This is a genomic window from Nocardia cyriacigeorgica GUH-2, assembly GCF_000284035.1.
Taxonomy (GTDB): domain Bacteria; phylum Actinomycetota; class Actinomycetes; order Mycobacteriales; family Mycobacteriaceae; genus Nocardia; species Nocardia cyriacigeorgica_B.
Window position 1 is genome coordinate 6,131,571 of record NC_016887.1, and the last position, 56,951, is coordinate 6,188,521.

Consider the following 56,951-nt stretch of genomic DNA (forward strand, 5'->3'; position numbering starts at 1 on the left):
GAGCCAGGTGCGGATCCAGCCCGATTCCGGGCTCTGATCGCTGGCCCGCTCCAGCCGGCCGACCTCGCGCAACGCGGCCTCACGCACCGAATCCGGTAGATCGGCCTGTTCGACGCGGGTGCGGTAGTCCTCGGCGCCGTCGGGCTCGTCCTCGCCGAGCTCCTTGCGGATGGCGTTGAGCTGCTGGCGCAGCAGGAATTCGCGCTGACTCTTCTCCATGCCCTCGCGGACTTCTTCGCTGATCTTCTCCGAGACCTCGGCCTCGGCGATATGCGCCTTGGTCCACTCGATCAGCGTGGCCAGCCTCTTGGCCGGCTCCGGAGTTTCCAGCAGTTCCCGCTTCTGTTCGCTGGTCAGGTAGGTGGCATAGCCCGCGGTATCGGCGATCGCGGACGGATCGCTGAGCTGATTGACCGCGTCGATGACCTGCCAGGCCTCCCGCCGTTGCAGCACCGATACGACCAGCTTCTTGTATTCGGCGGCGAGTTCCTTGGTCCGGCCGTCGGCGGGGACGTCCTCGACCGGTTCGGCCTCCACCCACAGCGCCGCACCCGGCCCGGTCACCCCGTGCCCGATCTTGGCGCGCCGCTCCGCCTTCAGCACCGCCGCCGGCGCACCACCGCGCAGCCGGCCGACCTGTTCGATAGTGGCGACCACGCCGTACGCCGCATACCCCTCATCCAAACGGGGCGCGACCAGCACCTGGTCGGTCTTCGCGGCCCGCGCGGCATCAATCGCCGCCTGCGCCGATTCGTCGAGTTCGATGGGCACGACCATGCCCGGCAGCACGATCGGATCGGTCAGGAACAGCACCGGCAAATTCTGAGCTGCAGTCACGTCTTCGACCCTTTCAAAGTTGAGCGATGCCTACTCAACCCCGGGGTATTCGGGTTTGTTCCGGGGGAGTGGGGACGTTCACTCACAGCGAAGAAAGAGGGTGCTCACCTCGATGCCATCGCATACGTAAGCCACCGTCAGGCGAGAGCGACCGCGCGCGAGCACCTCGACAGCCACTGCGATCGCAGCTAGCCTGTCGGTGTTAGTTCGTTTTTGCGGAATTACGGAATTTAGGAGAAGGCCGTGGGTCGTAGGTGGGGGGTCGTCGCGGCCATGGTTATTCCGCTGCTCACGGGATGCGCGAGTCCCGGCGCTGCCGAGAGAACATGCGGGCCGATGCCCGAGCCCGGGGTCGCGACGGCCGAGGAATGGCTGGGCCGGATCCACGCCGAACCGGACACCATCGCCCTCGCGATCGATGACGGCCGGGGCAACACCATCGAACGCCGGGCCGACGACCAGCAGCCCCTCGCCTCGACGGTGAAGGTCGTTGTACTCGCGGCGTACGCCCGCGCCGTCGCGGCGGGCACGCTCGATCCGCGGGAAGCGGTGCCGGTCAGCGAGTGGGAGCGCTGGTATCTCCCCGGAACCGATGGCGGCGCGCATCTGCGAGCACGTGCCCGCCTCACCGCCGCGACTGTCACCCTTGATCAGCTGGTCAGCGCGATGATCCAGGAAAGCGACAACGCCGTCCACGACTACCTGCGCGACCGCCTCGGCGACCAGGCACTGATCGACGCGGCCGCGGCCGGCGGATGGCACGACTACACGCCTAACACCAAACTCGGGGAGGCCATCCGCGCACTCGACCCGGGTAGCGACGGGGGTTGGGCGACAGCGCAGCGGTACGCGAGCGACCCCACCTACCGAGCAACGATCCAGTCGAAGACCTTGCCGCCGATCGACATTCAATTGGCGTGGACCGAGACCACGGCCACCGGCTCGGCTCGCCAACTCGCATCAATGTTTCGCGCCATCGCGACCGGCAGTTTCGGTCCGGGCAGCGAGGTGGCACGCGCCCAGCTGGAATGGCCGCGACCACCGGCCGGATCCGTCGCGATCGGCGCCAAGGGCGGTAGTTATCCCGGCATGCTGGCCGATGCCTTCTACCTGCGCCGCACCGAGGGCACGGTCGCGACCGCCGTCCTGCTCGACCATCGCATGCCCGAGTCCACCTGGATCGCCGCGCTCGCGACCCTGAGTGAACAGCAACTGCTGCTCAGGGCCATGACCGAGCCGGCGACGTGGCGCCGATTAGCATGCGCGACATGATCGACGTCGCTGCCAAACTGGCCGAGCTGGAGGCGCGGATCGAAGAGCTGGAGGGCCGGCGGCGAACCGAGGATGCCGAACGCGGCTTCGTCGAATACGGCGGCAGCGTCGATTTCGGCGGCCCGATCGACTGGACGATCCGCTATAGCGCCGCCGCCATCCCACAACTGCCCGCGCAGGCCCGCGTCGACGTCCTCGCCGCCCTCGGCCACCCGGTCCGCCGCGCCCTGGTCGAATCCCTGCTCGACGGCCCACGCACGGGCGCCGAACTGGCGCAAGCGGTTTCCCTCACCTCCGCCGGCCAGCTCTACCATCACATCCGCGCCCTGACCGCGGCCAAGGTCATCGAACAACACTCCCGTGGGGCTTACCGGATTCCCGCGCAGAAAGTCGTTCCGATACTGATCCTGATGACGGCCGCCGCCGACATAGCCGAGGTGCTGCGGTAGGGCTGCTACTGCTTCAGGATTCCCGACTGACCAGGAGCCTCGCGTGTCGATGGTGGAACTGCCCGCGCGAATTCGGGCCGATGTCGAGACACTGTGGTCTTTCACCCAGATGCATCAAGCCGTGCGTTCGGCCGACATCGGAATCGGCCTGGGCAGTCACGATCTGGCGGTGGCCGACTGGGCTGCAACGCTGTACCGCCAGGGTCGCATCCCCATGATCGTGTTCAGTGGAGCGAACTCCCCGACTACGACCGCGGTGTTTCCACGCGGGGAGGCAGTGCACTATCGCGAGCGGGCTTTGGCGCTGGGCGTACCCGCCGAGGCTGTTCTCGTCGAACCGGAGGCGACCAACACCAGTGAGAACATCGCGTTCACACATCGGCTGCTGCGACAAGCAGGGCTCCTCGATGCGATCCGGTCCGCGGTACTGATCTGTCGGCCGTACCACCAGCGCCGCACGCACGCTGTGTGCAGAAAGCTGTGGCCCGAGGTGGATATCGTGTGCACGTCGAGCCCGGTCTCCCTCGACGACTACCTGTGCGCGATCGGCGACGTCAACCGAGTGGTGACGATGCTCGTGGGTGAAGTTCAGCGGGCATGGCTGTACCCGATGAAGGGCTGGGCGATACCCATTGAGGTTCCGGATGAGGTGCGAAGTGCCTACCGGCGTCTGGTCGACGCGGGCTACGACGATCGGCTCCTCCCTGAGTGAGGCCTGCGAGGACGCGGTCGGCTCTGAACAACCGGAGGTTCCGTTAGTCGTGGCGGCGGTCACGACCGACGCGGCTACCGAACGAAAACCAACGCCCGCTTCATGATTCACTCAGGCAGCGGGAATCAGGTTGTGACGACGTCACTTCCGTTGTCCCGAAGTACCGGCTTGTCCTGCGCAGCGCCCGGCGCCTGAGCCGCTGCCGGATCGTCCTCGACCCGATCCGCCTGTCCCGGTGCCGGATTCCGGTCCAACTCGAGCGCGTGCTCGCCGAGCGTCGGGTCGGAGAACACCAGTGTCACCTCTCCGCGGCGGGTGTCGACGTCGGTGCGCATCTGGGTGACGCCGGACGGGTCGGTGGAGACGCCGAGGCGTTCGCGGATCGGGTCGGACATCAGGATTCCGCTCAGCACCGTCAGGGCGTTGGTGTCGAGGGTGATGGAGACGGTGTTGGTCTGCGCTGGTGCCACCCGGGCGCCGACGTAGGTGGTGCCGAGGCCGAGGCGGCCGCCGACTCCGGCAGGGTCGGTGGGGGCGGGCTGCGGTTCGGCGGGTAGCGCGACGGCTGCGGGCGGTGGCACGACGACGGGGGCGGCGGCGGGCCGATCGCGGTAGACGGCAGCCTGGCCGGAGCCGTCGGTGAGCAGGATGGACCCGGTGCGATGGGCCGCACCGGTTCGCGGGGCGCCGTCGCGGATGTTCGGCACCGAGGGGCCGGCGAGTTGTCCTGGACGGTCGAGGCCCGGCATGTTCGTGGCGATATAGGCGCCGGACACCACGGTGAGACTGAGGCTGGCCGCGCCGGCCAGCACGATGGCGGTATGGCGAGCGATCTGAGCAGACTCGAATGCTGACACGATGCTTTCCTTTCCCTCCGCCCTGGTTTCCCTGGGGTCGACGGCCCGCATCGTTGAAAGCCGTACGCTCGTCCAGGTTACGGCGTGGAGGGTGAGCATGCCGCATCGCTGAGAGCAGCATCACAAGCGCCGGACCCGCAGGCGGCGGTACTGCGGCATTCACGTGACACGAGGGTGAACCATCCGCGTCGACGAGGTTTCGCGGTGGTCAGCGACGGGTACTCCCAGGTCGCTGGCGAGCGTCATTCTCGACTGCCCTATCGAGACACCCGGCCAATGACGTCCGATTCGTCGCGACGCACCCAGACTGGCGCTCGCCCGCTTCGCGTACCGGCGCGGGCGGGCTCGGTCAGGCGAACTGCCCCGCTGCGCGCCCCTCACCACTCGGACCGGCGAAGGCCTGCGCGATCGTCAGCCATTCGGCCGCATCCGCGCCCACCGCCGTCAGGGCGAGATCGTCACGATGCCTGCGCTGGGTGACCAGCAGGCAGAAATCCAGGGCCGGGCCGGTGACGCGCTGCGCGGCGTCCTCCGGACCCCAGGTCCACAGACTGCCGTCGGGCGCGGTGAGTTCGATCCGGAATTCCTCGGCCGGCGCCTGCTTGCCGCGCACCATATAGGCGAAGTTCCTGGTCCGGGCGCCGATATGGGCGACGGTGCGCAGCCGGGCGGTCGGCGTGCGGGTGACGCCGAGCGCGTCGGCCACGTCCTGACCGTGCGCCCAGGTCTCCATCGTCCGCGCGGTGACCATGGACGCCGCGCTCATCGGCGGCCCGAACCACGGCACCTTGGCGCCATCGGGAACGTTGCGCAGCGCGTCGGCCAGTTCGGTGCGGCTGCGCCGCCAGCGCTGCAACAGCTGAGCCGGCTCATCGGCCGCGGCTTCCTCGGCGGCCTCGTCGACGAAGGTCAGCACGCGCGGCCCGGCCTCGGCGACGAGCTTCGCGAACCGGTCGGCATCGCTCGCCGAGATCGTGGCGATTTCATCGGTCCAGGCCAGGTGGCCGATCTGATGGGCGATGGTCCAGCCCTCGGCCGGCGTTGGGGTGGCCCACTCGGCGGGTGCGAGCGGGGCGACGAGTCGTTCCAGGTCGGCGCTCTCCTCGGCCAGATCGCCGAGTAGCGCTTCGAGGTCAGCCATGGTCGTGTCCTTGCCCCCGCGTCGTCGTTGCCGGATGTCACTCGAGGTGACGTCGCGATTCAGCATCGCAGCTCGGTCGGAAAGAAGCAAGCATGCGTGCTTGTATTTGACGCCAGCAGACTTCAAGGCGCTGATCACGGAACCTAGAAATTCAGAAAACAGCTGGTAGGGGGAGGCTTCCTGAGCGGCGGTAGCGCCTTTCGGCCGTCTCGAGCCGCAACCCTTGCCCCGAGGTCACGCCTCGCGCTGTCATGTAAGTAAGTGGTTACTTGCAGGAGTTCGGATGGCCTCGACCCGCGAAAGAATCGTCGCCGAAGCGCTGCGACTGTTCGGCACCCAGGGCTTCGCGCGCACCTCGGTCGCGCAGATCGAAGCGGCCGCCGGGCTCTCGGGTGGCTCCGGTGCGCTGTACCGGCACTTCGCCTCCAAGGACGAACTGCTCGTCGAGGCGGTGCGGTCGCGACTGGTCGACCGGGGCGAATGGCAGCAATTCCTGGAGCCGGACTTCTCCATCGCGGGGTTCCTGAGCGCGGTCGCGCCGAGCGCATCGACGGTGGACCGGCTGTGGATGCTGTGCCGGATCGGGCTCATGCGCCTCGAACACGACCGTGACGTCACCCGGATCCTGCTGCGCGACAACTCGATTGCCCCCGAAGTGCTCGCGGTATTCCGCCGCGAGGAGTACACCGTGGTGACCTCGGTGGTCGCGCGGGGGCTTGCCGAACTGGCCGGTCCGCGGCACGCCGAAGCCGACTGGGAAGCCACCGCCGCCGTCATCGTCGGCGCCATCGCCCACTACTGGCTGATGTGCGACATCTTCGGCGGCGACCACCCCTCCGGAATGGACAGCGAACGCTATCTGCGGGCGACCGCGGAACTGATCGCCGCACAGATCGAAGCGGCCGTACCCCTCACCCCGAATGGACAGGAGTCCCTGCGATGACCCAGCACATCACCGTGATCGGTGGCGGTCTGGCCGGCCTCACCGCCGCCATCGCCTGCGCGGAAACCGGTGCGCCGGTACGGCTGTTCGAGGCGCACGCGACGCTCGGTGGGCGCGGCCGGGCCACCTCCGGCCCCTACATCGCCCACGACGGCGCCCACGTCTTCTATGCCGACGGGCCGCATTACACCTGGCTGAAGGCGCGCGGGTTCACCGCTGGCCTCGGCTGGCCCGCGCCACGGCAGTTGGGGCGCCTCGGATTCCGCACCGACGGTCGCGTCCGCCGGATCCCGCCCGCGCGGATGCTGCGCGCGCAGGCACGATTCGACCTGAAACCGCCGGTGGACATCGACTTCCGCAGCTGGGCCTCGGCGCGCTGGGGCGAGGCGACCGCCGAGCACATCGCCAACGCCATCAGTGTGGCCACCTACGACGCCGACACCGGACGTCTGTCGGCGGCGTTCGTCTGGGGCCTGTTCCAGCGAGTACTCGGACCCCGCGTGCCCGCGGTGCGGTGGGTGCGCGGCGGCTGGCAGCGGACGGTGGACCGGATGGTCGCCCGGGCCCGCGAACTCGGTGTCGAGATCAGCACCGGTGCGCGGGTCGACAGCATCGACACCTCCGCCGGACCGGTGATCGTGGCCACCGAGCTGGCTTCGGCCCGGCGCCTGCTCGGCGACGACAGCCTGACCTGGACCAGCGGATACGCCGCGCTGCTCGATATCGCCGTGCAGAGTTCGCCGCGCGACCGCAGCATCGTCTTCGATCTGGATGCCGGCGGCTTCCACGAGTCCTACACCATGCAGGACGACAGCATCGCCCCGCCCGGGGAGTCGCTATTCCAGCTCCAGATGCCGGTGCGGGCCGGCGAATCACCCAAGGACGCGCAGCAGCGCCTGGCCGAGTTCGCCGATCTGGTGATCCCCGGCCGGACGTCGCGCACCACTTTCACTCGAACGGCCACGGCGAAGGGCCGCACCGGCGCGCTCGACCTGCCCGGACAGACCTGGCGCGACCGCCCGGCCATCAACCGCGGCGGCGACGTCTTCCTGGCCGGCGATATGGTCGCCGCCCCGGGGATGCGTGGCGAGATCGCGATCAACAGCGCCCTGGTCGCGGCCGAACGCGCGGTCGCCGCCCTGCCCGCCCGCAGCGTGACGCGATCATGAATGAGTGGCCGCTGCGCGAGCCCCCGCGTCGTTGACACCTCCACGGGGCAATGAGAATGTTGGGACCTCGAGTCTCATTCGATGTCTCAGACAACCATTCCGGTATCTGTACCGGCCGGCCTAGGGAGAGCCCGCGTGATCACACTCGCGTCCGGTGTGTTCATCGACTGGGAGCAGCTGACCGGGCAGTCGAAGTTCGTGGTCGACCTGATCAGCTTCCCGATCTTCGCCGGAATCGCGGGCTGGCTGACCAACTGGACCGGCGTGCTGATGCTGTTCTGGCCGCTGCGCTTCCGTGGTGTCCGGGTGCCCGGCCTCAAGGTGCTCTACCCCTATCTGCCGCGCCGGGTGCAGGTGCTGCCGGTGTTCTCCGAGGACGGTTCCCGCTTCGGATTCCAGGGCTTCATCCCGGCCCGCGCGGAGAAGATGGCCAGCATCTGCGTGGACAAAGCGCTGATGCGGATCGGCAGCCCCCGCGATTTCATCCATGAACTCGACCTGGACGGTATCGCCGACTATGTGGCCGAGATGGCGCACAAGCAGGTGCAGGCGATCGTCGACGACGTCATGTACCGGGAGAACCCCGAGCTGTGGGGTTCGCTGCCGCGGGCGATGAAGCAGCTGGTCTACCAGCGGGTGGACCGGGAGCTGCCCGCGCTGTGCCGGCGCGCGTTCGAATCGCTGGGTGACAACGTCGACCAGCTGATCGACGTCAAGGGTTTCGTCATCCGCTACCTGCAGGACAACCCGATCATCCTCAAGGACCTGACCACCACCATCGCCGCGCCGGAGCTGCGGTTCATGGTGCGCATCGGCCTGCTCGGCGCGCCCTTCGGCCTGCTGCTCGCGCTGTATCTGCATGTGCATCCGAACATCCCGGTGCTCGGCTGGGTGCCCGCGTGGGTGGTCGTGCTGCTGGTGTCGGCCGGGATCGGCGTGCTGGTCAACCTGATCGCGATCAAGATGGTGTTCGAGCCAGGCGATCCGCAACCCCGCTACAAATACCTGTGGCGGCAGGCCCTGCTGGCCAAACGCCAGCCCCAAGCCGCGGTCGACCTGGCCCACATCCTCGCCTACCAAGTGCTCACGCTGCCCAACCTGTCCAAGGAGCTGCTCGAAGGCCCCAACGGCGACAAGACCCGTCAGCTGCTGGAACGCCTGATCTCCGACGAGATCCACCGCCAACTCGGCCGCACCACCTCGATGGTCCGCGCCGCCTTCGGCCGCCGCCAATTCGACAACCTCAAGGTCGGAGCCGCAGGCGCCGCCGTCGGCCTGGCCCCCACCCTCGTCGAGGACGCCGAGTTCACCGAGCAACAAGCCAAGAAGATCGACGAATTCGCCGCCCGCAAACTCAAACAACTCACCCCCGGCGAGTTCATGGAAATGTTCTACGCCTCCGTCGAACAGGACGCCTGGCTGCTGTACGTCCACGGCGGGCTGCTCGGCGTTGTCGTCGGCGGGGTGCACCTGCTGTTGTTCGGGTGGTAGTCCCGCGCATGGCCGATGCGGACGGACGTCACCGTCCCATTGCGCGCACCGTCGACCACGCGCCTATCGTGCAACTCATGTCGACGACCCCGGACAAGAGCTGAATCGCATGTACGACTTCTGTGTGATCGGGGGCGGGATTGTCGGGGTGGCTACCGCGTATCGGATTCTGCGGCGGGCGCCGGGGGCGAGTGTGGTGTTGGTGGAGAAGGCCGAGGCGCTCGGAATCCATCAGACCGGGCATAACAGTGGGGTCATTCATTCCGGGATCTACTATGCGCCGGGCAGTTTGAAGGCGAGGTTGTGCCGGGAGGGGGCTCGGGCTACGAAGGAGTTCGCGGCGGCGAACGGGATCGCGTTCTCCGAGTGCGGGAAGCTGCTGGTGGCGACCGATGGGGCCGAGCGGGAGCGGATGCTGGCGCTGTATGAGCGGTCGCGGGTGAACGGGGTGGATGTCGAGTTGCTCGATGCCGGCGAGCTGGCGCGGCGGGAGCCGCGGGTGAGCGGGGTGGGGGCGTTGTTCGTCCCCGATACCGGGATCGTGGACTACCGGCGGATCACCGCCGCGCTGGCCGGGCAGGTGCGCGCGGCGGGCGGGCGGATCGTGCTCGGGGCGCGGGTCGACGACGTCACCGAGACGGATGCGGGTGTCACGGTGTCGGGGCCGGCGGGGAGCTGGACGGCGAAGGCGCTGGTGGCGTGTGCGGGGTTGCAGGCCGATCGGGTGGCCCGGATGGCGGGGTTGCGCATCGATACCCGGATCGTGCCGTTCCGGGGCGAGTATTACCAGTTGCCGGCGTCGCGGGCGGGGCTGGTCAGCACCCTGATCTATCCGATTCCGGATCCGGAGCTGCCGTTCCTGGGCGTGCATCTGAGCCCGACCATCGACGGTGATCTCACGGTGGGGCCGAATGCCGTGCTCGGCCTGTCCCGGGAGGGCTACCGCAAGGGCAGCGTCGATCTGCGCGACGCCCGCGAGATACTCGGCTATCCGGGCATGCACCGGGTGGCGCTGGCCAATGTCCGCACTGGGCTGCGGGAGCTGCGTAATTCCCTGTTCAAGCGCGGCTACCTGGCCGAATGCCGGCGCTACTGCCCGGAGCTGACGATGGACGACCTGCGACCGCGGGAAGCGGGCATTCGCGCCCAGGCGGTGGCCCGGGACGGCACGCTGATCCACGACTTCCTGGTCGAGCGCACGGCGCGGATGGTGCATGTGCTGAACGCGCCGTCGCCGGCGGCGACCTCGGCGCTGCCCATCGCCGATCACATCGTCGACCGGCTCGGCCTGCCCGCCGACCAAGCAACCGGCCGGTAGCGATCTGGAAATCCACCTCCCCAAATCTCGGCACAACTCTCGAATAAAGAGGAACGCTGTAGTACTTTTGTCGGAGCCGTGGAGGGAGGGCCCATGGGCCGCATCAGATATGCCAGCGACGTCGGCGCACCGGTCGAGGTGGCGTTCACCTACACGGACAATCACCTGTTCGTACCGGACTGGATGTTCGGCGTCGCCGAGTTCGAACCCAGCGGCGACGCCGACCGCGGACTCGGCGCGCGCTTTCGCACCTACGCCCGCCTGCTCCTCCTGCGCACCACGCTCACCTGCGAGATCACCGAGTACCGGCGCAATGTCGTGATCGGGTATACCCTGCGTGGACGTCTATCCGGAACTCTGACACTGCGATTCGATCCGCTGGGCTACGGGCGCTCGGTGCTCACCTCGGAGGTCGACTACGAGCCGCCGCGTGGCCTCATCGGCCGCCTGCTCGCCCGGCCGATCGAATCCGGTGTCCGTTCGGCCCTGCGCCGCACGGAGTCCCGGCTGCGAAGGGAGATAGAGCAATTCCACGGTACCGATCTTGTCGGCCGGATTGCGTAGGGTGCCAGGCATGATCATCGTGAGCACCGACGGATCCTGCCTGCGTAATCCCGGCGGCGCCATCGGCTGGGCATGGGTCAACCATCAGGGCCCCTCCGATAGCGGGGGAGCCGCGTCGGGCACGAATCAGATCGCGGAACTCCGCGCGCTCCTCGAGGCCGTGCTCGCCCACCCCGGTGACGAACCGCTGCTGATCGAAAGCGACTCGCTCTACGCCATCAAATGCGCCTCGGAGTGGATCGCGGGCTGGCGCCGCAACGGCTGGCGCACCTCCACCGGCGCCCCGGTCAAGAATGCCGAGCTCATCCAGCAGATCGATCGAGCCATCGCCTCCCGGCCCGGCCCGGTGCGATTCCGCTGGGTGCGCGGACATGTCGGCAACTACTTCAACGAACAGGCCGACACGCTGGCCGGGCAGGCCGCCCGCCGCGTCGCCGCCGACCCTACCGCCGCTGCCGACCCGGTGACCGTCGAGTTGCCCGCGCTGACGACCACCATCCCCGCCCCGGCCGTACGCGCGGAACCGCCTGTGACACAAGAAAAGCCGGCCACTTCGCGAAAAGTCGCGAAGCAGCCGGCCGCAGAGGCTTTGACGCTGTTCTAGCGTCGCACCGACCACCTGAATAGACCTCCGGCGGCGGTGGCTCGACCCGCCGCCGGGGGTCGCTTCAGCGGATCAGTTGCCGGGCTCCGGCGCGGGCTGATCGGCCGGCGGGGCCGGGGGCTGCTGGGCGGCGTTCGGGTCGAGGCCGGGCAGCATGGCCAGCTCCCACTTGTTGACCAGCCACTTGTCGCCGGACTTCTCCATGCCTGCGACGACGGCGATGTCCTGGCGCTTGGGCTCGGGGGTGACCGAGTTGGTCTTCATCAGGCTGAGGTTCACCAGCACCTCGGTCTTCTCGGTGTCACCGGAACGGAAACCGCAGGTCGCCTTGTCCACCCAGGCCTTGACCTGGGACTCGACCAGGATCTGCCGCAGCACTTCCCAGTTCTGCTCCAGATCCGAGACCACGTTCTCGGTCGCCCGGCCCTTGAGCTCGGCGATGAAGTTGTCCAGGTTGCCCGCGTAGTCGTAGGTGTTGGTCACCCGGGCGAATTCGCAGGCGGCCCGGCTGGACTCGTCCTGCGCGGCGAGCTCGTCGCCGCGCTGCTGCGCCTGCCGGAAGAACACGACGGCGGTGACGACCAGCGCCACCAGCACCACCCCCGCCACGAAGGCGAGGACGACGGGCAGCACACCGCGCTCATTGTTGTCGGCGTTGTCGACCATAGGTCCGGTCTCACTCTCTTTCGTCACGCCGCCGCCTAACCCATTGCCGGGAAGTCGAACTTGGCCACGAGCCAGCGCCCGTTCTCCTTCTGCATCTCCACATTGGCCGCCACGCGGACCTTGCCCGGGGTGGAGTTCGGGACATCGGCGGTGGAGAAGGACTGGTCGATGACCAGGACCAGGGTGGCGTTGTCCTCGTCGCCGGAGGCGTAACCGCACATGACCTCATCGGCCCGCGAATTGACCTGCCTGCCCTCGAACCGGGCCTTCAGATCGGGCCCGAGCTGGGCGACCATCTGCTTCCACTCACCGGTCGCGGTGTCGTTGAGCCGGGCCAGGTAGTCGTCGACCTTGTCGCCGCTGTAGGTGGCGAACTGGTTGCCGAAGTCGCAGGCCGCCCTGGTGGCGTCGGCGCGAGTCTCCAGCTCGTCCTCGCGGTTGCCGGACTGGATGAAGAACACCACGCCGGCGATGGCGGCGGCGATCGCCAGGACGAGGGCCACGCCGGCGGCGATGAACAGCGGGTTGCGGCTCTTGGTGCCTGCGGCCTTGGCGGCGGCGGGGGTGCGGACCTTGACGGTCTTGTCGGCGTCGGACTTGTCGATCTTGACGGTCTCGTCGGCGTCGGCCGCGGCGACCTTGACGGTCTCATCGGCGTCGGCTTTGCCGATCTTGACCGTCTCGTCCGCATCCGCCTTGCCGACCTTGACGGTCTTCTCGGCATCCGCGCCCGACTCGCCCGTCTCGGCCTTCACAGTCTTGTCCGCGTCCGCCGTGCTGGTCGTACCGGCCTCCGCCTTGTCGGCCTGGCCGGCCGCATCGTCAGTAGCGTCCGTGGACTCGGCGTCGACATCGGAGGCCGGTGTGGTCGCCTCGGCGGATTCGGCGTCGCCCGCCGGTCCCGTCGTCGCGCCATCCCGCCCGGCGTCCGCGTCGGAAGCGGCGTCATCTGTGGACATGAGTACTGTTCACACCTTCCCGGCACACCTCGGGGTGTGCCGTGTATTTCGTCCGGCCACGCGCGCGCCGGGCCGCAGGCAGTCAACTGCGAGTATGCCCCGGCGCACACGCGGCCGTTCAGCCGGTCGGGGTTACCGCACCGGCGGCATGGTCCGTTCGTTCGGATCCACACCCGGCGGCATATGCGAGCCGTTGTCCGGGATGTTCGGCCGCGGCGCGTTCACCGCACCTCGGATCTGCTGTCCCGGCGGCGGGTTCTCGCAGTAGTTCCACTTCGGCATGGTCCCGTCGGAGACGACCTGCGGGCTGGCCGGGGTGGACTGGTACTGGCAGTAGGGCCGCAACCAGATGTCGAGGATGGTGTGGAATTCGTTGTCGTGGGCGGGCACGCCGAGCGCCGCGCCACCGAGTTCGAGCGCGGGGAACAGCGCCCGCATGGCCGGGGTGCGCAGCTGCGCCGCCTTGGTGATGGCGACGAAGTTGTTGACCAGGCCGGTGATCGGATCGGTGGTGGTGTCGAGCACCGCGCCGAGGCTGGCGAACTGGCCTGGGGCCTGCGACAGCACCGATTGCAATTCGGCGTTGGCGTTGTTGAACTGCTCGAACAGCACGCCCGAGTTGCGGGTCAGCGTCCCGAGGTCGGGCTGGGCGTTGGACGTCGTCGCGGCGATGGTGCGCAGGTTGGCGATCAGATTCGAGGTCTGCGGCAGCAGCGAATCCAGACCCGCGGCCACCATGCTGACGCCGTCGATGAGCGAACGCAGCTGATCCGGGCCACCGCTGAGCGCGATGTCGAGCTCGTTGAGGATGACGTCGAAGTGCTTCGGATCGATCTGGGCGATCAACGCACTGGTGTCGTCGAGCACCGCCCACACCGGGGTGGGCGTGCGCACGGTGTCCGGGTTGTATTCGATCACCGAGCCGTCGGTCAGGAACGGGCCCTGATCGGTATCGGGACGGAAGTCGATGTACTGCTCACCGGCCGCCGACAGCGCCTGCACCGCGACCACGGTGTCCACCGCGATGTCGTAGCGGTTGTCGATCTCGGCGGTGGCCGCGATGGCCGAGCCGCCGTTGATCAGCGTGATCGAATCGACCTTGCCGACGCGGAAGCCACGCAGCGTGACGTCGTTGCCCGGCTGCAGACCGCCGGAGCGGTCCAGGGTCACCGTGACGGTGTAGGTGCCGCGCAGCGGATTGATCCGCATGACGTTGACCAGCAGGTACGCCGCGCCGATGATCAGCACCAGCACCAGGCCGATGGTGGAGTAGAGGATCCTGTGGCTTTTCACCTGTGTCCTCCCGTCACCCGGCCGTAGACGACCTGGAGCACTTGAATCAGGCTGCCCGCGAAGTCGTTCAGATCGTTGAGATCGAAGAACTTGCTGGTGCCGGGGGCGGTGAGCAAGGCGATATCGAGGTTGGTGACGTTGACCTGCGCGGCGAGACTGTTACCGCGGAAGGTCGCGTTCACGCCTGGGCGGATCTCGCGGAGCGCGTCGAGCACCGCACCGAAGTTGTCGCCGGTGGCGGCCAAGGCCCCCATCAGCTGATCGAGGCTGTCGAGCAGCCCGGCCAGCTCACCGCCGGAGGTGTTGGCGTAGTCGCCGAGCGCGACACTGGCGGTGCCGATCTTGGCGAGCAGATCACCGATGGCCTTGTTGTTCTCCGCGACCGCGCCGATCATGTTCGGCAGGGTGTCGGCGACCTGACCGAGGTCGGAGCGCCTGGCCTCCAGCGTGGTGGCCAGCGCGCCGAATTCGGCGAGCACGCTGTCGATCCGGGCGGAGTTGTCGTTCATGCTGGTGACGACGCCGGTCAGCTCATTGACCAGATGCACCACCTGATCGCTGCGACCGCCGACGATGGAGTCGAGTTCGGCGCCGAGCCGGGCCAGGTGGGCGATGCCGCCGCCGTTGAACATCATCGACACCGACAGCAGCAGCTCCTCGACGGTGGCGCCCGCCGAGGTCTGCTCCAGCGGCAGTGTGTCGCCGTCCTGCATCATCTGGGTGCCGGGTTCGGCGGGCGGCATGGACAGCGCGACGAACACATCACCCAGCGGGGTGGCCTGGCGCAGTTCGGCGGTGCTGCCGACCGGGAGCTGGATATCGGTGCTGATATCCATATCAACGATGGCCTGGAAGTTCGAGGTCCTGATCCCGGTGACCACACCGACATCGGAACCGCCGACCTTCACTTTGGCCTGATCGGGCAGGTTCAGCGCGTTGTCGAACACCGCCGTCAGCGAGTAGGTGTCGCCGGAGGCGCCCGGCTTGGGCAGCGGCAGCTTCTCCACGGTCAGGCCGCAGCCGGAGGTCACCGACATCGCCCCGACCGCCGCGACCGCGACCATGCTGCGGCGGGCTCGTCTGCTGATTCGATTCATCATTTCGTCAGTCCAAGCAGTGCGGCGGTGAGTCCGAAGTCGGGACCGAAGTCCTCCATGCGGCCGGTTCGACAACCGTCGGCACGCATCTGGATGCGTTCGCAGAACAGGCTGATCTGCTCGCCGGCGAGAGTGCCGCCGACGAGTGTGTGCAGCCGGATGTAGCCGAGCTCCTTGTTCATCGACTTGTCGATGCTCTCCAGCAGCATCGGCGCGACGTCGATGACCTCGGTGAGCCCGCGCGCGTTCTGGCGCAGCTGGTCGGTGACCGCCGTCATCCTGGTCAGGGTGTCGCTGATCTGGGCCTGGTGGTCGGCGAAGATCGAGCTGGTGTTGGTCAGGAAGCTGTTGAGCTGATCCAGCGTCGCCTGCAGACCGGGCGCCTGCTCGGCGAGCAGGGTGGTCATCTGGGTGGCCTGGTTGCTGAAATCGCGTACCGACTGATCGTTTTCGGCCAGCATGGTGGTGAGCTCGTTGAGCTTGATGATGATGGTCGAGATCGCGTCCTTGTTGTCGAGGCCGACCTTCAGCGCACTCGACAGCGCGTTGAGGGTGTCGCGGATCTTCTCACCGTTGCCGTCGAGCATCGGGTACAGCACCCGGCCCGACAGCGGACCGAGGCCTTCCTGGCCCTCTTCTGGTTTGAGCGCCGCGGCGAACTGATCGATGGTCTTGATCATCGTGTCGAGTTCGACCGGGACGTCGGTGCGTTCCAGCGGCAGGTGGTCGCCGTCGGAGAGCGTCTCGCCCTCGGTGAACGGCGGGGTGATCTCGATGTGGCGGTCGGTGACGATCGACGGCGAGATCACCACGGCCATGGCGTCCTTGGGGAACTTCACATCACCGTCGAGGGTCATGTGCACCTCGACGAAGGTGCCGCGCGGCACGATCTTGTCGACCTTGCCGACGTCGATCCCGAGCACCTGGACGCTGTTGCCCTCGTACATGCCCGCGATGTTCTCGAAATCCGCGGTGATCTTGATGTCGTTGTTCAACGGACCCGGCAGCAGCGAGCAGCTACCGACGAGCAGCGCGGTGGCTGCGACGAACAGCGACTGGGCGATCGTTTTGAGTCTCATCACGCGCACCCCTCGGCGACTTGGGCGAAGCACAACCAGTTGTCCGGGAACAGCCACGGGAGGCTGACCTCGGCGTAGTTGCCGTTACCCCAGGCGTTGGCCAGGTAGCGCACCGCGGGCGGCATGATCGACAGCAGCCGGTCCAGGTTGTCCTTGTTCTTCTGCAGGCCTGAGGCCATGATGTTGAGCTGATCGAGGGTGCCGGAGAACTGGTTGTCGTTCTGCGCGCCGATCTGCTGCAACTGGGCGGTCAGCGTGGCGACATTGTCGAGCAGCTGACGCAGCAGGTTCTGCCGCTCCATCACCCGGCTGGCGATCGCCTCGCCCTGGGTGACCACCAGCAGCACGCTGTTGCGGTTGTCGGCCAGGATGGTGGTGACCCGGTCCAGGTCCTTGAGCAGGGTGTCGACCTGGGTCTTGCGCGAGTCGATGGTCTTGGCCAGCGCGCCGACACTGTCGAGCGCCTGCGCGATCAGCTCCGGCGAACCGCCGAGCTGCTGATTGACCAGGTTCAGCGATTCGGCCAGCTTGGCGGTGTCGAGTTCCTCGAACTTCGGGGTACCGCGCTGCACGACGTCGGCCAGGTTGTAGGGAACCGTGGTGTTGGTCTTGGGGATCCGCTTGTCCGGCAGGCCCGAACCGTCACCGGGCTCCAGGTCGATGTAGCGGGCGCCCAGCAGCGTCGCCATCTTGATCGAGGCGTGCGCGTCGGGGCCGAGCTTCACATCGTCGCTGACCTGCAGGGTGATCACCACGTGATCGCCCTCGAGTTCGGCGCCGGAGACCCGGCCGACCGGGACGCCGGCGACGTCGACCTTGTCGCCGACCTTGATGCCTGCGGCCTGGACGAACTCCGCCTCGATCGACTGCTCGCCGATGCCGAGGCTCTGGAAGCCGGAGGACGCGATCACCACCACCGCAACCAGGGCGGCGCCGATGATGCCGAGACCGAAGTAGCGGTTGGCGTTGAACCAGGTTTTGATCTTGGTCATGGGCGGCACACCGCCGACTGTCCGTTGCCACCGATCTGCGAGAACAGCCCGCGCGGGAACAGGATTCCGTACAGCGAGACGTCGAGGCGGCAGATGTAGGCGTTGGCGTAGGCGCCCTCGGAGGTGAACCGGCCCACGTCGGCGAGCACCGACGGCAGGTCGATCGCGGCCTGGTCGAGCTTGGCGCCGTTGGCCAGCAGCAGCGTCAGCGCGTCGGTGGTCGAGCGCTGGGCGGCGTCCAGCTTGGGCTGGATATTGCCGACCATGTCGACCAATGCGGTGGTGGCGTCGGCGATCTGCACGGTGGACTGCTGCAAGGACTGGCCCTGTTCATAGAGCCCGCCGATCAGCGCCCTGGTCTGGGTTACCAGCGTCTCCAATTCGTCCCCTCGTTTTGCCAACCCCGACATGATGCCGCTGAGGTTGGTGATCACATCGCTGAGAATGGCGTCCCTGCGCTCGAAATCGGTGGCCAGCGTGGCGGCCTGGGTGATGAACTGGCCCAGCGAGATCCGGTCACCCTGCAATGCCAGCACGAACGTCTCCGACAGGCGGTTGACCTGCTCGGGCTCGAGCGCCTGGAACAACGGCTGGAATCCGTTGAGCAGCGCCGAGATGTCGAAGGACGGCTCGGTGCGCTCGAGCGGGATGGTCGCGTTGTCCTCCAGCGGGGTGGCGTCCCCGCCGGTGCCCGGCGCCAGCGCGATATAGCGCTGGCCGATCAGGTTCTGGTAGCGGACCAGCGCCTTGGTGTTGCCGTAGAGGGTCTGTTCGTCCTGGACGATGAACGACACGTGGGCGTCGTTGTTGTCGTCGAGTTCGATCTTTTCGACCTTGCCGACGCGCACGCCCGCCATGCGGACGTCGTCACCTTCGCGCAGACCCAGCACGTCGGTGAACGTGGCCGAGTAGGTCTTGGTGTCGCCGTCGACGGTGCGGGCCAGCGTGTTCCAGATGACCACGGTGACCAGCACCGATACGACGGCGAAGAGGCTGAAGCCGATCAGCGGTTTGCGGATGCTCATCGGCCGGCCCCCTCTGCGGTGACCTGCACAGTGCCGCCTTCCAGAGCCGTGCTCAACATCATGTATTCGAGGGTGGAGGCCCGCCGGCCCAGCAGCGCGGTCAGCGCCGGATCGTCGGTGTAGGCGATGGGCCGGGCCGCCGGCTTCACGCCGGGCCGCTCAGTGTTCGCCGCGGGCGCGACCTCACCCTGTGCGGGCTTGTCCGTGCCGGGCTGGGTGGCCGGCGCCGGGGTCCCCGGCTGCGATGCGGCCGGAGCGGGAGCGCCGGGCACCAGGTTCGGGAACAGGCCTTCGAGCGGGGTGCCCGCGAACGGGTTCGGCACGGCCGCGGTGGGCGCGGGCGCCGACGGCGCGGTGACCTGGGTGGTCACGCCGGGGATTGCGGGCATGCCCGGCATCGGCGGCAGCACCGGCAGTCCCTCGGCCGACTTCAACCGGCCCGGCCGCATGGATTCCGGCAGCACACCGGGATCGGCGACCGCGGGCGCGGTGGCACAGCTGGGACCGGCCAGATCGCCGTAGCGCGGGCAGTCCTTCACGGTGTTCGGTTGCCACGGGGTGAAGGTGACGCCCGCGTTCCACACCATCTGCCGCTGCGGACCCCAGTGGAAGACCGTGTTCAGCTTGCGGGTGGAGGTGTTCAGGTTGGCGATCGCGTTGGTGATCGCGCTGGGGTCGGAGGCGAGCGCGCCGATGGTGGCGTTCAAGCCCGCGGTGATCTCTTTACCGGAGTTCGGGTTGACCGCGAACAGATGGTTGACCTTGTCCGCGGTGACGCTGGCGCCGCTGATCAGGGCGGCCAGATCCGAGCGGCGGTCGGCGATGGTGCGAGCGGTGGTGACCGAGCTGGCCAGCACGTCCATCAGTTCCGGCGCGGATTCGTTCAGCGCGTGCGCCGAGGCGGAGAAATCACCGAGCAGCACACCGAGATCCGGGATCGACTCGTCGACCGTAGTGAGCCAGCGGTCCAGCCGTTCGATGGTGGAACCGGGCACCCGGCCGCTGCCGTCGAGGGCGTAGGACAGCGTGCCGAGCACCCGGCCGAACTGCATCGGGTCGATCTGGTCGAGGATGTTCTGCACGGTGGTGAGGGTGTCCTGCAAGGCGACGGTGCCCTTGCTGGTGTCCTCCTCGATGACCGAGCCCTCTTCCAGGTGCCCGTCGGACTGGCCGTTGTAGACCAGCTCGACCGAGGTGACCGCGAACAGGTTGCTCGGCACCACGCGCGCGGTGACGTTGTCGGGGATGCCGTCGACGTACTCGGGCTTCAGCTCGATATTGACCTGCTGGAGTTCGCCCTTCGCGGCCACCGACACGCTGTCGACGGCGCCGACCAGCACGCCGCGGAACTTGACGTCGGCGTCCTGCGGCAGGCCGTCACCGGTGGTGGTGAGGTTCGCGGTGACGTTCACCTTGGGCACGAAGTAGCCCTGATAGCGCGCCATCAGGAAGCCGAGAATGACTGCGAAGACGACGAGCCCGCACACACCTGCGATGAGCAGTTGCCGCATGGTGGGCCCGCGCCCACTCGGATCGATGATCATTACCTACCCCGAGATCCGGATGCCGGGGTTGACACCCCAGATTGCCAAGGTCATGAACAGGTCGGCGAAGACGACCACGATGATGCACATCTTGATCGCGCGACCCGCTGCCACACCGACACCCTCGGGACCACCCGAGGCGAAGAAGCCGTAGTAGCACTGGATGAACGTGGTGATCGCGACGAACACGATCGCTTTGAGCAGCGAATAGAGCACGTCGGTCGGTATCAGGAATTGGTAGAAGTAATGCATGTAGGTACCGCTGTCGGTGCCGCCGATCAGCTGCACGGTGACCGCGCAGGAGATGTAGGCCATGGCCAGGCCGAGGCAGTACAGCGGGACGATGGTGATCATCGCCGCGATCATCCGGGTGCTGACCAGGTAGGGCAGCGGCCGGATGGCCACCGATTCGAGCGCGTCGATCTCCTCGGAGATGCGCATGGCGCCCAGCTGCGCGGTGAACCGGCAGCCGGCCTGCGCCGCGAACGCCAGCGCCGCCAGCAGCGGGCCGAGCTCACGGGTGGTGGCGAAGGCCGAGATGGCGCCGGTGATCGGGCTCAGCCCGAGCAGATTCAGTGAGGTGTGACCCTGGATGCCGACGGTCATACCGCCGAAGGCGGACAGGATCAGGATGACGCCAATGGTGCCGCCACCGACGACGAGATTGCCGTTGCCCCAGGTGACATCGGACAGCAGCCGCCAGACTTCCTTCGGGTACTGCTTGAACGCCAGCGGCATCGAGCCGATCGAGCGCAGGAAGAAGAACACCTGGTGGCCCAGGCGGGCCAGCATGTCCTTGGGCGCGGTGGCCGCGGTGCGGAGCTTCTGGAAGGGCCGCAGCAGGGGCGGCACATAAGTCGCGGACACCGGCTACACCACCGTCGGGGGGAAGAGGGTGTTGTAGACCTGCGTGAAGATGACGTTCACGCCGAACAACATCACCGCGGACATGACGACGGCGGTGTTGACCGAGTTGGCCACACCGCCGGGGCCGCCGCGGGTGTTGAGCCCGGTATCGCAGGCGATGATGGCCGCGAGCAGGCCGAACAGCAGCGACTTGATCAGTGCCACCAGCAGATCCAGGGTCACCGCGAACGAGGAGAAGGTCGCGATGTAGGAGCCGGGGGTGCCGCCCTGGGCGAAGATATTGAAGATGTAGCCGGTCAGGAAGCCGACGAAGACGACGAACCCGCACAGCAGCACGCTGACGATCATCGCCGCGCCGAGCCGGGGCGCGACCAGGCGCCGCATCGGATCGACGCCCATCACCTTCATGGCGTCGATTTCCTCACGGATGGTCCGGGAACCGAGGTCGGCGCAGATGGCCGAACCGACGGCGCCTGCGATCATCAGCACGGTGACCAGTGGCGCGCCCTGCTGAATGATGCCGAGGCCGTTGGCCGCACCGATGAACGAGGTGGCACCGACCTGACTGGCGACCGCGCCGACCTGAATCGAGACGATGACGCCGATCGGGATGGCGACCAGCAGCGTGGGCGCGGCGGCGACGCTGGCCATGAAGGCGCACTGGCGGATGAACTCGTCGAACGGAAACCGGCGCCGGAAGATGGCGACGACGAGTTCGGTGACGGCCTGCGCGCCCATCGTCATCTGACGGCCGAGCGTTTCCAGCGACTTTTTGGGATGGTCGCGCCAGTAGTCCTTCGTCCACTCGACCGCATCGCTCAATCTCGAACCCGCTGGTGGACTCTTGGTCGACTGCACTGACTAACCCCTCTCGACGTCGGTTTACCTGCCCCGACGACTTGTTTGCTTGACGCACCTTACTACGGAGTAGCGCAGAACACACCATAGACATGTGATTGCGGTCATAGACCGTTGTCACTATGCACTGTGACCACTGAGTTATGACACCGGAGTTGGTATTGATCCCAATCTTTCCCGGAATAGAACTGGAACAAGTTACAGAGTCCCTGCATGTGAGCCGGACCCGATGCGGAGCCGTTCCCAATAAATAGGGAAACCATTCATCGAAATTGCACGGGGATTCAATTCTGGACAGCCGACCATGACAGGACTCGCTTTGTAAACTTCGCTGACGATATAGAGTCGGTGATAGCAAGAGGCTATTTCGATGGAAAGAGACAAACCTGGCGACATGTATGGAAATCGGCGTCCCGGCGGGCTCGGCCACGCCGATGACGCGCCCGAGCGCAAATACTGACACGATGGGTCTCGCAGATTGATATCGTGCGGGCTTCCGACGTCTGGAGGGACATGTTCAGCAAACTCGCCAAGGCGGCCAACGCCGTCCTCGCCGTCGCCATCGGAGCGGCGCTGCTCGGGACCGGCGCTGGCGCCGCCGGCGCCGCACCAGGGGCGCCGGTCATCGGCGGCGGATCAGGAATCGTCATCGACAACATGTTCGAGTGCACGGTCACCACGGTCGGCCACGATGCGGCGGGACGACTGGTCGGACTCACCGCCGGGCACTGCGGCGACGCGGGCGCGCAGGTGTACGCCGAGGTGGACCGCGGCTACGGGCCGATCGGCAAGTTCGTCTTCTCCAACCACGAACTCGATTACGCCGTCATCCAGTTCGATCCGAACCGGATCACCCCGGTGAACCGGATCGGCAACGTCACCATCACCGGGATCGGCGCCGCACCGCAGTTCCCGACCATCGTCTGCAAGGAAGGCCGCACCACCGGCAACACCTGCGGCGTCACCTGGGGCGACATCTTCCAGACCAACTACGAGACCTGGGCCCAGATGTGCGTGGTCGAAGGCGATTCCGGCGCACCGGTTGTCGTCGGGTCCACCCTCGTCGGCATGGTGAACGCCTACCTGGCCATCGCCTGCTTCGGCCCCGAGGTCGGCACCAACCTGACCGCGATCATGGACGACGTCAACGCGCGCGGCGGGACGGGCTCGGGTTTCCGGCCCATCTGATCCGGACCGGTAGAACTTTCGCCGAATGAGCGGGCGTGAGCGCCCGCTCATTCGGCGTTTCAGGGGCTTCGGTGGTGCGGCCGACCCCGGTAGAGCAGGTGCGGTGACGCGGGGAACCTACAGCTCCTCGACGCACACCACGAACCGGCGCTCCGGGTAGACGTACCCGCTGCCGCCCGCACCGCAGGCATCGGCGGAGTCGGCGTCCTGCTCGATCGAGAGCACCTTCACCCCGTCGACGGCCGGTTCGGTGCAGTCCACCCGCTTGGGATCCTCACCGCCGACATCCATGCAGCCGCCGACCACCCAGTCGATATCCAGGCACAGCGCGCCCTGCTCGACACCGTTGACGGTTTCGGCGTAATAGCTGTCGGCATCGCTGACGCATTCGGATCGCTTGGCCACCTTGCCGATGACCTTGTAGTTGGCCGCGCGGCTGCCACAGGAGGCCCGATCGATCTCGGCGTCGGTGGTGGTGCCACCGAGGGTCACGCAGTCGCCGATCTCGGCGTCGAAGGAGGTGTTGCCGCCGGTCGGCGCGGTGCTGGTGGTGGTGCGCGGCGAGCGGGTGCTGGTCGGCTCGGAATCGGAGGTCGATTCGGCGCTGCTGGTCGGGGAGATCGCGTTGTCCAGCGCGGGTTGCGCGGTGCCGGTGACGGTGGTGCTACACCCGGCGGCGAACGGTACGAGCGCCGCCGCGACGGCACAGGCCACGAGCGCGCGATGGGCGAAGGTCGATCGACCAGACACGAAAAGTCCTCCCGAGCAGCAACGCCGAACTCACACCCCCGTACGAATCCGAAGTCCACAACAGTGCTTGAAACACCTCGAAATGAATACACCACCGCTTCGGTGCGGTCGAGTCGAACGCCGCGCCGCGCGTCGCGCATGCGCCCGGAACCGCCCCCGCAGCAATGATCTCGCCTATGGTGAGGAGGCCGGTGCGAGAGGAGTCGGACATGAAGCTGATCAGCGCGATCGCCTGCGCCACCGCGACCGCCGGGGCCTGTCTCGCGGCACCGGCGGTGGCCTCGGCAAATACCGTGCAATGCGCCGCGGACAACGGAGCCGACGTGATGATCCTCGACGGCGACCACGGGTGCCGGGCGCGCTCGGGCGAGTTCGGCAAGGCGCGCTCGGCCGGAGTCGACGGCATCGGTTACGCCATAGCATCGTCGGGCGCCACCGCGGTCGGGATCGGCGCGGCAGGCGGCCTCGGCGCGAGCGAAGGAGTCGGTGGCGTGCCGATCGCGGTCGGGCTCGGACCCGACGCCGTCGCGTTGACCTCGCTGCTGCCGGTGGGCGGGGCGACAAGTTCTTCGGCGGTGGCGGTATCGCTGGCAGTGGACGGATCCCGCGCCCAGGTGCTCTCCGGTGAAGACGCCGTGGTGTGCCTCGGCGTGGCGGCGTTCGCGTGGAACGCCGGTACGGGCGAAGCCTGCCTGGCGACTCCGGTGGGCCGCTGGCAGCGGTCGTGAGCACCGCCGAACCGGCGCGCGGGCTCTCGGCCCCGCGCGAGATGCTGGTCGACCCGCGGTTCATCCGGCTGGCCGACCATTTCTTCGGCATGTTCACCCAGCCCAGCCGGGGCGGCGGCGCGCTGGCGATCTATCTGGACGGCGAACCGGTGGTCGACATCTGGGCCGGCTGGGCGGCCAAGGACAAGCGCTGGAACGGCGAGAACGTCGCGCTGACCTTCTCCACCGGCAAGGGTGTCGCCTCGACGGTGCTGCACCGGGTGGCCGAACGCGGTCTCATCGATTACGACACGCCCGTCGCCGAGTACTGGCCGGAGTTCGCCGCGCACGGAAAAGAGGACATCACCGTGCGGGATGTGCTGTCCCACCGCGCCGGTCTGCACCGGGTGCGCGGGCTGGTGCCGGGCCGCGAGGGCATCCTCGACTACGACTCGGTGGTGCGGGCGCTGGCCGACAGCCCGCCGGACCCGCGGCGCATCCGCACCTCCGGCTACCACGCCATCACCTTCGGCTGGCTGGTCGCCGAACTGGTGCAGCGGGTGACCGGCGAGCCCTTCACCGACGTGCTGCGCCGCGAGATCGCGATCCCGCTGGGCACCGACGAATTCTGGTTCCGGGTACCCGAATCCGAGCGCTACCGGATCGCCAAGACATTTCCGCACCTGGCTCCGCCCGGTATCCGCTGGAACACCGCGTCGTCGGTGCTGTCGTGGGTGCGGCCGGTGCGCGGGCTGGCCGAGGCCGGAATGCCGGAGAGTTTCGACGAGCTGGTGCGCGATCCGCGGGTGCACGATGCCGTGATGCCCGGCTGGAACGGCGTGTTCTCGGCGCGTGCGCTGGCCAGGATGTACGGCGCACTCGCCAATCGCGGAGAGGTCGCCGGGCTCGGCGCCGATCGCGGGCGCATGATTCAGTTCTTGAATCCCGAGACCATCGAGAAGATCAATCAGGTGCAGCCGACCGAGAGCCGCGACTATGTGCTCGGGTTCCCGCTGCGGTTCACCCTCGGCTATCACCGTCCGGTGCTGATGACCAAGCAGCAGCCGCGAAAAGCTTTCGGGCACTACGGCGTCGGCGGGTCCGGGGCATATGCCGATCCGCTGCTCGGCATGTCGGTCGCGTTCGTCACCAATCGGCTCGGCAACGCGGTCACCGCGCTCGGTGACGCCCGGCTGGCCCGGTTGGCGGCGCTGGCGCGCAATACCGTCCGCAAGGAACGTCCCGTCGACGATCTCGACACCGTCCACGAGCACTGAACCGCCGCCGTCCACCGCCCGTATCCAGCGGTATGGAACCGAGCACCCGCGCCGGGCAGGTGGTGCTGCGCCGGCCGCGCGCGGCGCTCGTGCATGCCGCCGCCGCGGGGATCGACTTCCAGTGGTATTTCCGCAGGCGACGCGAGCGTGACGGCGATCCGTTCCTGCTGCGGTTCCCCGGACTCGGCGAAGCGGTGTTCACCGGAACCCCCGAGGGCGCGCGCGAGGTGTTCCGCGCGCCGGTCGACGCACTGGTTCCGCCGCGGCCGAACCCGATCGAACCGCTGGTCGGCACGGCCTCGCTGATCCTGACCGGCGGCGAACGCCACCGCCGCGATCGCGCGCTGCTGGCACCGGCGCTGCATGGGACGCGGGTGCGTGGTTACGGTGAACTCATCGCGGAATCGGTGCGCTGCGAGGTGGATCAATGGCGGCCCGGCAGCGTCATCGATGCGCGTTCAGCGGCTACCGCCATCACGCTGCGGGTGATCCTGGACGCGGTGTTCGGAATCGGTGCCGAACGCCGGCCCGCCTATCTCGCCGCGATCGGCGCGTTCCTCGGCAGCTTCTCCGGACCGTTGATGCTGGCACCCGTCTTGCGCCGCGGGCTGTTCGGGCTGGCGCCGTGGGACCGGTTCGTCGCCGCGCGCGAGCGGCTGGATCAGCTGCTGCTCGCCGATATCGCCGAGCGGCGCGACAGCCCACCTGGTGAGGACATCGCTTCGACCCTGCTCGGCACCCGCTACGAGGACGGCAGCACGATCTCCGATCACGACCTGTGCGATCAGCTGCGCACGCTGCTCGTCGCCGGTCACGAGACCACCGCCAACACGCTGGCCTGGGCGCTGCTGCGGGTGCATCGCGAACCCGCCGTACTGCACCGGTTGCGCGACGAACTGCGGGCCGCGGGTCCGGAGCCGGCGCCGCAGGAGCTGCTCGGGCTGCCCTACCTCGATGCGGTCTGCCAGGAAACGCTGCGGCTGCATCCGGCCGTGCCGATCGTGCTGCGCAGACTCACCGCGCCCTACACGCTGCGCGGGGTGGCGCTGGGACCCGACGCCATCATGGGCGTCGCGGTTCCACTGCTGCATTCCGATCCGGCGGTGTGGTCCGAGCCGGACCGTTTCCGCCCCGAACGCTTTCTCGACCGTCGCTACACCCCGTTCGAGTTCGCACCCTTCGGCGGCGGGTTTCGCCGCTGTGTGGGTGCCGCGCTGGCCGATACCGAACTGCGCATCGCCCTCGCGACCATCGTCGGCCGCACTCGATTGCGGCTCGCACCGCCGCTCGATCGCGACCGGCTGCCCCGCGCCCTGCCGCGCGGGATCGCTACCGCACCGAGCAGACGGATCCGATTCACCGTGCTCGAGTGATTTAGCTCACCAACATGTTTGGGGCCCGCCCGTACCGACTGTCCGGGCCGATCACCGCACCGCCTGCGACTCACCGGTGTGAGCGGCGCGTTTCGCCCGACCTGCATGCGTCAGGGCGGGGAATGCGCGAACGAACACCGGTGGCGGTTGCCTATCACCGCAGAACCCGGCTGGAAACGCCGGCTCATCAACGGTAGGAATGGTCGGCGGAGCGGTAGGTGTAGCCGCCAGGGTCGCCGCCTTCACGGCAGCGGATCCGCGGGTACCCGGTCGGGGCCGCTCCGGGCTCCACGACCCGTCGGTGCGCCGAGATCGATGCGCACGCCGCGGGGACCGCGCATGTTCGATGCCGTGGGGTGCTCCGCAGGTCCGGTGAGCAGTCACCGGGCCGCTCCGCAGGTCGCGCGCACGCGCCGTGCAATCCACGGCGATCGGGTGCGGCCGAGAGATGGAATGGACGAAGAACATATGTATGCCGCCAAGACCACCGAGTCGATGAGCATGCGCCGTCGTGGCGCGCACCGGCTCCGCCAGGGCGTCCTGTTGACCGCGGCGGTCGCCGCCGCGGGCGCGTTGCTCGTCGCTCCTGCCCAGGCCGCGCCCCACCTACCGTCGGGATCGGCGGAAATGGCCACCGAGCCGGTGCCGCCGCAGGCCAACTTCGCACCGCCGAGCCTCAACCCCGGCGAGGGCGAGGTGGTCGGCGTCGCACAGCCGATCATCATCAACTTCAAGGAGCCGGTGGGCGATCGCGCCGCCGCCGAGCGCGCCATCAAGATCACCTCGTCGAACCCGGCCGAGGGCCACTTCTACTGGTTCAGCGACAAGCAGGTGCGCTGGCGGCCCAACGAGTTCTGGCCGGCCGAGACCGACGTCGTGGTGGAGGCGGGCGGCAGCCGCAGCGCCTTCCGGATCGGTGAGGCACTGATCGCCACCGCCGACGACAACACCAAGACCATCACCGTCACCCGCAACGGTGAGGTGGTCAAGACCATGCCGACCTCGATGGGCAAGCCCGACCACGAGACCCCCAACGGCACCTACATCGTCGGCGAGAAGCGTCGCGAGATGGTGATGGACTCCTCCACCTACGGTGTGCCGATCGACGATCCCGAGGGCTACAAGCTCGACGTGGAATACGCCACCCGCATCTCCAACAGCGGCATCTTCGTGCACGCCGCGCCCTGGTCGGTGGGCCAGCAGGGCGTGTCCAACGTCAGCCACGGCTGCCTCAATGTGAGCACCGAGGACGCCAAGTGGTTCTTCGAGAACGTGAAGAAGGGCGACGCGGTGATCGTGCAGAACACCGCGGGCGGCACCCTCAACCAGCGTGACGGACTCGGCGACTGGAACTGACCTTCCGCACAGACCACAACGGCGGCGCGTCCCTTCCGGACGCGCCGCCGTCGTCTTTCCGCTACCAGATCTTCACGCGCTCTTCCGGTTCCAGGTAGAGCGCATCGCCCGGCTGGATGTCGAAGGCCTCGTGGAAGGCGTCGATATTGCGCACCACCGCATTGCAGCGGAACTCCGGCGGCGAATGCGGATCGGTGGCCAGCCGGCGGATGGCCTCTTCCGGACGGGCCTTGGTGCGCCACACCTGCGCCCAGCCGTAGAAGATCCGCTGCAAGCCGGTCAGCCCGTCGATGACGGGCGGCTCGGCCCCGTTCAGCGAAATCCGATACGCCTGCAACGCGATCGAGAGCCCGCCCAGGTCGCCGATGTTCTCGCCGATGGTGAACTCACCGTTGACGGTGTGCTCGTCGGGCAGGTCCTTCGGCGACAGCACACCGTACTGATCGATCAAAGCTTTGGTGCGCTTGGCGAATTCGGTGCGGTCCTCGTCGGTCCACCAATCGACCATATTGCCGTCGCCGTCGTATTTGGCGCCCTGATCGTCGAAACCGTGGCCGATCTCGTGCCCGATCACCGCGCCGATGCCGCCGTAGTTGGCCGCGTCGTCGGCATTCATATCGAAGAACGGCGGTTGCAGAATCGCTGCGGGGAACACGATTTCGTTCATTCCGGGGTTGTAGTAGGCGTTGACGGTCTGCGGCGTCATATGCCATTCGTCCCGGTCCACCGGGCCGCCCAGCTTGTTCAGATCGCGGTCCACTTCGAAGGCATAGCCACGACGGTAATTGCCCACCAGGTCGTCGGCGGCGATCTCCAGCGACGAGTAGTCGCGCCAGCGGTCGGGGTAGCCGATCTTGGGGGTGAACTTCTCCAGCTTGGCCAGCGCGGCCTTCCTGGTGTCCGGGCCCATCCATTCCAGCTCGGCGATATTGCGGCGGTAGGCCTCCCGCAGATTCTCCACCAGCTCGACCATGCGTTCCTTGGCCGCGGGCGGGAAGTGCTGTTCCACATACAGTTTGCCGACGGCCTCGCCGAGCAGGTCCTGTACCAGCGACACCCCACGCTTCCAGCGTTCGCGGTTCTCCTGGGCACCGGTGAGGGTGCGGCCGTAGAAGTCGAAGTTCTCATCGACCAGGGCGTCGGTCAGATACGGGGCGCGCGCCCGCAGCACCCGCCACATCGCCCACGCCCGCCAATCCGGCAGCGACTCCTGCTCCCATGCACGGGCGAAGACGCCGAGGTACTCCGGCTGACGCACCACGAGTTCGGCGAACAGTTCACCGGCATCCTTGGCGACGTTCTCCGACAGCGCCGAACCCCAGGCCTGCCAATCGAATTCGGGATGCTGTTCGGCCAGCTCGGCGAAGGTCCGCAGGTTGTAGCTCAATTCGGCCTCGCGGCGGCGCACCACGTCCCAGTGCCCGGCGGCCAGCTTGCGCTCGAGTTCGAACACGCGCTGACCCACCGGCTCGGCCGGCAGCAGCCCGGCCACGGACTCGTCGGCGGCGGCGAGGGCGAACATCCGATCGATATGGGCGATGTAGGCGGCGCGGATCGCGTCGAATTCGTCCTGGCGGTAGTAGGACTCGTCGGGCAGGCCGATTCCGGACTGGGTGAGGTTCACCAGGTAGCGCTGGGAATTCTTGTCGTCGGTGTCGACGTAGACCGCGAGCGCGCCGCCGACGCCGGTGCGTTGCAGCCGGCCGAGCAGGGCCGCGAAGGCGGGCCGGTCGGCCACCTCGGCGATGGCCGACAGCTCGGCGGCGATCGGTGCGAGCCCGGCGGCGGCCACCCGCTCGGTGTCCATGAAGCTCGCGTACAGGTCGGCGACCTTGCGGCCTTCGCTGCCCGGCGCGCCGCCGGCCTGCTGGATGATGGCCTTCACATCGAGTTCGGCCTGGTCGTAGAGCGTGCGGAAGGCGCCGTCGACGGCCCGGTCGGCGGGAATCTCATACGACTGCAACCAGGCACCGTTGACGTGCGCGAACAGGTCGTCCTGCACCCGGACGGCCGGGTCGAGGTGGGACAGGTCGATACCGGAGGGGCTGGTCAGTTCGGAGGTCACGACCACCAGTATGCCGGTGGGCGTGACCTCTGTGGGGTGCCGTTCAGGCGGGCAGGATGATGCGGTCGAACTCGCCGGCGATGGCGCCGTCGAGGAAGGCCTGCCACTCCTCGGGGGTGTAGGTGAGGGTGGTGGCGCGGTGACCGAGGCTGGTGTGGCCATCCTCGGCGGTGTGCACGGTCAGGACGCTGGTGGCGGCTGCGCGCCCGGTGACGGTGTCGATGAATGCGGTCCATTCGCAGGCGGTGACGGTGATGATGGGCTCTTCGTCGGGGCGATTGGCCGGGTTGCGGCGATATTTGCTGTCACGGATGAGCACCGCATCACCATCGAACCGAACCTCGACACATTGGTTGCCATTGTTGGATCTGCTCGATGTGAACCAGCCGCGGGCATGCGGCCGGTACTTCGCGGTGGTGGCCATGGGCCGCATTTTACCCGACCACATACCGTCTGAGCAGGGATAATGAGTCCTCTCTCGACAGCGATTGCTCCAGCGCGCGCACGAACGCGAAGCTCAGATCGCGCACCTGCTCCGGGTCGTCGACGGCGCCGCCGAACACCGCGCTCTCGGCCCAGCCGAAGGTCGGCAGCCGCTCGCTCGCGAAATCGATCAAATGGAAGCTCGATCCGCCCAGCACCGCCCCGGCCGGTGCGGTGAACGGGATGACGCGCACCTCGACGTTGTCGAGTTCGGTCATCAGGTCCACCAGATGCCGCAGCTGCCCGGACAGCACATCCGGCCCGCCGGTCTGCTGTCGCAACGTGCCCTCGCCGACCACCGCGGTCAACTCCACCGGATCGGGGGCGCGCAACCGCTGCTGACGATGCATCCGGATCGCCACCAACTGTTCCACCTGCACCGGCCGGATCATCACATCGGCGCTGATCAGCGCCCTGGCATAGGCCTCGGTCTGTAACAGTCCCGGCACCACCGAACTGTCGTAGCTGCGGATGCTCTGCGCGCCGTACTCCATGCCGTAGAGGCGCTGGAGTTCCGGGCCGATCAGCGCCGAGGACTTCGCCCACCAGCCGCGCTGTTTACTCGCCCGCAACAGCTCGAGCAGTTCGGCGCGTTCCTCGGGTTCCACCTCGAGCTGGTCGAGCACGGGGCCGATGGTGTTGGTGGTCAGCACCCGCCTGCCCTTTTCCACATGCGACCAGTTGGCCGGGGTGAAGCCGACCAGCTTGGCGAACCCGGCCGAATCGAAGCCGCGCTGTTCGCGCAGCTCACGCAGCCGCAGCACCAATTCCCAGCGGGCAACTGTCGGCGACACGGGTGCCATGGCTGCCGATGCTACGCCCGCTCGAGTCCCCGGCGTGTGACTATTGTCAGCGCTGGTAAGCCGGGCTACTGTCGAGTTCAGCGGTCGATCCCACCTGTACGAGATCCACCAGCGCCGAGGGCGAGGTTCGTCATGAGTACGTCCCGCACCGATTCCGAGCCGGGCAGCTATCCCGCGTCCGGTCCACGCCAGAATCCTTACGCCGACTCCGATCCGACGGCCCGCTGCCGTCGATACCGCACCGAACACGGCCTGTTCGCCGACGTCGACCAGACACTGGGCCGCATCATGCTCGAGATCGGGGCGGTCGGCGCGGTGGCGATGCCCGCCGGGCTCGGCAAGCGGGTGCAGGACCGGCTCGACAGCCGGGGCATGCGCAACGGGCCGATCATCGCGCACCCACGGTCGGCGCGCTGGACCTTCCTCACCGAACCGGTCGACGACTCCTACCTCGACACCGAACTGTTCGCCGATCTGTTCCGCGAATGCGCGTCGGTGGCCTTGCCCGGCAGCCGGATCGTGCTGCCGTCCCCGGCCGACGAGCACAGCGGCTACCGCGTCTGGATCAATCCGCCGCAGGGCGACTACCGACCGGAATTCGGCGATGTGGTGGCCGCGACCAGGGCAGTCGCGGTCAGGGAGCGGGAGTCGGGGTAACGCCGATCTTGTCCTCGATGCGCTGATTCCATTCGCGTTCGCACTGGTCGATCGCGGCCTGATCGTTGCCCGCCTTGCTGACGCAGTCGTAGAAGTCGGTGAAGCCGGTCTCCTCGGCGAAGCCCCAGTAGAGGATGCCCGCGATGACGGCGCCGATGATCGCGAGCGCACCCAGGACGAGCCCGATCCAGGCCATCACCGCCCCACCCGCTCGGCCCCGCATCGCCTTGATCACCGCGATCACGCCGAAGATCACCGCGAACAGGCCGAACAGCACGCCGCCGACAACGGTCCAGAAACTCAACGCGGCAAGAATGCCGAGCACCAGCGCGGTAATGGCCATGCCTTTACGCTGCGGCGATTCCTGCCAATACTCGGGCTGACCGGGGTATTGGCCGGGCTGCGGGGGCGGATAGTTACCGGGAGGAGGCGGATACTGCGACATGGTGGTCCTCTCGGTCGGGGGCCGTCGGCCGGGCTTGGATTGATCGCGCCCGCCGGCCTTCGATGTTAATGGCGTATGGGCGCGAATCGGCGTGGCGACGGACCTGTCCGGCGCGCCGGTTACGGACCGCCCAGGCGCGCGTGCATCTCCCAGACCAGGACCTCCGAGGGCATCCGCGCGGTGATGCGCTGCCCGCCCGAGCGGGTCATCCGCACCGCGTCGCCCTCGTAGAGCGGGCCGACGCCCTCCATCTCGACCTCACCGCGGGAGACGAACACATGCAGGTAGAGCGCGTCCGGCAGTTCGATCACCGAATCCGGGCCGCCGGGTTCGGTGGCCGCGAGCCGGGCCACATGCAGCGCGGAATGGGAGCTGTTGATGGCGATGGCGGTGCGATCGCGATAGCGGGGCAGCCCGGAGGCGACGGTGACCAGGCCGCCGCCGGCCAGCTGGTCGTCGATCTCGAGCTGCTGGTAGCCGGGGTCGACGCCGGGCTCGTCGGGCAGCACCCACATCTGCACGAAATGGACCGGTTCGTCGTGTTCGGGGCGATTTCCGTCCAGTCGCCAGGAATCGTTCTTCTCCGAATGCATAATTCCGGTGCCCGCGCTCATCCGCTGGGCCAGACCCGGATAGATGATTCCGCTGTGGCCGAGCGAATCCTGATGGACCAGGCTGCCGCTGAGCACCCAGGTGACGATCTCCATATCCCGGTGCGGATGGGTATCGAAGCCCTGACCTGGCAGAACAATATCCTCGTTATTCACCAGCAACAGCCCGTGATGGGTGTTATCGGGGTCGTAGTGCTGGCCGAAGGAGAACGAGTGTTTCGAATCGAGCCACGAGATACGTGTTTTCATGCGATCGCCGCCGCGATGGACGTCAATATGCGGAGTCGTGAGTGTGGACATCGCGGTCCTCCTCTCGGGCTCTGGCACCATCGCCTTTCCGGTCGAAGTACCGCGAGCGCGACCGCGGGCGCGCGATACTCCCGATTCCTTGTAAATTGTCTGCACTCGGCATTTTACGCGAGCGACCAGCGGATGAACGGTAGGTGAGCAGTACCGGCCGATCTGCCGAATCGGCGTGGCGGCGTAACAGAATGTGCCCCAAGGGAACCGGAGGGATGGGCCGGATGCGACCGGAAACACTCGCCCGCGTCGAGCGGCAGCTCCGCACCGAGGCACAACGCGACGGCATCACCGACTTCGTGGTCGGGGTCGCCGTATTCCGGGACCGGAAACTGCTGGTCGTGCGGCGCGTGCCGGATGATTATCACGGCGGTATGTACGAACTGCCCGGCGGTGGTGTGGAAACCGGGGAAAGCTTCGCCGAGAGCGTGGCCAGGGAACTGCACGAGGAAACCGGGCTGCGGGTGCGCGCGATCACCGATTTCCTGGGCAGCTTCGACTACGCCACCAGAACCAAAGCCCGCGTCCGCAAATTCGCCTTCGTGGTGGAGGCGGAACCGGGTGAGGTGGAACTGGCGCCCGGTGAACACGACGCGTACGCCTGGATCGATGCGCAGGCGCTGGCCGAGCTGCCGATGGCGCCGGATATGCGGGAAACGGTGAGTTCGCTGGTCAGCACCGGAATTCGCTGAAAGCGCGCCCCTCGGCGCCCTGCTCGCGGCCAGGAACACCGCCGGTTCCGGGTAGCCTCACGGCCGTGTCCGATGCTCGCCCCGACAACCGCCACGCGGCGGACGAATCCGGCGAGCCGGGCACCGCATCGCTGAGCACGCTCGACAAGATCAGGGCGTTCCGCACCGCCCTGCGGGAAAGCCCCGGTGTGGCCCGGCTGGCCTTGGTGCGCTTCACCGGGCAATTCGGTGACGGCATGTTCCAGGCGGCGCTGTCGGGGGCGATTCTGTTCAACCCCGAACGCGAGACCGACCCGCTGGCCATCGCGGCCGGATTCGCGGTGCTGCTGCTGCCGTATTCGTTCATCGGCCCGTACGCGGGAGCACTGCTGGACCGCTGGGATCGGCGGGCGGTGCTGCTGGTGGCGAATGTGCTGCGGGCGGCTCTGATCGCGGTGGTGAGCGTCGGGCTGCTGGCCGGGATCGGCGAGACGCCGCTGCTGCTGCTCGCGCTGGCGGTGGTCGGGATCAGCAGGTTCGTGATGGCCGGGGTGTCGGCCGCGCTGCCGCGGGTGCTGGCGCAACGCTGGCTGGTGCCGACCAATTCGGTGCTCGCCACCATAGCTTCGGGCTGCGCCGGGGTCGGGGCGGCCACCTCGGTGGCCGTGATCGGGCTGATCGGCGCGGGCGATACCGGGTCGGCGGTGGCGGTGGCCGCGAGCGCGGCCGGGTCGGTGGCGGGTGCACTGCTGGCGACCGGATTCGCGGCACGGGCGCTCGGCCCGGAAGCCGGGGCGACCGCGCGCACCGGCACCGTGCACGCGATCGCCACCGGACTGCGCACCGGCGCCCGGGCGGTATGGGAATCGGCGCAGGTCACCACCGCGATGATCGGCATCGGCACGCATCGGATCGTGTTCGGGATGAACACCCTGATCATGGTGCTGGTGCTGCGGCAGGCGCCCTCGGACGGCTCGGGTGTGGACAGCGGGCTCATCGGCTTCGGCGTCGCCATCGCCGCGACGGCCGGCGGCATGCTGGTGGCCGCGGTGGTCGCGCCCGTGCTCATCCCGCGACTCGGCCGGCCGCGCACGGTGGTGGTCGGCCTGGTGACCGCGACGGTGGTGCAACTGGTGCTGGTGACGCCCATCGCGGTGGCCGAGGCCGGCGCCGCCGCACACCGCGCCCATCAGCTGCTGCTCGCCGGGGCCTTCCTGTTCGGGCTGGCCGGCCAGACCATCAAACTCACCGGCGACGCCGCCATGCAGATCGATATCGACGACACCCGCCGCGGCCAGGTGTTCGCCCTCCAGGACACCGTGTTCAACGTGGCATTCGTGCTGGCCATCGCACTGACCGCGCTCGTGGTGCCCGCCAACGGCCGCTCGCTGGGAGTAGTGGCGGCCGGGGCGGCCATCTACTGCGCGGGCGTGCTGGCCATCGCGCTCAACACCAGCCGCGGGCGCGCGCCGGCCCACTGAGCCGCGTGTCCAGGCGGATCGGCCAACCTCGCACATCGACCCCTCGAACGTCGGCGAAGTTCGTCGATCCGGCCCGGACCGGCTGGACGAGCAGCGCGATCAGGGCTGCTCGCCGGCTGCGAACCCGGCCGGATCCGCAGGAGTCTGTGACTGGCCCAGCGACGCGTTCACCTGGACCTCCAGGTTGAACTGCACCACCAGCCCGGCGGGGTTGCCCGGCTGCACATCGGGCCGGACGAAGGGATCCACCGGGGGCATGAGCTGCGGCAGGACCTGCCCGGTCACCGGGTCCGGCGGTGGCGCGGGGTGCGAGGTCTCGTATCCGGCAGGGGAGTCGGGAGCATCGGCCGCCGGCGGGCCCTCACCTCGCACGATCCAGTCCAGGGGTTCGCTGGCGGCGTCGGCGGTGCTGCCGGTGATCTGGTGGTCCCAGACGCCGTGGCCGGAGGGGTCGGTGAAGAAGGCGTCGAGTACGCCGTCGTCGTTCAGGTCGAGGGCGGCGACGTCGGCGACGCCGTCGCCCTGGGTGTCCCAGAGAGCGTCATCGATCAGGCCGTCGCCGTCGAAGTCCAATCGCACGGCATCCGGCGATCCGGCCAGTTCCAGGTCCGCCTGCGTCGACCAGACGTCGACGGTGCCGTCGCCGGTGCCGAAGGCGTACTCGATCTCGTTCATATCTGCTTGGACGCGGCGCGCGGCGATCCGGTTCCACCCGGATGAACATTCGTCGATTCCCGGCTCCCATCCCTGGTTTCCGGCTCGCGGCACGGTAAGTTGATCTTCGTTTGATCCGGAGGGGCCCCGGATGCGGCGAGATCGCGGCACAGGCACGCCCGCGGGATCAGGCACCGTCCGTTCCGATCCGACCCGGGAGCCGCCGCGCCATGGGACTTCTGCCGAACCACCTCGGTATCCGCGCCCACGCCGCCGCCCCGTTCCGTCCCGCCCTGTTCGGTGTGCTGCTCACCGGTGTGCTCGCGGTTCCCGCGCCGGTCCAGGCGGCACCGTTTCCGTGGGCGCCGCCGCCGGTGAACAGTTGCGGCGAGGTCGGTTTCGATCCGCTCGCGCGGGAACCGGATCCGTCCCAGCCGCCCGCACCACCGCTGCCACCGCAGATCGATATCCCGATCCCGGTCCCGCAGCTCACCCCGGTGCCGGTGCCCGATCCGCCGCAGGACAACACCCGGATCGTGCCGGAACCCCTGCCGAGCGATCCGTGCCGCAACCCGTGCCCCGATATCCGTGACAACGCGAAGCCGGAGGAATCCGCGCCCGCCCCGCAGTCACCGCCGGCGCCGGGATCGGGGTCGAGCAGTGGGTCCGGTTCCGGCAGTGGGTCCGGCAGCTCCTCCGGTTCGGCCGAGCCGATCAAACTGCCGAAGATCCAGATCAAACCCGAAATCGAGCCCATCCCGATTCCGGTACCCGGTGAGCCCGGCGATCCACCGCAGCCCGCACCGCCGCACGTGACGCATCCGGCCGAGCCCGGACCGCTGAGCCCCGCCGTGGCGCCGGCCCGGGTGGAGTCGGTGCGGCTGGTGGAGCAGGTCACCGGGCCCGGCTCGGAGAACCGCACGGATATGCGCTGGCAGGTCGACGGCACCGATCTCGGCCTGATGTGGGAGAACCGGCCGGGCGAGGTGGCCGTGGTCTTCGGCGACACCTTCGGTAAGGGCTGGAGCGCGGGCGGGGCCGGCGGCGAGGACGAGGACTGGCGCAGCAACGTCCTCGGCTACAGCACCGACCGCGACCTGTCCGACGGGCTGACCCTCGACACCATGGTGCAGGACAGCCGCTGCCACGCCGCCGAACTGCTGGGCAGCCGCAAGGTGAAGAACTGGGAGACCACCACCATCCCGACCTCCGGCTTCGCCCTCGGCGACCGGCAGTACCTGAGCTACATGTCGGTGAATCGGTGGAGCCGCATCCCCGGTCTGTGGTGGACCAATTACGGCGGCATCGCCTACTCCGACGACAACGGCAGCACCTGGGTCAAGGATCAGCACGCCAAGTGGGAGAACCTGTTCGGGCTCGGCCGGTTCCAGGTGGCGGCGATGGTGCCGCACGGCGACTACGTCTACATGTTCGGCACACCCAACGGACGCATCGGCGTGATCGGCCTGGCGCGGGTACCCAAGGACGAGGTGCTCAACAAGTCGGCCTACCAGTACTGGGTCGGCGGCACGTGGGCGCCCGCCTCCGAAAACCTCGCCACGCCACTGGTTCCCGGGATCGCCTCGGAGCTGTCGGTGCGCTATGACGCGGAATCGGATCGCTGGCAGATGGTGTACCTGGACTCGGCGCGCGGCGCGATCGTCCTGCGCACCGCCGCGTCACCGCAGGGCGCGTGGACCGACGCGGTGCCGCTGGTGTCGACCACCGACTATCCGAAGTCCTACGGCGGCTTCATCCATCCGTGGTCGACGGCGAAGGACCTGTACTTCACCATCTCGGCCTGGGACAGCTACAACGTCTATCTCATGCACGCCCGGCTCGATCAGTAGCGCCGGAACCGCACCGTCTGGCCCGGCCGCGCCTGCGCCATCAGGTCGATATCGGCGTCGGCCACGACCGCGATCACCGGATAGCCGCCGGTGATCGGATGATCGGCGAGGAACACCACCGGCTGCCCGTTCGGCGGCACCTGGATGGAGCCGAGCGCGACGCCCTCGGTCGGAAGTTCCTGTGCGCGACGGCGTTCCAGCTCCGGGCCGGTCGCGCGACGTAGCCGCGCACCGATGCGGTCGACGTCAGCACTGACCGACCAGGTGCCCGCGAACAGCGCGGCCGGATCGGTGAACCAGTCGTCACGCGGTCCGGGAACGGCTCGAACATCCAGGACCACAGGCAGTTCCGGCAGCGGCGCGAGCTCGATGATCGGAAACGTCCGTGGCGCAGGGCCGATGGGCACCGCATCGCCGGCACGCAAGGGCTCCGGACCGATCCCGGACATGGTGTCGCGACTGCGCGAACCCAGCACAGGCGCGACATCCACCCCGCCGCGCACCCCGATATAACTGCGCAACCCGGTCGACGCGAGCCCGAGCGAAACCACCTGGTCCGGTTCGAGTTCCAGCACACTCGCGTGCCCGACCGGCCGGCCGTCGACCGTGATCGGTGACGGCGCCCCGGTGACGGCGAGGGTGGTGTGGCGCATCGTCCGCAACCGCACCCCGCCGAGCAGCACCTCGATCCCCGCGTGGCCCTCCGGATTCCCGACCAGCCGATTCGCCAGCCGCAGCGCGCCGCGATCGGCCGCACCGGAAACACCCACGCCGGAGTCGAACCAACCCGGCCGGCCCAGATCCTGAATGGTCGCCAGCGGACCCACCCGCTCCACCAGCAGTCTCGCATCGTCGTCGGTCATCGACGCCTCCCCGCGCGCATCATCGTCGGCTGCCCCACCCTGATCTCATCGCCGCGCCCGAGCGTCGACGAATCGTACCGCGGTTCCGGCCCGGATCAAGGCCGGCGGATCGCGGTCGACGTCCCACATGGTTAGCTCGGTGCGCCCGATCAGCTGCCATCCGCCGGGCGACTCGCGCGGGTAGACCGCCGAAAACCCTCCTGCCAAGGCAACGCTGCCGGCCGGGATGGCGACGCGCGGCTCGGCGCGACGCGGGACCGTGAGGCGGTCGTCGGGGGAGCGCAGATAGCCGAACCCGGGCGCGAAACCGACGAAGGCGCAATGCCATACGGTGCCGGTGTGCGCGGCGATCACCTCGTCGACACTCAGGCCGAGGATGCGGGCGACCTCGTCCAGATCACCGCCGTCGTAGTGCACCGGGATCAGCACCGGTTCGCCGCCGGGCGATGTTCCACGGGAAACGTCATCGGAATCGGTGCGCTCGGCCGGCTCCTCGAGCAGAGTGCGCAGGGCCCGGCGGACCGGCTCGGCATCGTGGGTGGATCGCAGTGTCACCAGCACGGTTTCGGCGGCGGGCAGCACATCCTGCACACCGTCGAGGCGTCGATCACGCAGGGTGGCAGCCACTTCGGCCACGGCGTCCGGTGGGGGAGTGAGCAGGAAGGCGCGGTCACCGGCCGGGCGGATCGCCCGCGCGGCGTCGTCGGTGCGCGATCCGGCAGCGCGCGATGGGCCGGGCCGGTGCGGCATCGGACCCGTCGATGTCGTCATCATCGCCTCCTCCAGGACCCCGATGGTACGACTCGCGCGCTCGAGGTACCGGCGATCGAACGCTTCGGATGTCCGGGGCCTGGCGTCGGTCGCAGGGCCGGTGCCGAGATAGGCGCCTACCGCGGTCGAGCGGGCACACGTCGCGCAGCCGGCTCAGCTGAACGGCGCCACCACCACACCGACCTCGTCGAGGGTCTCCCGAATCAGCCGCGCCATCTCCACCGCCTCCGGGGTATCGCCGTGCACGCAGATGCTGGTGGCCCGCACCGTCACCTCACCCGAACCGCCGACGGTGCGCGCGGTGCCGGACATGGCGATCGAGACGGCTTGGGCCACCGCCTCGTTGGTGTGCAGAATCGCGCCGGTGGTGCCGCGATCGGCGAGCCCACCGGACGGAGTGTAGCCGCGATCGGCGAACCCCTCGCCGATGAACCGCACCCCGATATGCCCGGCCGCGTGCTCGAGTTCGGTGCCCGCCGGGCCGAGCAGCGCGAGTTCGGGATCGTATTCGGCGACCGCGGCCAGCACCGCGTCGGCGACCTTCCGGTCCCGCGCGGCCGCGTGATAGAGCGCGCCGTGCGGTTTCACATACCGCACCCGATCGCCCTCGGCGCGGGCGAAACCGTCCAGCCCGCCGATCTGGTACAGCACCTCGTCGCGCAGTTCCGCGGGCGCCACCGCGATCGCCCGGCGCCCGAACCCGGCCAGATCCCGGTAGCCGACGTGGGCGCCGATGCGCACGCCCCGCTCCACGGCCGCCGCGCAGGTCTTGCGCATGATCGACGGGTCGCCGGCATGGCCGCCGCAGGCGATATTGGCGCTGGTGACGATGTCGAGCATGGCCGCGTCGTCGCCCATCGTCCACGGCCCGAAGCCCTCGCCGAGATCGCTGTTCAGATCCAGCGCCATGCCCGTCCTTCCCGTCGGTATCCATTGTCCCCGGGGTGTGATTCCGCAGACAAGGATCGCAGCCCGGGGCCGGTCGCGGGGTATCGGCCGCCGTCGGCGCCGGATTCGGCCGTGGTCGCGGCCGGGCCGGACCAGTACGCTCGGAGCAATCATGGCCACGTATTTCGACCCGAAGTCCTGGTCACCGCTGTGGGCAGTGGACTTCGGCAAGCGGCTGTTCGAGCAATCCTGGCTGGAGCAGTGGATCTCCTACACCACCGCCTGGGTGGATCCGGTGGCCGATCTGGGCGCGGGCACGGTGACCGCGCTCATGCCCGATGTGCTGCTGACCGTGCTCAGCGAAGGCATCCTCAGCCGCTTCGGCGGTCAGGAGGTCACCGCCACCCTGCTCGGCCACGATCTGACCGCCACCCTCGAGGTGTTGAAGGTGCGCCGCCGCGGCGCGCATTTCCAGACCAAGACGGTGCTCACCGATCTGCACTGGGACAAGCATCCGATCCGCGAGATGACGGTGATCGCGCACGGCGTGCGACTGATCCCCGGCGTCCCCACCAAGGTCCGCACCGCCCAGCTCGATATCGAAGGCACCGTCAGCACGGCCGCCCTGGTCGATTGGCTCAACGAACAACAGCTGGACTGGAAACTCTCACTCGCCCCGGACGGCCTGATCCGGGCCGTGCACCGGCAGCGCCGGATCACCGCGATCACCGACGCCTGGGTGCGCGAGAACATGCTCACCCTCGATGTGCGCCGGGCCGGCTGGTTCGGGGTGCCGATCCCGCGCCGGATGCGTACCGTGCGCCCGATCGAGCTGCCCGAACTGCCCAACAACGCGCGCGTCGTGCACGCCGTGCGCGAGGGTGAGCTGGTGCGTTTCCGCGTCGAGTTGCCCGAGGTCAGCGGTTCGTTCGACCTGGCGCAGATGCGTGCGGCCATCGTCGCGGGGACGACGCTGATCGTCTTCTGAGCCCGGCGACCGCGCTCACTGCTGGGTCTTCCACCACTCCAGCAGCGCGGCCTCGGCTTCGTCCCTGGTCAGCGGCCCACGATCGAGCCGGAGTTCCTTCAGGTACTTCCAGGCCTTGCCGACGTCAGGCCCCGGTTTCAGGTCCAGCAACTCCATGATGGCGTTGCCGTCCAGATCCGGGCGGACCCGATCGAGGTCCTCCTGCTCCTGCAGCCGCGCGATGCGGTGCTCGAGATCGTCGTAGGTGGCGCGCAGGGCCGCGGCGCGCCGCTTGTTGCGGGTGGTGCAGTCGGCGCGCACCAGCTTGTGCAACCGGGGCAGCAGGTCACCGGCATCGGTGACGTAGCGGCGCACCGCCGAATCGGTCCACTGGCCCTTGCCGTAGCCGTGGAAACGCAGGTGCAGGAACACCAGCCGGGCCACGTCCTCGGTGAACTGCTTCGGATATTTCAGCGCCCGCATCCGCTTGCGCACCATCTTCGCGCCCACCACCTCGTGGTGATGGAAGCTGACTCCGCCGCCCGGCTCATTGCGTTTGGTGTCCGGTTTGCCGATGTCGTGCAGCAGCGCCGCCCAGCGCAGCACCAGGTCGGGGTCGCCCTCTTCCTGGTCGATGGCCTGTTCCAGCACGGTCAGCGAATGCCAGTACACATCCTTGTGCTGGTGGTGCTCGTCGATCTCCAGTTTCATCGCGGGCACCTCGGGCAGCACGATCTGGGCCAGCCCGGTCTCGCACATGATGTTGATGCCGTCGATGGGGTGCGCGCCCGCGATGAGCTTGTCCAGTTCGGTGCGCACCCGCTCGGCGGTGATGCGTTCGATCTCACCGGCCATCTCGGTGATCGCGGTCTGGACCCGAGGATGCAGGGTGAAACCGAGCTGCGAGACGAAACGAGCCGCGCGCAGCATCCGCAGCGGATCGTCGCCGAAGGATTCCTGCGGCGCCGACGGGGTGTCGAGCACGCCGGCGAGCAGGGCGTCCATGCCGCCGAGCGGGTCGACGAACTCGAGCGCGCCATCCGCGCCGATCTTCACCGCCATCGCGTTGACGGTGAAATCGCGGCGCACCAGATCGCCTTCGAGGGTGTCGCCGAAGGTGACCTCCGGATTGCGGGAGACCCGGTCGTAGGAATCGCTGCGGAAGGTGGTGATCTCGAGCTGCTGATCGTCCTTGGCCGCGCTGACGGTGCCGAAGGCCAGGCCGCCGGTATCCCACAGGTGGTCGGCCCAGCCGCGCATCATCTGCTGCACCTGCTCGGGCCTGGCATCGGTGGTGAAATCGAGGTCGGTGCCGAGCCGGCCGAGGATCGCGTCGCGGACGCTGCCGCCCACCAGATACAACTGGAAACCGCGCGCGGCGAACAACTCACCCAGCGGGGTCAGCACATCACCGAGACTGCCGAGGGTCACCGCCGCCGCGGCGAGCAGCCGGGTGCGGCGCTCATCGGGCGCGAGCTGCGCGGGATCGGACTGCGCGGGCAGCTGGGCGGGGTCGGGACCGGTCGAAACCACGAACGTGAACCTTACCCAGGCGGGCGCTGTCGCCGACATCGCCGTCGCCGCGGACCCCCGGCCATACGTCGGACTATGGACGGTCGCGCCCCCGGCGTCGATTAGGATTGCTTGGTGTCCCCGGCCGATCGCGCGAACAGTCGACGCCGCCAGCCCCGGCGCCGAGGTTCGGCCGGAAACGCGGCGAGACCACGCATGCGCACGGTCAAGGAGACCTCCGCGGGCGGCCTCGTCGTCGACGGTCTCGACGGCCCACGCGAACAGCGCAGCGCCGCCCTGATCGGCCGCACCGATCGACGCGGACGGCTGCTGTGGTCGCTGCCCAAGGGCCATATCGAGGAGGGCGAGACCTCCGAGCAGACCGCGATCCGGGAAGTGGCCGAGGAAACCGGCATCCAGGGCGTGGTGGTCGCCGAACTCGGCAGCATCGATTACTGGTTCGTCACCGACGGCCGGCGGGTACACAAAACGGTGCACCATTTCCTTTTGCGCTCGGTCGGTGGTGAACTGTCCGACGCGGACATCGAAGTCACCCAGGTGGCGTGGGTTCCGTTGAGTGAGCTCGACTCCCGGCTCGCCTACGCCGACGAACGGCGCCTGGCCGAGGTGGCGAACCGGCTGATCGACCGGATGGAGACCAGCAAGCAATGACGCGTGGACTGCGGATCATCGTGGCGGTCCTGACGATTCTCGGCGCGGTGGCGACGCTGCCCGTGCTGAGCGAACCGGCCGCGCGCGCGCAGCCGAGCGAGTCCGGGGAAACGTCGCCGAAGTTCCTCAAGCTCTCGCTGGACTCGGTGACCCCGACCACGGTGACCACCACCAGCGATCCGGTGCTGACGGTGTCGGGCACTGTCACCAATATCGGCGACCGGGTGGTCGACGACGTCAGCGTCCGGGTGCAGCGCGCCCGCGCGGTCGCCGAACCGAGCGGACTGCGCACCGCGCTGCGGCTGGACCAGGCCAACTACGACGTGGCGGGCCCGTTCGAGGACGTCGCCGAGCGGCTCAGCCCGGGCCAGCGTCGCCAGTTCACGCTGAGCATCGCGTTGCGGGCCGACGACACCGGCGCCTCGCTCGACATCACCGAGCCCGGGGTGTATCCGCTGCTGCTCAACGTCAACGGGGAGCCGGCCTACGGCAACCAGGCCCGCCTCGACGACGCCCGGTTCCTGCTGCCGGTGCTGGGCCTGCCGCCCGCTTCGGCCGGCGCCACCCAGCCGGTGCCGCCCGCCCCCGCGCCTCCGGTGGCGACCACGCTGGTGTGGCCGCTGGCGGACCGGCCGCGGCTGGTGGCCGGGCGCGCGGGCACGGTGGACGAGCTGCCCGAACTGACCGACGACGAGCTGGCGTCCTCGCTCGCCAAGGGCGGCCGGCTCGAGCAGCTGCTCGACGCGCTGGAGACCGTGCTCGGCTCGGACGCGGGCCGGGACAAGCGGCTGGCGTCGTCGGTGTGTGTGGCCGTCGACCCCGATCTGCTGCTCACCGTGCAGGCGATGACCGGTGACTACCGGGTGCTGGCCAGCCCGTCGGACCCGGGCGGCGCGACCCGCGCGGGCACCGGTTCGGAGCAGGCCCAGGCCTGGCTGGACCGGTTGCGAGTACTGGCCTCCTCGATGTGCACCGTCGCGCTGCCGTTCGCGCAGGTGGACCTGTCGGCGCTGGCCGCGGTCGACGACCCGCAGCTCACCGCGCGTGCGGTGAAGGCGCCCGCCGACGTCGTCGACGCCATCCTGGCCACCCGTTCGGTACGCGGGGTGAGCCTGCCCGATTCCGGCACCATCGACACGGGCGCGGGCATGCTGCTGCGCGGCAACGGCTTCAAGACCGCCGTGCTGGCCGATAACGCCGTCGCACCCGCCGACGAAGCCGATCTCGCCTCGGCCCGCACCGGCGTCACCGGACGCACCGCCGCCACCCGCACCACGCGCACCGACCCGGAACCGGGCGTCCCCGACCTGGTCCGCCTGCCCGGAATCAGCACCCCCACGCCCGCGGCACCGGCCCCACCGGCCGCCGCACCACCGCCCGCCGCGGGTGCCCCGGCGCCACGCCCCGAACCCGCCGACGACCCGGCCCTGCGCGCGGCCACCTTCGACATCTGGTCGGCGACGGCGCTGGCCGCGATGGGCTCCAACCCGCCCACACCCTCGTTCACCCCGGACCGGGTGCGCTACGAGGTCACCAAGGACTCCAGGACCGCCCGTTTGCAGGACGCGCTCGGCGCCCTGTCGTGGAGCGCGCTCAATCCGCGCCCCGACCGGCCGCGCTCGGCCCTGCTGGTGCCACCGCAGCAGTGGGGCGCCAACCGCGACGAGGCCATCGCGGTACTGCGGCAGGTCGAGCTGCTGCTGGAGAACAATCTGGCCACCCCGCGCAGCTTCGCCCAGCTGCTCGACCAGCCCGTCGATCCCGCGCCCTACCAGGTCGATTACCTCGCGCAGGCGAGCGAGGACGCGGCGCCGGGCCGGTTCGTGGCGCCGATTCGCGATCAGGGCCACCGGATCAGCGAACTGATGGCCGCGCTGGTGGAGGTGCCGCAGTCGGAGCCGACGCCGCAGGAATTCCTCACCCCGCTGCGCGATGATCTGCTGCGCGCGCTGAGCCTGTCCGATCGCCGCGGCGAGACCGCGATGGCCGATACCTTCGCGCAGCGGCGCGTGGAACAGACCACCGCCGCGCTGGACCGGATGTTCGGTTCGGTCACCGTGCTGCCGCCGGGCGGGGTCTACACCCTGGCCTCCGAGCAGAGCCCCTTGCTACTGGTGGCGCGCAACGATCTGCCGGTCGCGGTGCGGATCCGGTTCCGGATCGACGCTCCGGCCGAGACGAAGATCACCGATATCGGCGAGCAGCAGCTGCCGCCCCGTGGCACCCGCTCGTTCCAGATCCCCACCGAGGTCAGCGACTCCCGTAACCTGGTCATTCCGATTTCGCTTACCACGCCGGAGGGGGTGCCGCTCGGCAACGCCACGTCGGTGTCGGTGCGTTCGAACGCGTACGGTCAAACGCTGGCGATAATTACCGCATGTGCCGGGATACTGCTGTTCCTGTTGGCCGGACGCCGCCTGTGGCGCCGGTTCCACGGGGAGCCGGATCCCGCCGACAAGGGCGTCGATCCGGGCATCCGGCGACGGGTGAACAGGTACCGGCGGGCGCGTAAGCGCGCACTTCGGCAGCAAGGACAGCAACAGGAGGTGTAGATGAGCCAGGCCCGCCCGGTGCGCTTCGGCGCGGCACAGCTCATCGTCACCGTCCGGTTCCGCTGCCCGGCGATGCACAGGAGGCATGATGGGCGACGATGATCAATTCGCTCATCAGCGACCCGAGGACCGCCCCGACGGACCACCGGCCCGGCGGGCCCCCGCGGCGCCCTGGGAACGGGGACCGCACGCGGAGCCGGGCATGACCGGCGACGGCCAGGGTCCCGCGGTGCCGCGGATCAGTCGTCCGGGCGAGCCGCCCGCTCCCGGCCGTCGCATGCCGCCGCCGCAGCGTCCGGGGCCGCCCGTGCATCCCGGTCAGCAGAGTTATCCGGCCGAACCGCGGCCCGGGCCGCCCGCGCAGCCGGGACGGCCGGGTCCACTACCGCCGCCGCAGCGGATCCCGCCGCGCGGCCGGCCGCCGCAGGGTGGGGGTAATCCCCGCAGCGGCGAACTGCCCCAGCAACGTCCGATGCCACCGCGCGATCCCCGCAGCGGTGAGCTACCTCAGCAGCGTCCGGTGCCGGCGCGCGGCGACCGCAGCGGGGAACTTCCGCGGCAACGCCCCGTACGTCCCGCACCGCCGCAACAGGGCAGGCCGCCACACCCCGGCCAACCGCAGCGCCCGCCCGGGCCCCCGCAGCACGATCAACCGCCACACAGCCCCGGCCACCCGCCGCAGGGTCAATTGGCGCCGGGTCAGGGCCGGTCCCCGCAGAATCGGCCCGCGCGCGCCGGAGGCCAGCCGTCCCACGGCCCCGGCCAGCCCCCGCGCGGCCCCGGCCAACCGCCGCAGGGTCAATCGGCGCCGGGTCAGGGCCGGCCGCCGCAGAATCGGCCGGCGCACGCCGGCGAGCCGCATCGTCCGCCGACCCAGCCGCAGCCCCAGGTGCGCCGTCCCGCCCCGCCCGAACGGGTGGCGCCGCGCGCCGAGTCCGCCGACCGGCCCGGCACCAAGGGCATGCCGGTGGTCGTGGCCGAGAAAGAGTCCAAGGAAAGCGCCAACGCACGGCTGCTGCGTGACTCCGGCTCCATCGCCTTCGCCACCCTCATCAGCCGCATCACCGGCTTCGGTAAGCAGCTGCTGCTGCTCACCGTGCTGGGTCCGGCCATCGCCAGTGCCTTCACCTCGGCCAGCCTGATCCCGAACATGATCGCCGAACTGGTGCTCGGCGCCGTGCTCACCGCGATCGTGGTGCCCACCCTGGTCCGCGCCGAACAGGAGGACGCCGACGGCGGCGCCGCGTTCGTCCGCCGCCTGGTCACGGCCGCCTTCGTAGTGCTGGCGACCGCGGCTCTACTGGCCACGGCCTCGGCGCCGATCCTGGCCACCCATCTGTTCGTCGCCGCCGACGGCGAAGTGAACACCGACCTGACCACCGCGCTGACGTTCCTGCTGGTACCGGCGATCCTGTTCTACGGCATGTCGGCGCTGTTCACGGCCATCCTGAACACCAGGCAGAACTTCCGGCCAGGGGCCTGGGCGCCGGTGTTCAACAACGTCGTCGTACTGGTGACGCTCGGCCTCTACGCGGTGACGCCGGGCGAGATCTCCCTGGACCCGGTGCGGATGGGTGATCCGAAGCTGCTGATCCTCGGCGTCGGCGTGACCCTCGGCGTCGTCACCCAGGCGATGGTGCTGATCCCGGCCATCCGCCGCGAAGGCATCGATCTGCGCCCGCTGTGGGGTGTGGACGAACGGCTCAAGCAGTTCGGCACCATGGGCGCCGCGATCATTCTCTACGTGCTGATCAGCCAGATCGGCACGATCTTCGCCAACCACATCTCCTCCCAGGCCGACGCCGCGGGCCCGGCGATCTACAACAACGCCTGGGCGCTGCTGCAGCTGCCCTACGGCGTGCTCGGCGTCACCCTGCTCACCGCGATCATGCCGCGGCTGAGCCGCAACGCCGCCAACGACGACACCCCCGCCGTGGTCGACGATCTGTCCGCCGCGACCAGGCTGACGATGATCGCGCTGATCCCGATCGTCGTATTCCTGACCCTGGCCGGCCCGCAGGTCGGCGAGGCACTGTTCGGCTACGCCCGCTTCGCCGAGGACGCCGAACGCCTGGGCCAGGCGGTCAGCTGGTCGGCCTTCACGCTGATCCCGTACGCGCTGGTGCTGATCCATCTGCGCGTCTTCTACGCGAGGGAACAGGCCTGGACGCCGACCTGGATCATCCTCGGCATCGTCACGGTCAAAATCATCGGTTCGGCGCTGGCGCCGGTGCTGGCCAGCAATGGCGATCAGGTGGTGATGGTGCTCGGCGCCGCCACCGGCGTCGGCTTCACCGCGGGCGCCTTCATCGGCGGCTACCTGCTGCACCGCAGCCTCGGCGATCTGCGCATGGCCAACGTCGGGCACACGATCACCCGGGTCGTGCTGTGCTCGGCGGCCGGTGGCGCGGTGATGCTGATCGTGGACGAGGTACTCGGCCTGCACCGGCTCTCGGACGCGCTGGAAGGCCCCGGCTCGTTCATCCGCGTCGTCATCACCTCGCTGGTGATGTTCGGGGTGGCCTTCGGACTGATGCGGCTGGCAGGCATCCCGGAGATCGTCGCCATCACCGTCGCGATCTCGCGCAAGCTCGGCATCACCCCGCCCGCCCCCGATCTGGGCCTGGACGAACCCGTCGAGGACGAATACGCCACCCAGATCCTGCGCAGGCCCGATCCGTACCTGGCCTACTCCCATTACGACCCCATGGACGCACAGACCATGGTGCTACCCGTTATCCGCTCGAATGCTGTTGACATCACCGGGGTCGGCGAGTTCCCGTACCCTGTTCGGCAGAGAAGCACAAGTGGCGAATTCGCCGGGGTTGCGACACATCAGGGCGAAGGAGGACCGAGGGTGAGCGACGACGCGGTGGGCGGCGTCCCGGCCCCCGAATCAGCTGCGAACACGGCGGGCGGGCTCTCCACCGACGTTCCGCACGCCGCGGGGGAGCAGCCCGATTCCGCATCGGCGCACCAGCCGGAGCACGACGATCCGCAGGCCGCGGACCCGTCCGCCGACGCCGAACACACAGACGACCGCACCGAGCGCCACGCGCCGCCGCCGCGCGATCCGATGTACGACACCGGCATGCTGCCGGTCATGCCGCCCGTCGGCGGCGGTGACGGTGGTGGCCCGCGGCGCACCCCGCGCGGCCCGAAGCTGATGCCCGGTGCATCCGTCGCGGGTGGCCGCTACCGGCTGCTGGCCAGCCACGGCGGTGCGCGCGGCCTGAAGTTCTGGCAGGCGCTCGACATCAAGCTCGATCGCGAGGTCGCGCTCACCTTCGTCGACGCCGATCAGAAGGCCGCCGACAACTCCGGACACGATGGCCCGCAGGCGATCCTGTCGCGCACCCTGCGCCTGGGCCGGATCAATTCGCCGGGCCTGGCGCGCGTGCTCGACGTGGTGCGCGGCAGCTCCGGCGGCATCGTGGTGGCCGAGTGGACGCCGGGCCGGTCGCTGCGCGAAATGGCCGATACCGTGCCCTCGCCGATCGGCGCCGCCCGGGCCATCCGGGCGCTGGCCTCGGCCGCCGAGATGGCCCACCGGGGCGGCGGTTCGCTGTCGATCGACCATCCCGACCGGGTCCGTATCAGCGCCTCCGGTGACGCGGTGCTCGCCTTCCCCGGCACCCTGGCCGATTCCGATGCCCAGTCCGATGTGCGCGGTCTCGGCGCCATGCTCTACGCCCTGATCACCGCGCGCTGGCCGCTGCGGGCCGGCGGGGTCACCGGCAGCGCCGCCACCGTCGGCGGGCTGCGGCTGGCCGATTTCGGCCCGGACGGCACGCCAGTGGAACCGCGCCAGATCCGGCCCGAGGTGCCGTTCGAGATCTCCGCCGTCGCGGTGCGCTCGCTGGAGCCGAACAAGGGCGTGCGGACCGCGGCCACCGTGCAGCACGTGCTGGAGCAGGCCTCGGTGGTCGACCAGAAGACCGACTTCATCCCGGTGCTGCGGCTCGGCCAGCGCGCCACCGCCCCCGCCGACGAATCCCTCGCCGATCCGGAACTGCTTGCGGCCGAACGGGAGAAGTCGCAGCGGATGATGTGGATCATGGTCGGGCTCGGCATCCTCACCGCGCTCGTCGTCGGCATCATCATCTGGTGGATGGTGAGCATCTTCGCGCCCGGCGCCTCCGATGAACCGCTCAACGAACAGCGCAATATCGGCCTGACCACCGCCAGTTCCGCACCCGCCGAACCGGCCGCCACGCCGGGCGCGCCCGCACCGAAGTCGGGCGTGCCGGTGCCGGTGACGGGCGTGTCGGTGTTCTCTCCGGAGGGCACCCCCGACAACGTCAGCGGCGTCGGCTCGGTGCTGGACAACAACCCGTCGACGATGTGGCGCACCGATCAGTACTTCCAGCAGTTCCCGGCCCTGAAGAAGGGTGTCGGCCTGCTGGCGACGCTGCCGAGCCCGGCCAAGCTCACCAACGTGGCGATCAACTCGCCGAGCCCGGGCACCAAGGTGGAGATCCGCACCTCGCCGACCACCTCGCCGACGCTGGACCAGACGCAGCTGATCGGCACCGCGACGCTGGTCGACGGCGTCACCCAGATCCCGGTGCAGGCCGATCAGGCCGCCCGCTACGTGCTGGTCTGGATCACCGGCCTCGGTAACGCCGACGGCCAGTTCCAGACCTCTATCGCCGATATCCGGTTCGACGCGGCCCGCTGAGGCAGTCCCGGAAACCCGCCCTCACCAGGCATAATCGGCGTCACGTCACGGCCAGGTCACGCTGCGCCCCAGGTCACAGTTCGGTTGCTACCGAATCGTTACCCACGATATGATCCTGCTCGCGCTCTCAGCAGGGGAGCCTCTCGGGATCAGGCGTTTCGATCCCTGCATGCTGCGATTTCGCCGGTGCCCGGCCATACCGTCCGGTCACCCTGATGAGCGCGTCCAAGGGGTTTGGCATTGTCGTCGGAAACGAACGCGGGCTTCCGCAGGGGGAGGCCACGGGTCCTCGCGCGCGGCGGTTCGCTCGTCCTCGGCGCGGCCGGCGACGCCGAACTACTCCGGGCCCACGCGGCCGGCACCCCGCACGCCTTCGCCGAACTGCTGCGCAGGCATAACGACCATCTCTGGCAGACCGCGCTACGGACCTCCTACACCCGCGAGGACGCCGCCGACTCGCTCCAGGACGCACTGCTGTCGGCGCACCGCACCGCAGGCTCCTTCCGAGCCGAATCCGAGGTGCGCAGCTGGCTGCACGCCATCGTGGTGAACGCCTGCCTGGACCGGATCCGGCGCAACAAGACCCGGCGCGCGTTCTCGCTGACGCCGGAGAACATGCCCGAACCAATCGAGGAACGCGACGAGATCTCCCGGATGGAGATGTCGATGGTGGTCGACCGCGCGCTGTTCTCGCTGCCACCGGACCAGCGCACCGCGATCGTGGCGGTGGATCTGGAGGGGTATAGCGTGGCGGACGCGGCGGTGCTGCTCGGCGTCCCGGAGGGAACCATCAAGAGCCGCTGCGCCCGGGCCCGGCAGCGGCTGGCAGAACGTTTGGAATTTCTGCGGGATCCAGGGAACCGGATGTGATCCTGTTGCGTCAGTAATAGTGACGAACCACGAGACGATGTAACCGCCGCCTGGCATTCGCCGGGCTGCGTGCAAGGTCAAATGTAAGAACACTTTGGAGGTGCGATGGCGACCCGATCCGTTCCGCAGCCTCCGTTTTCGGCGGAGCTGCTCGCCGACCTGCACGCCGACAACCTCTCGCGCGAACTGAGCGAACAGTTGTGGCCCGCGGTCCACGGCGATCCGGAGGCCCAGCGGTACCTACGGTCCCTCGACGAGGTCGGCGCCCAGCTGCGCGCCCTCGGCCGCGACGACCACATCATCCATCCGATGCCCGAGGATCTGTCCGCGAAACTGCGGCAGTGGGCCGAGGAACTGGAGCCCGCCGAATCGGACCAGGAACCGACCGCGCGGATATCCGAACAACTACCGGCTCCCCCGCACGATGGGCACGAAACACCCGGAGCAGCAACGGCTTCGGTGGTGTCACTGGACCAGCGCCGTCGTAGCCGGATGCGTCTGCTCACCGCGGCCGCGGCGGTCGTCGCGGTGATCGCCTGCGCGGCGATCGCGATCAGCACTGTGCGCCAGGACGACGCGGTGAGCCCCACCGCCGCGCCCACCACCGCCGATCTGGCACCCGGCGAAGACCTGGACACCAGCGTCGCCCTCGGCGTACTCGGCCGCCACGAGGTGCGCGGTCCGCTCGCCGACGCCACCGAACTCGCCGGCTGCGTCACCGCCGCCGGATACGACCGCAAGGTCCTCGGCTCCTCCGATATCACCTTCCGCGGTGCGGACGCGGTGCTGATCCTGCTCGCGGGCACCGCCCCCGGCAAGGTCACCGCGCTAGTCGTGGAGCCGGGCTGCACCGCGGGCGAGCCGGGAGTGTTGGCCGTCACCGACATCGGATAGCGCGCTCACCCGGGGAACAAGTGCGTTTACCCTGTTGTTGACCGACACGTCCCGTTGATGCCTTTCGGAAGGGCCCCATGAGCACGCCAGTTCGCGACCTGATCATCGTCGGCTCCGGCCCCGCCGGATACACCGCCGCCGTCTACGCGGCCCGCGCGGAACTCCAGCCGCTGCTGTTCGAGGGAACGCAATTCGGTGGCGCCCTGATGACCACCACCGAGGTGGAGAACTTCCCCGGCTTCCGCGACGGCATCATGGGCCCGGACCTGATGGAGCAGATGCGCGATCAGGCCAAGCGCTTCGGCGCCGATATCCGCACCGAAGACGTCGACGCCATCGACCTCAGCGGCCCGGTGAAGAAGGTCACCGTGGGCGATGAGACCTTCGAGGCCTACGCGGTGATCCTGGCCATGGGCTCGGCCGCCCGCTACCTCGGCGTCCCCGGTGAGCAGGAGCTGCTCGGCCGCGGCGTCAGCGCGTGCGCCACCTGCGACGGCTTCTTCTTCAAGGGCCAGGACATCGTGGTGGTCGGCGGCGGCGACTCCGCCATGGAAGAGGCGACCTTCCTCACCAAGTTCGCCTCCAGCGTCACCATCGTGCACCGCCGCGACGAGTTCCGCGCCTCGCGCATCATGCTGGAGCGGGCCAAGGCCAACGAGAAGATCCGCTGGGTCACCAACGCCGAGGTCGTGCGCGTCAACGGCGACACCAGCGTGACCGGTCTCACCCTGCGTGACACCCGCACCGGCGAAACCTCCGAACTCGCCGCCACCGGCATGTTCGTCGCGATCGGCCACGATCCGCGCAGCGAACTGGTGCGTGGCCAGGTCGAACTCGACGACGAGGGCTATGTGAAGGTCGCCGATCCGTCCACCGCCACCGCGGTGCCCGGCGTCTTCGCCGCGGGCGATCTGGTCGATCACACCTACCGCCAGGCGATCACCGCCGCAGGCACCGGCTGCCGCGCCGCGATCGACGCCGAGCGCTGGCTCGCCGAACAGGGCGACATCACCTCCAACACCCTCGACCACGCCGGGCAGCCGGTCGCGGTCCCCGCCAACTGATCCGGCTCACCGCGTTACCGCACGTCATTTGCTAGAGGAGAACACCCATGTCCGAATCCACCATCACCGTCACCGACGCCACCTTCGCCGATGACGTCCTGCTCAGCGAGAAGCCGGTTCTGGTCGACTTCTGGGCGGACTGGTGCGGCCCGTGCAAGATGGTCGCGCCGGTGCTGGAGGAGATCGCGGGCACCCATGCCGATAAGCTGACCGTCGCCAAGCTGGACGTGGACGCCAACCCGGTCACCGCCAAGGATTATCAGATCCTGTCGCTGCCCACTATGATGCTGTTCGCCGGTGGTAAGCCGGTCAAGCAGATCGTCGGGGCCAAGGGCAAAGCCGCCCTCCTGCGCGAACTCGACGGCGTCATCTGATCGCGGCGAACTCCGCCGTACGGCAACGCACACCGGCGACGCGCCGTAGTATGCCCAGACCCGGAATTGCCGAAATCCGGTCCGGGTCTGAGACAATCGACCGATGCTCCGGATGTGCGAGGGTGTAGCCCATCGCATGAGTGGGTACCCGGGCTGACGGAAGGGAAAGGGCTCTCACGCATGCACCGACTTCGTCACGGCGATACCGGTCCAGCCGTCGCAGAGGTTCGGAGCACCCTGGCAAGTCTGGGTTTCCTGCACGCGCACAACGCCGATGGCGACGACGCGCGTGAGTACTGGAAAGACACCGACGCCACCTTCGATCACCAGCTCGACTCCGCGGTGCGCGCCTTCCAGCAGCACCGCGGGCTGCTCGTGGACGGCGTCGTGGGTCCTGCCACCTACCGGGCTCTGAAAGAGGCTTCCTATCGGCTGGGCGCGCGCACGCTGATCTATCAGCTGTCGGCCCCGCTCTACGGTGACGATGTGGCGACGCTGCAGCGCAGGCTGCAGGACCTCGGCTTCTACGTGCACCGCGTCGACGGCTATTTCGGGCCGCACACCCACGACGGCCTGACCGCCTTCCAGCGCGAGATCGGCCTGTCCGCCGACGGCATCTGCGGTCCGGACACGCTGCGTTCGCTCGAGCTGCTCGGCGCCCGCGTCACCGGCGGCAATCCGCATCGCATCGCCGAGGAAGAGGTGGTGCACCGCGCAGGCCCGCAGCTCACCGGCAAACGCATCGTGATCGATCCGGGTCTCGGCGGACCGGACCGGGGCCAGGCGGTGCCGACCGAATTCGGCGACGTCTACGAATCGGAGATCCTGTGGGATCTGGCCAGCCGGCTCGAGGGCCGGATGGCGGCCACCGGCATGGAGACGTTCCTGTCGCGGCCGTGGGGCGCCAACCCCACCGATGCCGAGCGGGCGGAGACCTCCAACGCCTTCGACGCCGATCTGATGATCTCGCTGCGCTGCGCCAACAATCCGAGCTCGTCGGCCAACGGCGTCGCCGGCTTCTACTTCGGCAATTCGCACGGCTCGGTGTCGATGATCGGGCAGGTGCTCGCCGGTTTCATCCAGCGTGAGGTGGTGGCGCGGACCTCATTGCAGGACTGCCGGACCCATCAGCGCACCTGGGATCTGCTGCGGCTCACCAAGATGCCGACCGTGCAGGTCGATATCGGCTATCTGACAAACGAATACGACGCCTCGGTGCTTACCAACCCGCGCATGCGCGACGTCATCGCCGAGGCCATCCTGGTGTCGGTGAAGCGGCTGTACCTCCTCGGCCAGGACGATCAGCCGACCGGTACCTACACCTTCGCCGAACTGCTCGCCGAGGAACTCGCCGCGGCCGACCGCGGATAACCTTCTCAGCTACGAAAATCTGCCCCGCCGGACCTATTGTCGGCGGGGCAGATTCGTTTCGTGCTGGAGTGGCTGTCAGAGGCTGAGGACGCGCGTCGGCACCGTCATCGAGGCGGCGGCGAGCAGCTGATCCAGCGCGCGCTCCACGTCTTCCTTCCAGCCGTGATCGGAATCGAGTTCCAGCCGCAGCCGGGGGAACCGGTGATGCGGTGCCACGACCTCGAAGCCGGCCTCCTCCAGGAAGTCGGCGTCGATCATGCAGGTCTCCGGCGCACAGCGCGCGGTGGCGCGGCCGGAGGAGCGCAGCCGGTCCCGCACCGGCGTGGCGATGCGTTCCATCAACGTCATCGACCCCATCGACCGATCCGACAGCGCGGTGCTGGGCGGATCACCCCGGATACCGAAGACCTCGAGCGCCCGCACGCCACGGCGCATCAGATCGGTCACCACGGCCTGAATCAGCCGATAGGCGATATCGGAGTCCTGATGCGGCGGTTCGGCCCGCAGCGTCGTCAGCAGGATGGCATCCGGGCTGACGGGGGAGGTGGGGAACAGCGACGCCCGCGGGACAGCGCTCGGCGGGGCGTAGAGCGCGCAGCCGGCGGCGTTGCCGTCGACGGTGGCGACCTGTCCGCACGAACCCCACTCCAGCATCACCGTCGACAGCCAGGCTTCCTTCTCGAAGACCGGATCGCTGAACTCTTGCGAGTCGGCGGCCACCGCCGGATCGATCTCCCAGAACACACAGCGCCGGGCGTGCGCTGGCAGTTGATCCAGCCCGTCCAGAGTTAGTGCTGTGACGCTGGTCGACACCGCTCTGCTCAGCCTCCAGCTGTCCGATTCATCCACGCTCACGCCGCATCACTGTCTTCTCGCCAGCAAGAATATGCGATCAAGCGAACCCGCCTCATTCCACGTCACTGTGCTGTTCGGTCCGGGGCTCTGTGCGATTCTCGGGCACCGTCACAGTGACGTTTCGGCGCCAGGGTTGGTGTTCAGGGGTGCACAGGCTCTATTTCGTTATGTTGCGATGTTGTTCTGCTGCATCAAACCGACAATGCGCT

53 protein-coding genes (2 of these 53 cut by a window edge) are annotated in these 56,951 nt (G+C 68.5%); 27 read left to right on the forward strand and 26 right to left on the reverse strand.

Features of this window, described 5'->3' with window-relative positions; all coding sequences use genetic code 11:
• On the reverse strand, positions 1-813 hold the 5' end (the start) of the coding sequence (gene lon, locus NOCYR_RS27530; RefSeq protein WP_014353701.1) for an endopeptidase La. The gene continues 1,635 nt to the left of window position 1, outside the view; the window shows 813 of its 2,448 coding nt (coding positions 1-813); its start codon is at positions 811-813; the stop codon falls past the left edge of the window.
• Between the two features lie 360 nt (positions 814-1,173).
• Between lon and NOCYR_RS27535 the strand changes: the two genes are divergently transcribed.
• Genes NOCYR_RS27535 through NOCYR_RS27545 form a run of 3 tightly spaced genes read left to right on the forward strand, consistent with a single transcriptional unit; the run spans position 1,174 to position 3,270 of the window.
• A complete protein-coding gene (locus NOCYR_RS27535; protein WP_014353702.1) occupies positions 1,174-2,109 on the forward strand; it encodes a serine hydrolase in 936 nt (311 codons plus the stop codon).
• On the forward strand, positions 2,097-2,558 hold the full coding sequence (locus NOCYR_RS27540) for an ArsR/SmtB family transcription factor (RefSeq protein WP_048833797.1): 462 nt from the start codon (positions 2,097-2,099) through the stop codon (positions 2,556-2,558). Before NOCYR_RS27535 ends, NOCYR_RS27540 begins: the two co-directional genes overlap by 13 nt.
• A gap of 49 nt (positions 2,559-2,607) precedes the next feature.
• Positions 2,608-3,270 (forward strand): YdcF family protein, encoded by a 663-nt coding sequence (locus NOCYR_RS27545; protein ID WP_048834488.1) that lies wholly within the window; start codon positions 2,608-2,610, stop codon positions 3,268-3,270.
• 125 nt (positions 3,271-3,395) lie between these two features.
• Here NOCYR_RS27545 and NOCYR_RS27550 read toward each other — a convergent pair whose 3' ends face one another.
• Both NOCYR_RS27550 and NOCYR_RS27555 read right to left on the reverse strand, forming a co-directional pair.
• Entirely contained in the window at positions 3,396-4,127 is a 732-nt protein-coding gene (locus NOCYR_RS27550; protein ID WP_014353705.1) for a hypothetical protein, read from the reverse strand.
• Between the two features lie 349 nt (positions 4,128-4,476).
• On the reverse strand, positions 4,477-5,268 hold the full coding sequence (locus NOCYR_RS27555) for a TIGR03084 family metal-binding protein (protein ID WP_014353706.1): 792 nt from the start codon (positions 5,266-5,268) through the stop codon (positions 4,477-4,479).
• Positions 5,269-5,551: 283 nt separating this feature from the next.
• Here NOCYR_RS27555 and NOCYR_RS27560 point away from each other — a divergent pair, with 283 nt between their 5' ends.
• The 6 genes from NOCYR_RS27560 (at position 5,552) to NOCYR_RS27585 (ending at position 11,357) form a co-directional block, all read left to right on the forward strand.
• Positions 5,552-6,211: a TetR/AcrR family transcriptional regulator gene (locus NOCYR_RS27560; protein WP_014353707.1), complete on the forward strand. Its 660-nt coding sequence runs from the start codon at positions 5,552-5,554 to the stop codon at positions 6,209-6,211.
• A complete protein-coding gene (locus tag NOCYR_RS27565) occupies positions 6,208-7,380 on the forward strand; it encodes an FAD-dependent oxidoreductase (RefSeq protein WP_014353708.1) in 1,173 nt (390 codons plus the stop codon). The genes NOCYR_RS27560 and NOCYR_RS27565 overlap by 4 nt, the downstream gene beginning before the upstream one ends.
• 135 nt (positions 7,381-7,515) lie before the next feature.
• Entirely contained in the window at positions 7,516-8,871 is a 1,356-nt protein-coding gene (locus NOCYR_RS27570; protein ID WP_014353709.1) for a hypothetical protein, read from the forward strand.
• 109 nt (positions 8,872-8,980) lie between these two features.
• Entirely contained in the window at positions 8,981-10,189 is a 1,209-nt protein-coding gene (gene lhgO, locus NOCYR_RS27575) for an L-2-hydroxyglutarate oxidase (protein WP_014353710.1), read from the forward strand.
• Positions 10,190-10,282: 93 nt separating this feature from the next.
• Positions 10,283-10,753 (forward strand): SRPBCC family protein, encoded by a 471-nt coding sequence (locus NOCYR_RS27580; protein WP_014353711.1) that lies wholly within the window; start codon positions 10,283-10,285, stop codon positions 10,751-10,753.
• 10 nt (positions 10,754-10,763) lie between these two features.
• Entirely contained in the window at positions 10,764-11,357 is a 594-nt protein-coding gene (locus NOCYR_RS27585) for a ribonuclease H family protein (RefSeq protein ID WP_014353712.1), read from the forward strand.
• A 72-nt stretch (positions 11,358-11,429) separates the two neighbouring features.
• Here NOCYR_RS27585 and NOCYR_RS27590 read toward each other — a convergent pair whose 3' ends face one another.
• From NOCYR_RS27590 to NOCYR_RS27635, 10 genes are all read right to left on the reverse strand, one after another.
• The gene (locus NOCYR_RS27590; protein WP_148280784.1) at positions 11,430-12,050 is read right to left on the reverse strand and encodes a hypothetical protein; all 621 of its coding nucleotides are present in this window, start codon (positions 12,048-12,050) and stop codon (positions 11,430-11,432) included.
• Between the two features lie 8 nt (positions 12,051-12,058).
• Entirely contained in the window at positions 12,059-12,982 is a 924-nt protein-coding gene (locus NOCYR_RS27595; protein WP_014353714.1) for a hypothetical protein, read from the reverse strand.
• A gap of 132 nt (positions 12,983-13,114) precedes the next feature.
• Positions 13,115-14,275, reverse strand: a complete 1,161-nt coding sequence (locus tag NOCYR_RS27600) for an MlaD family protein (protein ID WP_014353715.1) — start codon at positions 14,273-14,275, stop codon at positions 13,115-13,117.
• The gene (locus tag NOCYR_RS27605) at positions 14,272-15,375 is read right to left on the reverse strand and encodes an MCE family protein (RefSeq protein WP_048833799.1); all 1,104 of its coding nucleotides are present in this window, start codon (positions 15,373-15,375) and stop codon (positions 14,272-14,274) included. The genes NOCYR_RS27600 and NOCYR_RS27605 overlap by 4 nt, the downstream gene beginning before the upstream one ends.
• The gene (locus NOCYR_RS27610) at positions 15,372-16,451 is read right to left on the reverse strand and encodes an MCE family protein (protein WP_014353717.1); all 1,080 of its coding nucleotides are present in this window, start codon (positions 16,449-16,451) and stop codon (positions 15,372-15,374) included. Before NOCYR_RS27610 ends, NOCYR_RS27605 begins: the two co-directional genes overlap by 4 nt.
• The gene (locus NOCYR_RS27615) at positions 16,451-17,443 is read right to left on the reverse strand and encodes an MCE family protein (RefSeq protein WP_014353718.1); all 993 of its coding nucleotides are present in this window, start codon (positions 17,441-17,443) and stop codon (positions 16,451-16,453) included. Before NOCYR_RS27615 ends, NOCYR_RS27610 begins: the two co-directional genes overlap by 1 nt.
• The gene (locus NOCYR_RS27620; RefSeq protein ID WP_014353719.1) at positions 17,440-18,468 is read right to left on the reverse strand and encodes an MCE family protein; all 1,029 of its coding nucleotides are present in this window, start codon (positions 18,466-18,468) and stop codon (positions 17,440-17,442) included. Before NOCYR_RS27620 ends, NOCYR_RS27615 begins: the two co-directional genes overlap by 4 nt.
• Positions 18,465-20,012 (reverse strand): MlaD family protein, encoded by a 1,548-nt coding sequence (locus NOCYR_RS27625; protein ID WP_014353720.1) that lies wholly within the window; start codon positions 20,010-20,012, stop codon positions 18,465-18,467. The genes NOCYR_RS27620 and NOCYR_RS27625 overlap by 4 nt, the downstream gene beginning before the upstream one ends.
• A gap of 3 nt (positions 20,013-20,015) precedes the next feature.
• Positions 20,016-20,879: an MlaE family ABC transporter permease gene (locus tag NOCYR_RS27630; RefSeq protein ID WP_048833800.1), complete on the reverse strand. Its 864-nt coding sequence runs from the start codon at positions 20,877-20,879 to the stop codon at positions 20,016-20,018.
• A 3-nt stretch (positions 20,880-20,882) separates the two neighbouring features.
• The gene (locus NOCYR_RS27635; RefSeq protein WP_014353722.1) at positions 20,883-21,701 is read right to left on the reverse strand and encodes an MlaE family ABC transporter permease; all 819 of its coding nucleotides are present in this window, start codon (positions 21,699-21,701) and stop codon (positions 20,883-20,885) included.
• A 549-nt stretch (positions 21,702-22,250) separates the two neighbouring features.
• Here NOCYR_RS27635 and NOCYR_RS27640 point away from each other — a divergent pair.
• The gene (locus NOCYR_RS27640) at positions 22,251-22,925 is read left to right on the forward strand and encodes a S1 family peptidase (protein ID WP_014353723.1); all 675 of its coding nucleotides are present in this window, start codon (positions 22,251-22,253) and stop codon (positions 22,923-22,925) included.
• Positions 22,926-23,042: 117 nt separating this feature from the next.
• Here the strand turns inward: NOCYR_RS27640 and lppU are convergent, their stop codons facing one another.
• A complete protein-coding gene (lppU, locus tag NOCYR_RS27645; protein ID WP_014353724.1) occupies positions 23,043-23,675 on the reverse strand; it encodes an LppU family putative lipoprotein in 633 nt (210 codons plus the stop codon).
• Between the two features lie 209 nt (positions 23,676-23,884).
• Between lppU and NOCYR_RS27650 the strand changes: the two genes are divergently transcribed.
• The 4 genes from NOCYR_RS27650 to NOCYR_RS27665 all read left to right on the forward strand — a co-directional run bounded on the left by NOCYR_RS27650 (position 23,885) and on the right by NOCYR_RS27665 (position 28,388).
• Positions 23,885-24,403 carry a DUF6764 family protein gene (locus NOCYR_RS27650; RefSeq protein ID WP_014353725.1) on the forward strand — a complete coding sequence of 173 codons (519 nt, stop codon included), beginning with the start codon at positions 23,885-23,887 and terminating at the stop codon, positions 24,401-24,403.
• A gap of 41 nt (positions 24,404-24,444) precedes the next feature.
• Entirely contained in the window at positions 24,445-25,659 is a 1,215-nt protein-coding gene (locus NOCYR_RS27655; RefSeq protein ID WP_048834489.1) for a serine hydrolase domain-containing protein, read from the forward strand.
• Between the two features lie 32 nt (positions 25,660-25,691).
• Positions 25,692-27,032 carry a cytochrome P450 gene (locus NOCYR_RS27660; protein ID WP_014353727.1) on the forward strand — a complete coding sequence of 447 codons (1,341 nt, stop codon included), beginning with the start codon at positions 25,692-25,694 and terminating at the stop codon, positions 27,030-27,032.
• A 468-nt stretch (positions 27,033-27,500) separates the two neighbouring features.
• Positions 27,501-28,388 (forward strand): L,D-transpeptidase, encoded by an 888-nt coding sequence (locus NOCYR_RS27665; RefSeq protein ID WP_014353728.1) that lies wholly within the window; start codon positions 27,501-27,503, stop codon positions 28,386-28,388.
• A gap of 61 nt (positions 28,389-28,449) precedes the next feature.
• Here NOCYR_RS27665 and NOCYR_RS27670 read toward each other — a convergent pair whose 3' ends face one another.
• From NOCYR_RS27670 to NOCYR_RS27680, 3 genes are read right to left on the reverse strand one after another with little or no spacing between them, the layout of a single operon-like run.
• Positions 28,450-30,462: a M13 family metallopeptidase gene (locus tag NOCYR_RS27670; protein ID WP_416382479.1), complete on the reverse strand. Its 2,013-nt coding sequence runs from the start codon at positions 30,460-30,462 to the stop codon at positions 28,450-28,452.
• A 34-nt stretch (positions 30,463-30,496) separates the two neighbouring features.
• On the reverse strand, positions 30,497-30,877 hold the full coding sequence (locus tag NOCYR_RS27675) for a DUF397 domain-containing protein (protein ID WP_014353730.1): 381 nt from the start codon (positions 30,875-30,877) through the stop codon (positions 30,497-30,499).
• A gap of 10 nt (positions 30,878-30,887) precedes the next feature.
• Positions 30,888-31,739: a Scr1 family TA system antitoxin-like transcriptional regulator gene (locus NOCYR_RS27680; protein ID WP_048833802.1), complete on the reverse strand. Its 852-nt coding sequence runs from the start codon at positions 31,737-31,739 to the stop codon at positions 30,888-30,890.
• 132 nt (positions 31,740-31,871) lie between these two features.
• On the opposite strand from NOCYR_RS27680, the gene NOCYR_RS27685 reads away from it, so the two are divergent.
• Complete coding sequence (locus NOCYR_RS27685) at positions 31,872-32,396, forward strand: hypothetical protein (protein WP_014353732.1); 525 nt, start codon at positions 31,872-31,874, stop codon at positions 32,394-32,396.
• On the opposite strand, the gene NOCYR_RS27690 is transcribed toward NOCYR_RS27685, so the two are convergent.
• Together NOCYR_RS27690 and NOCYR_RS27695 are read right to left on the reverse strand one after the other, a co-directional pair.
• Positions 32,374-32,841 (reverse strand): DUF4190 domain-containing protein, encoded by a 468-nt coding sequence (locus NOCYR_RS27690; protein WP_048833803.1) that lies wholly within the window; start codon positions 32,839-32,841, stop codon positions 32,374-32,376. The genes NOCYR_RS27685 and NOCYR_RS27690 overlap by 23 nt on opposite strands.
• 119 nt (positions 32,842-32,960) lie before the next feature.
• Positions 32,961-33,752 carry a pirin family protein gene (locus NOCYR_RS27695; protein ID WP_014353734.1) on the reverse strand — a complete coding sequence of 264 codons (792 nt, stop codon included), beginning with the start codon at positions 33,750-33,752 and terminating at the stop codon, positions 32,961-32,963.
• A gap of 224 nt (positions 33,753-33,976) precedes the next feature.
• Here NOCYR_RS27695 and NOCYR_RS27700 point away from each other — a divergent pair, with 224 nt between their 5' ends.
• Complete coding sequence (locus tag NOCYR_RS27700; protein ID WP_014353735.1) at positions 33,977-34,444, forward strand: NUDIX hydrolase; 468 nt, start codon at positions 33,977-33,979, stop codon at positions 34,442-34,444.
• A 131-nt stretch (positions 34,445-34,575) separates the two neighbouring features.
• Positions 34,576-35,904, forward strand: a complete 1,329-nt coding sequence (locus NOCYR_RS27705) for a membrane protein (protein WP_048834492.1) — start codon at positions 34,576-34,578, stop codon at positions 35,902-35,904.
• Between the two features lie 99 nt (positions 35,905-36,003).
• On the opposite strand, the gene NOCYR_RS28025 is transcribed toward NOCYR_RS27705, so the two are convergent.
• The gene (locus NOCYR_RS28025; RefSeq protein WP_014353737.1) at positions 36,004-36,579 is read right to left on the reverse strand and encodes a hypothetical protein; all 576 of its coding nucleotides are present in this window, start codon (positions 36,577-36,579) and stop codon (positions 36,004-36,006) included.
• 209 nt (positions 36,580-36,788) lie between these two features.
• On the opposite strand from NOCYR_RS28025, the gene NOCYR_RS27715 reads away from it, so the two are divergent.
• Positions 36,789-38,408 (forward strand): DUF4185 domain-containing protein, encoded by a 1,620-nt coding sequence (locus NOCYR_RS27715; RefSeq protein WP_014353738.1) that lies wholly within the window; start codon positions 36,789-36,791, stop codon positions 38,406-38,408.
• Here NOCYR_RS27715 and NOCYR_RS27720 read toward each other — a convergent pair.
• From NOCYR_RS27720 to NOCYR_RS27730, 3 genes are all read right to left on the reverse strand, one after another.
• Entirely contained in the window at positions 38,402-39,271 is an 870-nt protein-coding gene (locus tag NOCYR_RS27720; protein ID WP_014353739.1) for a biotin-dependent carboxyltransferase family protein, read from the reverse strand. The genes NOCYR_RS27715 and NOCYR_RS27720 overlap by 7 nt on opposite strands.
• Positions 39,272-39,316: 45 nt before the next feature.
• The gene (locus NOCYR_RS27725) at positions 39,317-40,042 is read right to left on the reverse strand and encodes a 5-oxoprolinase subunit B family protein (protein WP_014353740.1); all 726 of its coding nucleotides are present in this window, start codon (positions 40,040-40,042) and stop codon (positions 39,317-39,319) included.
• Positions 40,043-40,195: 153 nt separating this feature from the next.
• The gene (locus NOCYR_RS27730; protein WP_014353741.1) at positions 40,196-40,951 is read right to left on the reverse strand and encodes a LamB/YcsF family protein; all 756 of its coding nucleotides are present in this window, start codon (positions 40,949-40,951) and stop codon (positions 40,196-40,198) included.
• Between the two features lie 151 nt (positions 40,952-41,102).
• Between NOCYR_RS27730 and NOCYR_RS27735 the strand changes: the two genes are divergently transcribed.
• Positions 41,103-41,918, forward strand: a complete 816-nt coding sequence (locus NOCYR_RS27735) for a hypothetical protein (RefSeq protein WP_014353742.1) — start codon at positions 41,103-41,105, stop codon at positions 41,916-41,918.
• Positions 41,919-41,933: 15 nt separating this feature from the next.
• Here NOCYR_RS27735 and NOCYR_RS27740 read toward each other — a convergent pair whose 3' ends face one another.
• Positions 41,934-43,400 (reverse strand): CCA tRNA nucleotidyltransferase, encoded by a 1,467-nt coding sequence (locus tag NOCYR_RS27740; RefSeq protein ID WP_048834497.1) that lies wholly within the window; start codon positions 43,398-43,400, stop codon positions 41,934-41,936.
• A gap of 144 nt (positions 43,401-43,544) precedes the next feature.
• Between NOCYR_RS27740 and NOCYR_RS27745 the strand changes: the two genes are divergently transcribed.
• The 8 genes from NOCYR_RS27745 (at position 43,545) to NOCYR_RS27785 (ending at position 55,887) form a co-directional block, all read left to right on the forward strand.
• The gene (locus tag NOCYR_RS27745; RefSeq protein WP_081505531.1) at positions 43,545-44,081 is read left to right on the forward strand and encodes an NUDIX hydrolase; all 537 of its coding nucleotides are present in this window, start codon (positions 43,545-43,547) and stop codon (positions 44,079-44,081) included.
• Positions 44,078-46,633, forward strand: coding sequence for a DUF6049 family protein (locus NOCYR_RS27750; RefSeq protein ID WP_014353745.1), 2,556 nt, complete (start codon positions 44,078-44,080; stop codon positions 46,631-46,633). Before NOCYR_RS27745 ends, NOCYR_RS27750 begins: the two co-directional genes overlap by 4 nt.
• An 889-nt stretch (positions 46,634-47,522) precedes the next feature.
• Positions 47,523-51,314, forward strand: a complete 3,792-nt coding sequence (locus tag NOCYR_RS27760; protein WP_014353746.1) for a peptidoglycan biosynthesis protein MviN — start codon at positions 47,523-47,525, stop codon at positions 51,312-51,314.
• A 240-nt stretch (positions 51,315-51,554) separates the two neighbouring features.
• Positions 51,555-52,184, forward strand: a complete 630-nt coding sequence (gene sigM, locus NOCYR_RS27765; protein WP_014353747.1) for an RNA polymerase sigma factor SigM — start codon at positions 51,555-51,557, stop codon at positions 52,182-52,184.
• A 105-nt stretch (positions 52,185-52,289) separates the two neighbouring features.
• Positions 52,290-53,078: a hypothetical protein gene (locus NOCYR_RS27770; protein WP_014353748.1), complete on the forward strand. Its 789-nt coding sequence runs from the start codon at positions 52,290-52,292 to the stop codon at positions 53,076-53,078.
• 77 nt (positions 53,079-53,155) lie between these two features.
• Positions 53,156-54,142, forward strand: a complete 987-nt coding sequence (gene trxB, locus NOCYR_RS27775) for a thioredoxin-disulfide reductase (protein ID WP_014353749.1) — start codon at positions 53,156-53,158, stop codon at positions 54,140-54,142.
• A 47-nt stretch (positions 54,143-54,189) separates the two neighbouring features.
• Entirely contained in the window at positions 54,190-54,516 is a 327-nt protein-coding gene (gene trxA / locus NOCYR_RS27780) for a thioredoxin (protein WP_014353750.1), read from the forward strand.
• Positions 54,517-54,696: 180 nt separating this feature from the next.
• On the forward strand, positions 54,697-55,887 hold the full coding sequence (locus NOCYR_RS27785) for an N-acetylmuramoyl-L-alanine amidase (protein WP_014353751.1): 1,191 nt from the start codon (positions 54,697-54,699) through the stop codon (positions 55,885-55,887).
• Between the two features lie 75 nt (positions 55,888-55,962).
• Here the strand turns inward: NOCYR_RS27785 and NOCYR_RS27790 are convergent, their stop codons facing one another.
• Together NOCYR_RS27790 and NOCYR_RS27795 are read right to left on the reverse strand one after the other, a co-directional pair.
• On the reverse strand, positions 55,963-56,700 hold the full coding sequence (locus tag NOCYR_RS27790) for a hypothetical protein (protein WP_048833805.1): 738 nt from the start codon (positions 56,698-56,700) through the stop codon (positions 55,963-55,965).
• A gap of 207 nt (positions 56,701-56,907) precedes the next feature.
• Positions 56,908-56,951 carry the 3' portion of a ParB/RepB/Spo0J family partition protein gene (locus tag NOCYR_RS27795; RefSeq protein WP_014353753.1) on the reverse strand. The gene runs 970 nt beyond the window's last position, so 44 of the gene's 1,014 nt are visible here — the last part of the coding sequence; its start codon lies off the right edge, out of view; its stop codon occupies positions 56,908-56,910.

What these genes read in the sequence shown, in the direction of transcription:
- NOCYR_RS27680 (WP_048833802.1), bottom strand. Translation starts at nt 31,739, where the DNA reads ATGGCACCCGTGTCGCCGACAGTTGCCCGCTGGGAATTGGTGCTGCGG.
- NOCYR_RS27615 (WP_014353718.1), bottom strand. Translation starts at nt 17,443, where the DNA reads ATGACCAAGATCAAAACCTGGTTCAACGCCAACCGCTACTTCGGTCTC.
- NOCYR_RS27545 (WP_048834488.1), top strand. Translation starts at nt 2,608, where the DNA reads ATGGTGGAACTGCCCGCGCGAATTCGGGCCGATGTCGAGACACTGTGG.
- NOCYR_RS27715 (WP_014353738.1), top strand. Translation starts at nt 36,789, where the DNA reads ATGGGACTTCTGCCGAACCACCTCGGTATCCGCGCCCACGCCGCCGCC.
- NOCYR_RS27660 (WP_014353727.1), top strand. Translation starts at nt 25,692, where the DNA reads ATGGAACCGAGCACCCGCGCCGGGCAGGTGGTGCTGCGCCGGCCGCGC.
- NOCYR_RS27595 (WP_014353714.1), bottom strand. Translation starts at nt 12,982, where the DNA reads ATGTCCACAGATGACGCCGCTTCCGACGCGGACGCCGGGCGGGATGGC.
- NOCYR_RS27560 (WP_014353707.1), top strand. Translation starts at nt 5,552, where the DNA reads ATGGCCTCGACCCGCGAAAGAATCGTCGCCGAAGCGCTGCGACTGTTC.
- NOCYR_RS27735 (WP_014353742.1), top strand. Translation starts at nt 41,103, where the DNA reads ATGGCCACGTATTTCGACCCGAAGTCCTGGTCACCGCTGTGGGCAGTG.
- NOCYR_RS27770 (WP_014353748.1), top strand. Translation starts at nt 52,290, where the DNA reads ATGGCGACCCGATCCGTTCCGCAGCCTCCGTTTTCGGCGGAGCTGCTC.
- NOCYR_RS27585 (WP_014353712.1), top strand. Translation starts at nt 10,764, where the DNA reads ATGATCATCGTGAGCACCGACGGATCCTGCCTGCGTAATCCCGGCGGC.
- NOCYR_RS27540 (WP_048833797.1), top strand. Translation starts at nt 2,097, where the DNA reads ATGCGCGACATGATCGACGTCGCTGCCAAACTGGCCGAGCTGGAGGCG.
- NOCYR_RS27730 (WP_014353741.1), bottom strand. Translation starts at nt 40,951, where the DNA reads ATGGCGCTGGATCTGAACAGCGATCTCGGCGAGGGCTTCGGGCCGTGG.
- NOCYR_RS27610 (WP_014353717.1), bottom strand. Translation starts at nt 16,451, where the DNA reads ATGAGACTCAAAACGATCGCCCAGTCGCTGTTCGTCGCAGCCACCGCG.
- NOCYR_RS27535 (WP_014353702.1), top strand. Translation starts at nt 1,174, where the DNA reads ATGCCCGAGCCCGGGGTCGCGACGGCCGAGGAATGGCTGGGCCGGATC.
- NOCYR_RS27690 (WP_048833803.1), bottom strand. Translation starts at nt 32,841, where the DNA reads ATGTCGCAGTATCCGCCTCCTCCCGGTAACTATCCGCCCCCGCAGCCC.
- NOCYR_RS28025 (WP_014353737.1), bottom strand. Translation starts at nt 36,579, where the DNA reads ATGAACGAGATCGAGTACGCCTTCGGCACCGGCGACGGCACCGTCGAC.
- NOCYR_RS27620 (WP_014353719.1), bottom strand. Translation starts at nt 18,468, where the DNA reads ATGAGCATCCGCAAACCGCTGATCGGCTTCAGCCTCTTCGCCGTCGTA.
- NOCYR_RS27685 (WP_014353732.1), top strand. Translation starts at nt 31,872, where the DNA reads ATGAGTACGTCCCGCACCGATTCCGAGCCGGGCAGCTATCCCGCGTCC.
- NOCYR_RS27750 (WP_014353745.1), top strand. Translation starts at nt 44,078, where the DNA reads ATGACGCGTGGACTGCGGATCATCGTGGCGGTCCTGACGATTCTCGGC.
- NOCYR_RS27665 (WP_014353728.1), top strand. Translation starts at nt 27,501, where the DNA reads ATGTATGCCGCCAAGACCACCGAGTCGATGAGCATGCGCCGTCGTGGC.
- NOCYR_RS27605 (WP_048833799.1), bottom strand. Translation starts at nt 15,375, where the DNA reads ATGATGAATCGAATCAGCAGACGAGCCCGCCGCAGCATGGTCGCGGTC.
- NOCYR_RS27700 (WP_014353735.1), top strand. Translation starts at nt 33,977, where the DNA reads ATGCGACCGGAAACACTCGCCCGCGTCGAGCGGCAGCTCCGCACCGAG.
- NOCYR_RS27785 (WP_014353751.1), top strand. Translation starts at nt 54,697, where the DNA reads ATGCACCGACTTCGTCACGGCGATACCGGTCCAGCCGTCGCAGAGGTT.
- trxB (WP_014353749.1), top strand. Translation starts at nt 53,156, where the DNA reads ATGAGCACGCCAGTTCGCGACCTGATCATCGTCGGCTCCGGCCCCGCC.
- NOCYR_RS27695 (WP_014353734.1), bottom strand. Translation starts at nt 33,752, where the DNA reads ATGTCCACACTCACGACTCCGCATATTGACGTCCATCGCGGCGGCGAT.
- NOCYR_RS27555 (WP_014353706.1), bottom strand. Translation starts at nt 5,268, where the DNA reads ATGGCTGACCTCGAAGCGCTACTCGGCGATCTGGCCGAGGAGAGCGCC.
- NOCYR_RS27655 (WP_048834489.1), top strand. Translation starts at nt 24,445, where the DNA reads ATGCTGGTCGACCCGCGGTTCATCCGGCTGGCCGACCATTTCTTCGGC.
- NOCYR_RS27580 (WP_014353711.1), top strand. Translation starts at nt 10,283, where the DNA reads ATGGGCCGCATCAGATATGCCAGCGACGTCGGCGCACCGGTCGAGGTG.
- NOCYR_RS27625 (WP_014353720.1), bottom strand. Translation starts at nt 20,012, where the DNA reads ATGATCATCGATCCGAGTGGGCGCGGGCCCACCATGCGGCAACTGCTC.
- NOCYR_RS27650 (WP_014353725.1), top strand. Translation starts at nt 23,885, where the DNA reads ATGAAGCTGATCAGCGCGATCGCCTGCGCCACCGCGACCGCCGGGGCC.
- NOCYR_RS27675 (WP_014353730.1), bottom strand. Translation starts at nt 30,877, where the DNA reads ATGGCCACCACCGCGAAGTACCGGCCGCATGCCCGCGGCTGGTTCACA.
- NOCYR_RS27725 (WP_014353740.1), bottom strand. Translation starts at nt 40,042, where the DNA reads ATGACGACATCGACGGGTCCGATGCCGCACCGGCCCGGCCCATCGCGC.
- NOCYR_RS27720 (WP_014353739.1), bottom strand. Translation starts at nt 39,271, where the DNA reads ATGACCGACGACGATGCGAGACTGCTGGTGGAGCGGGTGGGTCCGCTG.
- NOCYR_RS27565 (WP_014353708.1), top strand. Translation starts at nt 6,208, where the DNA reads ATGACCCAGCACATCACCGTGATCGGTGGCGGTCTGGCCGGCCTCACC.
- trxA (WP_014353750.1), top strand. Translation starts at nt 54,190, where the DNA reads ATGTCCGAATCCACCATCACCGTCACCGACGCCACCTTCGCCGATGAC.
- lhgO (WP_014353710.1), top strand. Translation starts at nt 8,981, where the DNA reads ATGTACGACTTCTGTGTGATCGGGGGCGGGATTGTCGGGGTGGCTACC.
- NOCYR_RS27640 (WP_014353723.1), top strand. Translation starts at nt 22,251, where the DNA reads ATGTTCAGCAAACTCGCCAAGGCGGCCAACGCCGTCCTCGCCGTCGCC.